Below are 56,250 nucleotides of genomic sequence, written 5' to 3'. Positions count from 1 at the left end.
CGCATCATGGTGCGCGAAGACGCAGAGGTGAGCGAACTAGCCAAAGCCGCACTGGAGGCCGACGGCGTGAAAGTGCTCACCGGCCACAAGGCGCTGCGCTGCGAGCTTCGTCCTTCTCCCGTCACTGCGAGCGCAGCGAAGGAGTCTATGGATCGCCACGCTTCGCTCGCGATGACGGATAAAGGGTTCGCGATGACGAGCGAAGGTGTCGCGTCCACTTTCGAAAAATGCCTGATCGTTGAGCACAACGGTCAAGAGCAAGTCATTCCATTTGACCAACTGCTGTGCGCCGTGGGCCGCGTGGCGCGTTTGCAGGGTTATGGCCTGGAAGACTTGGGCATCCCCACGCACCGCACCGTGGAGACCAACGAGTACCTGCAAACCATCTACCCCAACATTTACGCCGCAGGCGACGTGGCGGGGCCGTTCCAGTTCACGCATACCGCCGCACACCAAGCCTGGTACGCCGCAGTCAACGCGCTGTTTGGCGAGTGGAAGCTGTTCAAGGCCGACTACTCGGTGATTCCGTGGGCGACTTTCATCGACCCCGAGGTGGCGCGTGTGGGACTGAACGAGCAGGAAGCGAAAGAGAAAAACATCGCTTATGAAGTCACGAAATACAACATCGACGATCTGGACCGCGCCATTGCAGACAGCGAAGCGCAGGGTTTTGTGAAGGTGCTCACCGTGCCGGGCAAAGACAAGATTTTGGGCGTGACCATCGTGGGCGCACACGCGGCAGACTTGCTGGCCGAGTACGTGCTGGCCATGAAACATGGCCTGGGCCTGAACAAGATCTTGGGCACCATCCACACCTACCCCACGATGGCCGAAGCCAACAAATACGCGGCGGGCGAATGGAAGCGGACGCATGCGCCGCAGCGCTTGCTGGCGTGGGTCAAGAAGTACCACGACTTCAAACGCGGAGCCTGAGCATGGCAAGGCACCTCCGTGCATTCGCCGCCGCTGGGCTCTTGGCCTGGAGCGCCCACGCCACATCGCCCTTGTCTTTGTCAGGTCCGCTGTTGCCGTTCACGAGCCAGCACAGCGCCAACACCCCAGGCTGGCGCTTTGTGGGCTTGCCCAACAAACCCGAGATCGGCGCCACGCGTTTTGAACTGGGCCAAGTCGACGGCGTGGCCGGTGTGCAGATGCGCACCAACCAGTCGTACGGCACCTGGGCACACGACTGGCGCGGCACTGCAGGCACGTTGCAATGGCGCTGGCGCTTGGACCAAGCCTTGAGCGGTGGCCAGCGCCCTGCCGACTTGCGGCGCAAAGACGGTGATGACGCCGCACTCAAAGTGTGTGTGATGTTTGACCATGCGCTCGATCGCGTGCCCTTTGGCGAACGCACGCTGCTGCGTGTGGCGCGATCGGTGAGCGGCGAAAACCTGCCCGCCGCCACCGTGTGTTATCTGTGGGACCCGCTGCAAGCCAGTGGCACCTCAGCCGCCAACCCCTACAGCCGCCGCGTGCGCTACGTGGTGGTGCAAGGCACTGGCGCACCACTCCAGCAGTGGCTCAGCGAATCACGCGATGTGGCGCAAGACTTCCTCGCGCTCTTTGGCGATGAACTGCCTGTGGGCAGTGCCAAAACCGCCGTGCCCGCAGTCAGCGCGGTGGTGATCGGCGCGGACAGCGACAACACGCAAGCGCGCAGCAGCGGCTGGGTCGCGCAGCTTCAGTGGCGCTGAGGCGTGTGCGTCACACCAGGTGACCGGTTTTCACCAGAATCAAACAGCCTTCTCGGCTAAACGGTTGGTGCTGGCTCATGTGCGGGCTGCGCAGCCAGCTGCCTGCCGGGTAGTTGCCGTGCTCGTCTGAGAACACGCCTTCAACCACAAAGATTTCTTCACCGCCCCAATGCCGGTGTGGGTTGAAAAACGTCTGCGGGGCCCAGCGCACCAGCGCGGTGTTTTGCGTCTCGAAGGTGTTCAGTGGCAAAACCTTCAGGCCCTCGACCATGCCTTGGTGCCAGGGGGTGTGGCGCGAGTCAATCACCACGCGTTCGCTGTCGCGTGGGTCCAAATGGCGCAGCTTCACAAACAGGGTGCAACCCTCGGCCGTGAAGGGCGCGTGTGCGCTGCCCACCGGGTTCTTGATGTAAGTGCCGGGGCCATAAACACCGTGCTCGTCTTGCAAAGTGCCTTCGAGCACCAGGATTTCTTCGCCACCGCCGTGCGTGTGCGCGTCAAACGCGGAGCCCGCTGCGTAGCGCACGATGGAGGTGGCCCGCGCCACCTCACCACCATCGCGCTCCAGCAAGCGGCGTGACACGCCCGCCGCAGGTGAAGCCACCCAGTCGAGCGTGTGGCTGTTGACCACACAGCGCTGGCTCAGGTCAGAGTTGAGGGTCATCTTGTCGTTCATGTTTGAGCGTTGTCATGTTGTGTCGCTGCCAAGTGTGCCCCAATGGCTGTGCGGCCTGAGGGTGCGGCCAATTCACATGATGGAGTTAGCCAAAAGCAATTGGATTAAATCAGTTAATCAACCTAACCTATCAGCCAGTCCATCCATTCACCCCAAAGGAGATCGTCATGTCCAACGACAGCAAATGCCCCGTGATGCACGGTGGCAACACCAGCACAGGCAACACCCCCATGGCCTGGTGGCCCAAAGCACTGAACTTGGACATCCTGCACCAGCACGACACCCAAACCAATCCGCTCGGGCCTGACTTCAACTACCGCGAAGAAGTCAAAAAACTGGACGTGCCAGCGCTCAAAAAGGACCTGACCGCGCTCATGACCGACAGCCAAGACTGGTGGCCTGCCGATTGGGGCCACTACGGTGGCTTGATGATCCGCATGGCCTGGCACTCGGCGGGCACTTACCGCATTGCCGACGGCCGAGGGGGTGCGGGCACCGGCAACCAGCGTTTCGCTCCGCTCAACTCCTGGCCTGACAACGCCAACCTGGACAAAGCACGCCGCTTGCTCTGGCCCATCAAAAAGAAATACGGCAACCGCATCAGCTGGGCCGATTTGATGATCTTGGCGGGCAACGTGGCTTATGAATCGATGGGCCTCAAGACCTATGGCTTTGCATTTGGCCGCGAAGACATCTGGCACCCTGAGAAGGACATTTATTGGGGAGCCGAAAAAGAGTGGATGGGTGCGGACCGCTACGAAAGCGACCAACGCGAGTCGCTCGAAAACCCGCTGGCGGCGGTGCAAATGGGCTTGATCTATGTGAACCCCGAAGGTGTCAATGGCCAACCCGATCCTTTGCGCACCGCACAAGATGTGCGCCTGACCTTTGCGCGCATGGCCATGAACGACGAAGAGACCGTGGCGCTGACGGCGGGCGGCCACACGGTGGGCAAGGCCCACGGCAACGGCAGCGCGCAAAAGCTGGGCCCTGCACCCGAGGGTGCTGACTTGCACGAGCAAGGCTTTGGTTGGATGAACCACAGCAGCCGGGGTGTTGGCCGCGACACCGTGACCAGCGGCATCGAAGGTGCCTGGACCACCCACCCCACGCAATGGGACAACGGCTACTTCCATTTGCTGCTGAATTACGACTGGGAATTGACCAAGAGCCCGGCAGGTGCCCACCAGTGGAAGCCGATCAACATCCAACCCGAGGACATGCCGGTCGATGTGGAGGACCCATCGATCCGCCTGCAGCCGATGATGACCGACGCCGACATGGCCATGAAAATGGACCCGGCGTACCGCGTGATTTCGGAGCGCTTCTACAAAGACCCCGACTACTTCACCCAAGTGTTTGCGCGTGCATGGTTCAAGCTCACCCACCGCGACATGGGACCGAAGGTGCGCTACATCGGCCCTGAAGTGCCGCAAGAAGACCTCATCTGGCAAGACCCCATTCCTGCTGGCAAATCCAACTACGACGTGGCGGCTGTCAAAGCCAAAATCGCCGCCAGTGGCTTGAGCGTGAGCGACATGATCAGCACCGCTTGGGACAGTGCCCGCACCTACCGTGGCTCAGACATGCGCGGTGGTGCCAACGGTGCACGCATTCGTTTGGCTCCTCAGAAAGATTGGGAAGGCAACGAGCCTGCACGTTTGGGCCAAGTGCTTCAGGTCTTGGAAGGCATTGCCAAAGACAGCGGCGCCAGCGTGGCCGATGTGATCGTGTTGGCTGGCAATGTGGGCTTGGAAAAAGCCATTCAAGCCGCAGGCTTGAAGGTGGATGTGCCGTTCATGCCAGGCCGGGGCGATGCTACGCAAGAGATGACCGACGTGGAGTCGTTTGCCGTGCTCGAACCCATTCACGATGGCTTTCGCAACTGGGTGCAAAAGAACTATGCGGTCAGCCCCGAAGAGCTGTTGTTGGACCGCGCCCAACTCATGGGACTCACCGCACACGAGATGACCGTGTTGGTGGGCGGCATGCGTGTGCTGGGCACCAACCACGGCGGTTCCAAGCAGGGCGTGTTCACCGACCGTGTGGGCGTGTTGAGCAACGACTTCTTTGTGGCCCTCACCGACATGGCGTATCAGTGGAAGCCCACGGGCCGCAACTCTTACGACATCTGTGATCGCCAAACAGGCCAGGCCAAGTGGACGGCTTCACGCGTGGACTTGGTCTTGGGTTCCAACTCGGTCTTGCGTGCTTATGCCGAGGTGTATGCCCAAGACGACAACCGCGAGAAGTTTGTGCGCGACTTTGTGGCCGCATGGACCAAGGTCATGAACGCTGACCGGTTTGACTTGAGCTGACCGTCTTGTCTTTTGCGGGGAGGCGCATGGGCCTCTCCCGCAAAGCACTTCAGGTTTTCAAAACCACCGGCTCGATGGCCTGGCTTGCGGCCATGACGCGGCCAATGATGGCGGTGTGTGCATAACCGGCCGCCTGCAGCGCGGCCACGCAGGCGTCGGCCTGTTCAGCAGGCACGCTGGCCAGCAGGCCGCCAGCGGTTTGCGGGTCAAACAGTAGGGGGTAACGGGCGTCTTGCACAAACTCCTCGGCGTTGCGCAGGGCGCGGCGCAAGCGCACATTGGCGGGCTGCAGCGAGCTGACGATGCCCGCCTTGACGCATTCCACCGCGCCGTCCAGCAACGGCAGGGCGCTCAGTTGCAGCTCGGCGTCCACACCCGAGGGGCGCGTCATCTCGACCAGATGGCCCAGCAGGCCAAAGCCGGTCAGGTCGGTGCAGGCGGTGGCGCCATAAGCGCTCAGGATTTGCGCACCCACCTGGTTGGACATGAGCATGGACTGCATGGCCCCATCGATCCAGCGGCCACGCGCTGCACCGCGGGCATGGGCTGCAAACAAGGTGCCGGTGCCGATCGGCTTGGTCAGCACCAGCAGGTCGCCCGCTTGCATGCCGCCTTTGCGCATGACCTGGGCCATCTTCTCGTCGATCAGGCCGTTGATGGCAAAGCCCAGGGCCAGCTCGCGGCCCTCGCCGGTGTGGCCACCGACCAAGCTGCAACCGGCGGCGTTGAGCACTTCCACCGCGCCGCCCATCATTTGCAGCAACAGGTCTTCGACCTTGGCTTCCAGCCCCGGGGGCACGGTGCACACCGCGGTGGCGGTCTGCGGCTCGCCGCCCATGGCAAAGATGTCGCCCAGCGCGTGGTTGGCCGCCACCTTGCCAAACAGATAGGGGTCGTCGATGAAGGCGCGAAAGAAGTCCACCGTCTGCACCACGGCTTTGCCCGCAGGCACTTTGACCACGGCTGCATCGTCGGGCTCGTGCAGGCCGATCAGCACATCCTGGCGTGCGACCGGCTGCAAGCTGCCCAGCGCCCGCGACAAAATGTTGGCACCCACCTTGGCCCCACAGCCGCCGCAGCGCATGGCGATGGCCGACAGCGCTTGCAAGGATTCTTCGCTGCTCAGTTGCATGCCCTGTCGGCCCGCAGCCGGAGCACGCCAGGCCGAGAAAGCCTGTGTCAGCAAGGCCCACAGCGAGGCTGTGCGAGGCTGTGCCATCGGTGCAAATTCGTTGAAGCGCCGCATGAACTGGCGGTCGATGCTGTCTTTCCAGCGCCACACCCAGCCACCGGCAAAGCCCAGTGGGCCGCGCGAAGCGACCGCGTAGCGGTTGCCGGTCGAGATCAAGGCCAGCCAACGGCGTTGCGGCGTGTAGGGCTGCAGCGCTTGGCCGCGCAAGCTGCGCCGCAAGTTGCTCGCCAGAGGCTTGGCCATGCGCACGGCGAACACACCGGCTTTTTCGAGCGGGCGCTCGGAAAAGCAGGCGATGTCGCCAGCTGCAAAAATTTTCGGATCGGTCAGCGTTTGCAATTGCGCATTGACCTGGATGAAGCCGTTCGCGTCGAGTGCCAGGCCGGTGCTTTGCAACCAGGCCGGGCCGCCCGCTTGCGTGACCCACATGGTTTCGTCGGCGTCAAAGGTGCGCCCGCTTTTGGTGTGCAGGCAACCGGGTGAGACTTGCACCACCTCGGCGCCGGTGTGCACCTCGACATTGCGCTCGCGCAGCACACGCACAAAGCGCGCGCGCACACCGCTGTTGTGGGTGGGCAGCAGCGTGTCCGAGGCGGTCAGCAGCACGAAGTTGAGGTCTTCCGGGTTGCGCCCCAGGGCTTTGAGTTCATGGCGCAAACGGTATTGCATGGCCAGCAGCAACTCCACGCCGCCTGCGCCACCGCCGACCACGGCCACCGTCATGCGGCCACGCCACTCGCGCACTTTGACCAGCAACTGCAGCCAGCGCTGGTTGAACTGGGCAATCGGCTTGACCGGCACGGCCAAGGCCTGCGCACCTTCGATCTGCTGGACCTGCGGGGTCGAGCCGATGTTGATCGATAAGAGGTCGTAAGCCACAGGCGGGCGGTGGCGGCAAATCACTTGTTGGTTTTGCCGGTCGATGCCGATCACCTCGTCGCGGTAAAGGCGTGCGCCGGTGGCGGCGGCCAGTCGGCCCAAGTCGATGTGCACTTCGTCAAAGCTGTAGTGTCCGGCCACATAGCCGGGCAGCATGCCCGAGTAAGGCGTGTCGGTGTCGGTGCAGATGACGGTGATGCGCAAGCCCGGCTCGGGCTTCATGGCGAACATGCGCAGCACGCCCACATGGCTGTGGCCACCGCCCACCAGCACCAGGTCGCGCAGCACGGGTTGTTCAGAAGATTGCATTCAATGGGTCCAGAGATCCTGCACCCAGCGGTGCAGCGCAGAGCGTTCGGCTTGCGGTTCAAACAGTGTGGCGCGTTCGGCGCACAGAGCCGACAAGTGTGACAGCAAGCCACCAACCGAGTTTTGATTTGATCGGCATTGCTGCAACAAATTGGTCAGTGCGGGGGCATCGCCCACCTCAAACGTACCCGGGTAATTGTCGCCGAGCATGCCCAGGTTGCCGTCAATGCGCGAGGCCAGCACCGGGGTGCCGCTGCGCAGGGCTTCCATCAGCACATGGGCGCCGCCTTCCATGCGGCTGGTGTGCACCAGCAGGTGGGCGCGCTGGATGCGCTGCAAGGTCGCGGCATGGGGCAGGCCACCCAGCCAGCGGTACCGCGGGCACTGTGTTTGTGTCTCGTGTGCGGCCTGGCCCAGTGCCGGGTCGAGCGCCTGGCCGATGTGGTCGATGAAGATGTCCGGCTGCATGCGCAGCAGCTGTGCAGCGGCCATCAGTGTGCGTGGGTCTTTTTCATCGCGCATGTGGCCGACCATCACCACGCGCATGTGGCGTGCGGTTTTGACCAGGGTCTGCCGTGAACCACCGGAGGCCACGATGACCCGTGTCTTGCTGTGAAGCTCTTGGGGCAGCGCTTGCAGGCCTTGGCTTTGCAGCACGACCAGGCTGTGGGCTTGGGTCAGAGCGGCTTGCGCTGCCGCGTCGTGCTGGATGTCGCGGTACAAGTCGGTGCCGGTGAGCACCAGGCCCAGGCCTTTGGGGCCGCGCTGATCGAACCAAGCTTGCACGGCCGCAGCAGAGCGTCGCGCATGCAGGGCCAGCATGATGTCGTCTTGCGCGGCTTGTGCGTCGGGCCACTCGCGCACGATGCGCACCGTGTGGGGTGCCAGCAGGCTTTTCCAGCGTTGGGCGGTTTGCCAGTTGCCATTGTTGGCGTCGGCCAAGGCAGGGCTGACAATGAGCACACGGAGTTTTTGCATCGCCGGTTTATACCTGAACGGTCTCAGAGGCCGAGCCTCAGTGCCTGCGGGCCCGAAGCGTCAGGTGCTGTGTCAGCCACAGGGCAGAGGCCCCCAGCACGCTGGCCAGCAGCAGCCACCACAAAGCCAGCGCATAGCCCTTGTCGGGCGACCACAGCAAACCCACGGCCAGTGGCGCGGCCGCACGGGCCAGTGCAATCGGCAGGCCGAGCAAACCGTTGAGCTGGCCCACATGGGCCCGGCTCACGTATTGCGCCATGGCTGTGCCTTTGACGATGGTGTTCATGCCATTGCCCAGGCCGTACAGCACCACGAACACCACCGCGGCCACAGGCTGCAAGCCGCCCACGATCAGGACCAGCAGACCCAAGGGGATCAAAGTGGGGATCCAGCGGTTGGCGGTGTGCACATCCCAATAGCGCTCAAACACAAACAGCAAGAGCCGCCCCAGCACCTGGATCACACCAATGGCCGCAGGGATGGCGATCACCCAGGCCGGGGGCAAGTGGGCCTCTTGCAGCAAGGCGATCATGTGGGCAGGCAAGGCCGAGGTGACCGCCATCATGAACAGTGTGAATACGGCCAGCAGCCAAAACGGGGCCTGGCGCAGGTGGGTTCTGACCGACACGGGTCGGGGTTCGTGTGGCTCGGTGCGCTGGATGCCGCGTCGGGCACCTTGCAACAGCCAGGCATGCAAGGGGGCACACAGCAGCAGCTGCAAAGCCGCCAATGCCCACAGGGCGTGGCGCCAGCCCCACAGGGCCATCCACCATGAAAACAGCGGGATGAACACGGTGCTGGCCAGCCCGCCCAAAAAGGTGAGGGTGATGATGGCGCGGCGAAAGTCTTGCGCAAAGCGCCGGGTGACCACCGCAAAGGCGGGCGTGTACAGCGTGGCGGCCAAGCCCAGACCCAGCCAGATCCAGACCGCGTAAAAACCGTTGACGCTTTGCACTTGGCTGTGCGCGATCAGACCCAGACCGACCCAGACAGAGCCCACGGTCATGACCTTGCGTTCATGCCCTTGGTCGATCCAGCGGCCCACCAGATAAGCCATCAGGCCCTCGGCCAGCAAGGCCAGACTGAAGGCCAGTGACGATTGCGCACGGCTCATGCCCAGCTCAGCCTCCAGCGGGGTCATCAGCAAAGAGAAGGTGTAGAACACGCTGCCCCAGGTGATGAGCTGGGGCAAGGACAAGCAGACGCTGAAGGGACCCAAGGCCTTCGGCGATGGGCGGCTGAAAAAACGCATGCACGCATTATCGCGAGCGGGCTGCTGCAACAGCGCGCATTCAAGACAGTGCGCCAGGCCTGCAGGCCAAAAGCCTTGAGGCTCAGTGTTCCTTGAGCACGCGCCGGTATTGCACCGCTTCGGCCACATGGGCGGCCTCGATGGTGGCACTGCCGGCCAGGTCCGCGATGGTGCGGGCCACTTTGAGGCTGCGGTGCGTGCTGCGGCCGCTCCAGCCCAGTTGGGCGGCGGCTTTTTGCAGCAAGGCGCTGGCCTTGTCACTCAGGCGCGATTGCGCATCGATGGCCTGGCCTTGCAAGTCCGCATTGGCGCAGCCTTGCCGGGCCAGCGCGAAGTTACGCGCCGCCAGACTGCGTGCGGCGATGGCTTCGGTGCTCTCGCCCGCTGGCGCTGTCAGCAAGTCGGTGGCGGGCAGGCTGGGCACTTCGATGTGCAGATCGATCCGGTCCAGCAGCGGCCCACTGAGCTTGCCTTGGTAGCGGCTGACCTGGTCAGGCGAGCAGCGACACGCCCGCGTGGGGCTGCCCAGATAACCGCAAGGGCAGGGGTTCATGGCCGCGATCAGCTGGAACCGCGCCGGAAACTCGGCGCGCCGTGCGGCCCGTGCGATGGTGATGGTGCCGGTCTCCAGCGGTTCGCGCAGGGCTTCGAGTGCGGCGCGTGGAAATTCTGGCAGCTCGTCCAGAAACAGCACCCCGTGGTGCGCCAGTGAAATCTCGCCTGGCCGGGGCGGCGAGCCGCCTCCGACCAAAGCCACCGCACTGGCCGAATGGTGCGGTTGACCGGTTGGGCGCTGCGCCCAGCGCGAGAGCTCAAAACGCCCGGCCAGGCTGGCGATGGCGGCCGACTCCAGCGCGTCTTCGATGGCCATGGGCGGCAGCAAACCTGCAAAACGCTGCGCCAGCATCGACTTGCCCGAGCCAGGCGGCCCGACCATGAGCAGGGAGTGAGCGCCAGCAGCGGCAATTTCCAGCACCCGTTTGACGCCCGCTTGGCCTTTCACGTCGGCCAGGTCGGCATAGCGGGGTGGATCGGTCGGGGTCGTGGCGCTCAGACGGGCCCAGCCCTCGCCAGGCTCGGGTGGTGGCTCGGCCGATGGCGGCAAAAACTGTTGCACCACATCCAGCAGGTGCTTGGCGCGAAAGACTTCGGCATCGGGCACCAGCGCGGCTTCTTCGGCGCTGCCCGGCGGCAGCACCAGGCGGGTGCGCACCTGCTGCTGGCGCAGCGCCAGGCTCATGGCCAAGGCCCCGCGGATGGGCCTGAGCTCACCCGACAAAGACAGCTCGCCTGCGAACTCGTGACCGACCAGCTTGGCCGCATCGATTTGGCCGCTGGCCGCCAGAATGCCCAAGGCGATCGGCAAGTCCAGCCGCCCGGAGTCTTTGGGCAGATCGGCCGGGGCCAAATTGACGGTGATGCGTTTGTTGTGCGGAAACTCCAGCCCGCTGTTTTGCAAGGCGGAGCGCACACGTTCGCGGGCCTCCTTGACTTCGACATCGGCCAAACCCACCAAAGTGAAGTTGGGCAGGCCGTTGGCCAGATGCACCTCGACGGTGACCGCGGGCGCTTGCAGCCCGACCAATGCACGGCTGTGCACCAAAGAAAGACTCATATCCCCTCCCTGCCCCATGTTGGTGCATGGTTTGTGTGCGTGCACGCTGACGTGGCGTGCACTTCTTATTCCAATGGGATTGAACCATGCACAGAGTGGCGGCGCACTGGTGAATGCCCCAGTTTCAAGCGCAACAGCTGTTGGCACGGTCCGTGCTTAAGAGGTACGTCCTCAACAACTTTTCACCGGAGTCCATATGAAAAAGATCCTCGTTCCTTCCCTGATCGCCCTGGCCGTGAGCGCTTTGGCTTCCGTGGCCCAAGCCCAGACAGCCCCTGAAAGCACGCTGTCTTACAACGCTGGCGTTGTGAGCGACTACCGTTACCGTGGTCTCTCGCAGACACGCTTTGACCCTGCACTGCAAGGCGGTGTGGATTACGCAGACAAGAGCGGTTTCTATGTCGGTGCTTGGGGCTCGACCATCAAGTGGATCAAGGATGCAGGCGCAACAGCCGGCTCCGTTGAAATCGATTTGTACGGCGGCTACAAAGGTGCTGTGGGTGATGTCGCTTATGACATGGGTTTTCTGCGCTATGAGTACGCGGGCAACAAACTCAAGAACACCGTTGTCTATGGCAATGCCAACACCAATGAACTCTATGGTGCCGTGACTTACGGTTTGTTCACCGCCAAATACTCCCATGCCATTTCCAACCTGTTCGGCAACCTGGACAGCAAGAACAGCTATTACGTTGACCTGAGTGCAGCGCTGGACTTGGGCGACGGCTACAGCCTGGTGCCTCATGTGGGCTACCAAAAGCTCAAGGGTGCTGGCAATGCCGCTGGTTCTTACACCGATTACGCATTGACCTTGGCCAAAGATTTGGGCGATGGTTTGTCTTTGACTGGGGCAGTGGTGGGCACGGATGCAGACAAGAACTTCTATTACACACCTGGCAAAGCGGGCGTGGAAGGCTTGGGTAAAACCGGCGTCGTTCTGGGTCTGAAGTACACCTTCTGATTGCCTCATATTCATACCAAGGAGCCATCATGAAACTGGTGACCGCCATCATCAAACCCTTCAAGCTGGACGAAGTGCGTGAAGCACTTTCGGGCATCGGCGTGCAGGGCATCACCGTGACCGAAGTCAAAGGCTTTGGTCGTCAAAAAGGCCACACCGAGCTGTACCGCGGCGCGGAATACGTGGTCGACTTTTTGCCCAAAGTGAAGATCGAAGCCGCTGTGTCCAACGAGTTGGTCGAGCGCGTGATCGAAGCCATCGAGTCCGGTGCCCGCACCGGCAAGATTGGCGACGGCAAGATCTTTGTGTACGACCTCGAACAAGTGGTTCGCATCCGCACCGGTGAGACCGGCGGCGAAGCCCTTTGATAGACAAGAAAGAGAGTCGAAAAATGAAAAAGCTACTCGCTTCGTTGGCCCTGGGCTTGTCCCTTGGCTTTGGTTTGTTGGGCGCTGGCTCTGTGGCCATGGCTCAAACAGCACCAGCGGCCGTCACGGCACCCGCAGCCGATGCCAAAGCGGCCGCACCCGCACCGGCTGCTGCCGCAGAGGCCGCTGCACCTGCAGAAGCCGCACCCGCACCTGTGCCCAACAAGGGTGACACAGGCTGGATGCTGCTGTCCACCTTGCTGGTCTTGATGATGGCCGTGCCCGGTCTGGCCTTGTTCTACGGCGGCTTGGTCCGCAGCAAGAACATGCTGTCGGTGCTCATGCAAGTCATGGTCACTTTCTCGCTGATCCTGGTGCTCTGGTTTGTCTACGGTTACAGCTTGGCTTTCACCGAAGGCAGTGCCTTCATCGGCGGTTTCGATCGCCTGTTCATGAAAGGCATTTGGGACAACGCAGCCGGCACTTTCGCCAATGCAGCCACCTTCTCGAAGGGCGTCTACATTCCTGAAATCGTCTTCGCTGCCTTCCAGGCCACGTTTGCGGGCATCACTTGTGCGCTGATCGTCGGTGCCTTTGCTGAGCGCGTGAAGTTCTCTGCTGTGCTGGCTTTCATGGTGCTGTGGTTCACCTTCAGCTACCTGCCGATCGCTCACATGGTCTGGTTCTGGATGGGTCCTGACGCCTACGCTTCCAAAGAAGTTGTGGACGAAATGACTTCCAAGGCAGGCTTGCTGTGGCAGTGGGGCGCGCTGGACTTCGCTGGCGGTACCGTGGTGCACATCAACGCCGCTGTGGCTGGTCTGGTCGGTGCCTTCATGATTGGCAAACGCGTCGGATACGGCCGTGAATCCATGGCGCCTCACAGCCTGACATTGACCATGGTCGGTGCCGCCTTGCTGTGGGTGGGCTGGTTCGGCTTCAACGCAGGCTCCGCACTGGAAGCCAACGGTTTCGCTGCCCTGGCCTTCATCAACACCATGATGGCCACAGCCGCTGCTGTGATCGCCTGGTGCCTGGGTGAAGCCCTGATGCGTGGCAAAGCTTCCATGCTGGGTGCCGCTTCTGGTGCCGTCGCTGGCCTGGTCGCCATCACGCCCGCAGCCGGCAACGTCGGCATCGGCGGTGGCGTGATCATCGGCTTCATCGCTGGTTTCGCCTGCCTGTGGGGTGTCAACGGCCTGAAGAAACTGCTCGGCGCTGACGACTCGCTGGACGTCTTCGGTGTGCACGGCGTCGGCGGTATCGTCGGTGCTTTGCTGACCGGCGTGTTCAACTCGCCAGCCTTGGGCGGCCCCAGCGCTGTGGGCGACTGGGTCACCGTGGCCATGGTCACTCCGGACGCTTACTCCATCGCTGCACAAGTGTGGATCCAGGCCAAGGCTGTGCTGCTGACCATCGTCTGGTCGGGTGTGGTGTCGGTCGCTGCCTACAAGATCGTGGACCTGACCATCGGTTTGCGTGTCTCGGAAGAGCAAGAGCGCGAAGGTCTGGACATCTCCTCGCACGGCGAGTCGGCTTACCACGGTTGATCTCTCCTGCGGTGACGCCAGTCACCGCCCCAAAGCCCGCAGCGCTTGCGCCCTGCGGGCTTTTTTCATGGGTGTTTGGCGCGGGTGGATGTCGACATCGGCGAGCCAGAAGGCCGCCGGTGAGGGTGGTAAAGTGCCTTGTTAATTTTTGCATTCCCCCCCATGTCACATATTCCCCCCAACGACAAGACTGCCACAGCAGATTTCATGGTCGAGGAGTCGGATGAGCAAACCGTCGTTCCGCTCAAAATTGAAGATTGGTTGACCGTGATCGTCATGGGCCTGCTGTCCCTGATCACCTTTGCCAACGTGCTGGTCCGCTATTTCACCGACCAGTCTTTTGCCTGGACTGAAGAGTTCTCGGTCTTTCTGATGATCGTGCTGGCGCTGGTGGCCGGCTCGGCTTCGGTGGCGCGCAATCGCCAAATTCGCATCGAATACTTTGCCGACAGCGGCTCTGAAAAACGCCAACGTGCACTTGCCCGGTTTGGGGCCTTGATGGTGTTCGCCTTGTTTGCGCTGATTGCTGTGCTCAGCGCCCGCGTGGTCTGGGACGATTACCGGTTTGGCGAAACTTCGCCCGGCATCGGTGTCCCACAGTGGTGGTACACCATCTGGTTGCCCGTCATGTCGGTCGCCATTGCCGGCCGTGCGCTGGGCTTGTTCATCCGTCGGGGGCGCCAGCCATGATCCCAACGCTCCTTTTTGTAGCCTTCGTGGTCATGATGCTCATGGGTGTGCCCATCGGTGCCGCCTTGGGCCTGGCCGGTGCGGCTTGCATTGCCTTGGCCAACACCGATGCGCAGTGGTTCGGCCTCTTGGCGGTGCCGCAAAACTTCTATGCCGGTTTGGGCAAATACCCACTGCTGGCCATTCCCATGTTTGTGCTGGTGGGCTCCATTTTTGACCGTTCGGGCGTGGCGCTGCGCTTGGTCAATTTTGCTGTCGCCATCGTCGGCCGTGGCCCCGGCATGCTGCCTTTGGTGGCGATTGTGGTGGCCATGTTCTTGGGGGGCATCTCCGGTTCTGGCCCGGCCAACGCGGCAGCGGTGGGCGCGGTCATGATCGCGGCCATGTCGCGTGCCGGTTATCCGGCGGCGTTCTCGGCCAGTGTGGTCGGCGCGGCGGCCGCCACCGACATTTTGATTCCGCCTTCGGTGGCCTTCATCGTGTATTCGGTGCTGGTGCCCGGTGCCTCGGTGCCTGCCTTGTTTGCAGCCGGCATGATTCCCGGCGTGCTGGCAGGTCTGGCGTTGATCGTGCCCACCGTGTGGATGGCCCGCAAACACAAGATGGGCGCGCACGAGGCGAGCCTGCCGCGCCCCGAATTGTGGAAAAGTTTTGTGGAAGCCACCTGGGGCCTGGCCGCACCGATTTTGATTTTGGGTGGCATGCGTGCAGGCTGGTTCACGCCCACCGAGGCGGCGGTCGTTGCGGTGTTCTATGGTCTGTTTGTCGGCATGGTGATTTACCGCACCATCAAGCCGCGCGACTTGTTCATCATCTTGCGCGAATCGGGCGAGCTGTCGGCGGTCATCTTGTTGGTGGTCTCGCTGGCGGGCATCTTTGCCTTCTCACTGTCCACGCTGGGCGTGATCGATCCGGTGACCCATGCCATCGTCAACTCAGGTCTGGGTGAATATGGCGTTCTGGCTTTGCTCATCCTCATGCTCATCACCGTTGGTATGTTCCTCGACGGCGTGTCCATCTTCCTGATCTTTGTGCCGCTCTTGTGGCCCATCGTGCAGTTTTACAAATGGGACCCGGTTTGGTTTGGCGTGATCCTCACGCTCAAGGTGGCGCTGGGCCAGTTCACGCCGCCGTTGGCCGTGAACCTGATGGTGTCTTGCCGCATTGCCGGTGTGCGCATGGAAGAGACCGTGCGCTGGGTCGGTTGGATGCTGTTTTCGATGTTCCTGGTCATGCTGGCCGTGATCGCCTGGCCCGAGCTGGCCCTGTGGTTGCCGCGTCAGATGGGCTATTAAGATCGCTGCTGTACTTTTTCAAAACAAGGAGACTTTTCATGAAACTTCGCCGTCACCTGCTCAGCCTGCTGGCTGCAGCCACCGCCTTCGGTGCTTTCTCTGCCCCCGCTGCTGCGGCCGACTACAAAGCCGAATACCGCTTGTCCATCGTGCTGGCACCGCCCACACCTTGGGGTCAAGCCGCCAAGATCTGGTCTGACCTCGTCAAAGAGCGTACCCAGGGCCGCATCAATATCAAGCTCTACCCCGGCGTGTCGCTCATCCAGGGCGACCAGACCCGTGAATTCAGCGCTCTGCGCCAAGGTGTGATCGACATGGCCGTGGGCTCGACCATCAACTGGTCGCCCCAGGTGAAAGAACTGAACCTGTTCTCGCTGCCTTTCCTGATGCCCGACTACGCCGCCATCGACGCGCTGACCCAAGGCTCGGTGGGCAAGAAGATTTTCCAGACGCTGGACAAATCCGGCGTCGTGCCCCTGGCCTGGGGTGAGAACGGTTACCGCGAAGTGACCAACTCCAAGCGCGCCATCAAGTCGCCAGCCGATCTGAAGGGCATGAAAATCCGCGTGGTGGGCTCGCCCATTTACTCGGACATGTTCAGCGCCATGGGCGCCAACCCCACGCAAATGAGCTGGGCCGATGCGCAACCTGCACTGTCCAGCGGCGCAGTGGACGGTCAAGAGAACCCATTGTTTTTGTTCACCGTGCTCAAGATGCAAAACGTTGGCCAGAAGTTTGTGACCTCTTGGGGCTACGTGGCCGACCCATTGATCTTCGTGGTCAACAAAGACATCTGGGCTTCGTGGACACCCGCTGACCAGGCCATCGTGCGCCAAGCCGCTATCGATGCAGGCAAGCAAGAAATCGCCATCGCCCGCAAAGGCCTGACCGAAGCCGACAAGCCCGCCTTCAAGGACATCGCCGCCATGGGCGTGACGGTCACGCACCTCACACCCGCCGAGCGCGAGGCCTTTGTGAAGGTGACGCGCCCTGTGTACGACAAGTGGAAAAACACCGTTGGTGTGGCTTTGGTGAAAGAAGCCGAAGACGCGATCGCTGCACGCAAGAAGTGATCCGAGCCGGGCTTGCCCGGTCGCCACGCCACAGCCCGCAGCGCTTGCGCCCTGCGGGCTGTTTCCTTGGGGTTACCAAAATGTGTTCGGCCCCCGAAAACCCGAGCCGCAGGGGCACAATGCCCCACATGAACAACGCACCCACCTGGACCGCCATCACCACCGTGCCCGACGGCTTGAGCGAATCGCCGTTTTGGCATCCGCAAGAAAACCGCCTGTACTGGGTGGACATCCCGGGCCGCAGGCTGGCGCGACTGGCCATTGCAGGGCAGATGCAGCCACAAGGCGAAGTGCAATATTGGCCCATGGCCGAAGAGCCGGGCTGCATCGCCCCCGTGCAAGGCGGCGGCCTGGTCATCGCCCTGCGCGACGGCATCTACCTGGCCACAAGCTGGGGTGGTCCGCTGCAACAGTTGGCCGCCGCGCCTTATGACACCGCCAAACTGCGCTTCAACGATGGCAAGTGCGACGCACAAGGCCGCTTTTGGGCGGGCAGTTTGTACGAACCCAGGGACCAGGCGCTGGGCGTTTTGTACATGCTGGACGGCCAGGGCCTGCACCCCATGATGGACGGTGTGGTGACCGCCAACGGCTTGGCCTGGTCACCCGACGGCCGCACCGCCTATTGGGCCGACACCGCCGCGCACCAAGTGCGGGCGTTTGACTTTGATCCGGCCACCGGCCAACTGAGCGCCGGGCGCGTGTTCCACCCAATGACACCCAAGCCCGCAGGCTGGGCCTGGGGCGATGCTGCGGCTTATGGCGGCCGCCCCGACGGCGCGGCTGTGGACAGCGAAGGCTGCTACTGGAGCGCCCAATACGAAGGCCAGCGCCTACTGCGCCTGTCGCCCAACGGCCAAGTGCTGGCCGAAGTGCGCACCCCCGTGCCATGCCCCACCATGCCTTGCTTTGGCGGGCCCGACCTGAAAACCCTGTTCATCACCACCTCCCGCCAAGGCCGCAGAGCGCAAGAGCTGGCGCAGTTCCCTCTGGCGGGCTGCGTGTTGGCGATGCGGGTGGAGGTGGCGGGCTTACCGGTGAATTTCTGCACGCCATGACACTGACGTGCTGGGGCAGCGCGAATTTCCCACAACCCCCCCGTTAAAAATCTTCACGCCCCGGTCAAGGGGTGGGGGTTACCATCTTTGCCCATGGAAGCTCAACTCAATTCCCTCATCGACGCCGTGCGCCAGGCGGGTGCGGATGGCCGCGTGCTGCGCTTGCGCGGCGGTGGCAGCAAAGATTTTTGGGGCCAAAGCCTCACGGGCGATGTGCTCGATACCCGAGGCTACCGGGGCATCGTCAGTCACGAGCCCAGCGAATTGGTGGTCATGGTGCGCTGCGGTACGCCCCTGGCCGAGCTGGAAGCCGCTTTGGCCGAGAAGGGCCAATGCCTTGCGTTTGAGCCGCCGCACTTTGGCGAGGGCGCTACGGTGGGCGGCATGCTGGCTGCAGGCCTGAGCGGCCCGGCCCGTGCCACCGCTGGCGCTGTGCGCGACTATGTTTTGGGCGCCCGCTTCATCAACGGTTTGGGCGAGCACCTGACCTTTGGTGGGCAGGTCATGAAAAACGTGGCCGGTTACGACGTCAGCCGCTTGATGGCGGGCAGCTGGGGCACGTTGGGTTTGATCACCGAAGTCAGCCTGAAAGTTTTGCCTGTGGCCCCGGCCGAGGCCACGCTGATGTGCGCGGGTCTGCCCCAAAAAACCGCGCTCGACTTGCTCCACCGCTGGGGCGGTCAGCCTCTGCCGCTGAACGCCAGCGCCTGGGTGCGCGACACCACGGCCCAGCCGGTGGCCGACTATTTGTTTGTGCGCCTGCGCGGTGCGGTGGCGGCGGTGCAGTCGGCCACGACCCGCATGACGGCCGATGCCGTCGCCTTGGGTGCCCAGGTGACCGTGATGGACAAGGCCGAAGCCGCTGCCGACTGGCGGGCCAGCGGTGAGCAAACCTTGCCATTCTTTGAGGCGCCCGCGCCCGATGCTTGCCTCTGGCGCTTGTCGCTGCCGCAAACCGCGCCGGTGCTGGACTTGCCCGGTCTGGACCACCCTGCGGAATACATCGAGTGGCAAGGCGCGCAGCGCTGGCTGTGGGCCCCGGCCTCGGCGGCGGTGCCGCTGCGCGAGTTGGCGCAATCGGTCGGCGGCCATGCCACCTTGTTCCGCGCCAGCGCCGCTCATGCCGAGGTGGACAAAATCGCCGGTGTGAACACCCCGCTGGACGCCGTGCAAGCGCGCATCCAGCAACAGCTGCAACAACAGTTCGACCCCAAAGGCGTGTTCGCCACCGGTCGCATGCACCCGCTCTGAGGCGACCTTTCCATGCAAACCCACCTCGCCCCCGAATACCAAAAAACGCCCGAAGGCCTGGAGGCCGAAGCCATTTTGCGCAAGTGCGTGCACTGCGGCTTTTGCACCGCCACTTGCCCAACTTATCAATTGTTGGGCGACGAGCTCGACGGCCCGCGTGGCCGCATCTATTTGATGAAGGCGGTGCTCGAAGGCGAAACGCCCACCCGCAAAACCCAGCAACACCTGGACCGCTGCCTGACCTGCCGCAACTGCGAAAGCACTTGCCCGAGCGGCGTGCAGTACGGCCACCTGGTCGACATCGGCCGCAAGCTGGTGGACGCCAAAGTGGAACGTCCCGTCGGCGAAAAGCTGGTGCGCTGGGCCCTCAAAGAAGGCCTGCCATCGCCCCTGTTTGCTCCTGCCATGAAGATGGGCCAGATGGTGCGCGGCCTGCTGCCAGACAGCCTGAAATCCAAAGTGCCCGCGCCGCAAGACGCCGGTGCTTGGCCGACCCGCCAACATGCCCGCAAGGTGCTGATGCTGGCCGGTTGTGTGCAGCCGAGCATGAGCCCCAACATCAACACCGCCACCGCCCGCGTGCTGGACGCCGCAGGCATCCAGGCCGTGACCGCCCCCAAGGCCGGTTGCTGCGGCGCGGTCAAGTTCCACCTGAACGACCACGACGGCGGCAAAGACCACATGCGTGCCAACATCGACGCTTGGTGGCCGCTGGTGGAGAGCGGCGACGTCGAAGCCATCGTGATGAACGCCTCGGGCTGCGGCGTCATGGTCAAGGACTATGGCCATGTGCTCAAAGACGATCCGCATTACGCCCACAAAGCCGCCCGCATCGGCGCGCTGACGCGCGACCTGAGCGAGCTGCTGCCTGAGCTGGTGCCGCTGCTCAAGGACAAGCTCAAACCTGAGGCGCTGCAAGCCGCAGGCCTGCAGGCCTACCACCCGCCTTGCACGCTGCAACACGGCCAGCAACTCAAAGGCGGCGTCGAGAAACACCTGACCGACCTGGGCTTCCAGATCAAGGTCACCGCCAACGAGTCCCACCTTTGCTGCGGCTCGGCGGGCACCTACAGCGTGCTCAACCCCACGCTGTCCAAACAGCTGCGCGACCGCAAGCTGGGCCACCTGAACGCGCTGGAGCCGCAAGGCGTGCTCAGCGCCAACATCGGCTGCATCACCCACCTGCAAAGCGGCAGCGGCCTGCCGGTGCGTCATTGGGTGGAGTTGGTGGATGAGGCGCTGAATAAGACTTCTTGAAAAATCAAAACAACACAAAAATTAACTTCTGTTAAAGTTTGTGTTATGCCAAAGCCATCTCTAGCTGCCGACCAACTGCCCGCATCCGCAGCCAAAGCGCTGCGGGATTTGGGTGAAAACCTCGCGCTGGCACGTCAGCGCCGCAAGGAAAGTCTGCGCGCTTGGGCCAGTCGCATGGCGGTGTCGGTGCCCACACTCATCCGCATGGAAAAGGGCGACCCGTCGGTGGGCATGGGGGTGTACGCCACAGCGCTGTGGCTCATGGGCCGCCACGCGGCCTTGCCTGAAGTAGCCGCTCCGGCGCAAGACCTGAACGCGTTGGAGCAAGACATCGAGGCGGTACGCCAGCGCGGTCGGCGCATGTCGCGCAAGCCGGAGGAACTCACATGAGCTATGAGCCCCAGGACAGCATGAGCTTGTGGTGCTTGGGTGATGCGGCATCGCCCCAGCGGATTGGTACATTGAGTTTGCAAGACCAGCGCCGCAAAGTGGCCCTGAGTTACGACCCTGCATGGATCGCATCGCCGTTAGGCTTTGCCTTGAGCGAAGACTTGCCCTTACAGCCGGGTTTGCACATGCCTGACATACGCGATACGGCAGCCGGTGCCGTGGACGATGCCCGGCCTGACCAGTGGGGCGAGCGCGTCATCCGCTTGATCGAGCGACCTGTGCGTTTGTCTTTGCTGGAGTATTTGTACTTCGCGGGCGATGAGCGCTTTGGCGCATTGGGCGTTTCATTGCACGCTGAAAAATATGTGCCCGCACCCACAGCGGCCATGCCCACGTTTGAGGGCTTGGCCGCCATGCATCAAGCGGTGCAGCGCATCATGGCGGGTGAGGCGGTCACTGAACATCAGCGCCGCTTGTTGCAGCCGGGCGTCAGCATGGGCGGGGCCAGGCCCAAGTCCTTGATGCAAATCGATGGCGCGTCGTGGGTGGTCAAATTTTCCGAGGGCGGTGAATTGGATTCGCCTTTGATCGAGCACGCCAGCATGCAGTTGGCGCGCGCTTGTGGCATCCACACGGCCGAGACCTTGGCTTTGCCTTTGCCGCAAGGCCATGCGGTGGCCATCAAGCGATTTGACCGACAAGGTGAAAAACGCCTGCACGTCGTGTCGGCCCATGTCGCTCTTCGCGCCGCAGGTGAAGCCATGGGCTACCCTGAATTGGCGCAGCTGATCCGCCGCTTGGGCCACCCCGATCAAGTTCGCGCACAGCAGCAAGAGCTGTTCAGGCGCATGGTCTTCAACATCCTGATCGACAACACCGACGACCACGAAAAAAACCATGCACTGGTGCGGGGTGCGGATGGTTTTTATGCCTTCTCGCCAGCCTTCGATGTTCTGCCTGCGGCGCAAGGTTTGGGCTACCAACAAATGCGTGTGGGCGCCATGGGCCACGAATCCAGCCTGGCCAATGCCTTGTCAGAGGCGCGGGCGTTTGGTCTGACGGATGCCGTGGCACGGCAGACGGTGGCAGAAATGACCCGCCAAGTCGCGCAATGGCAATCGGTGTTCAAGGGTCTGAATGTTTGCGATGCAGACATCGATTTGTTGGCGCAGTACGTGGGCGGTCACAAGAGCTGAAAGCAGGATCCTTGCGGCACAATGACCGCACAGGAGACACCGTGGCTGCATTCAATTACCGACATCTGTATTACTTCTGGGTGGTGGCCAAAGAGGGTGGTTTTGCCCGTGCCGCCGAGCGGCTGGACATGGCCATCCAGACCATCAGTGCGCAGGTGCGCGAGCTGGAAAAGTCTTTTGGGCATCAGCTGCTCAAACCGCAGGGGCGTGGTGTCACGCTGACCGAAGCGGGCGAGGTCGCTTATGCACGCGCCGAAGAAATTTTTCAGATTGGGCAGCGCATCCCGCAAGAGGTGATGCAGGCGGCCACCGTGCCCGCGATCCGTTTGTCGGTGGGTTTGTCGGACGGCATTTCCAAACTGGCGGCGCACAAATTGTTGGGCCCGGCGCTGCAAGAGTCTCAACTGAAGTTGGTTTGCCATGAGGGCGAAATCGAGCAGCTGACGGCTGAGCTGGCCTTGCACCACCTGGACTTGGTCTTGGCCGGGCAGCCCGCGGCGCACAACAGCAATCTGCGTTTGTCGAGCCGTTTGATTTCTTCTTCCGATGTGGGCTGGTTTGGTCCCAGCCCATGGGTGCACAAGGCCGATGTGGAGCAGTTTCCCCAGAGCCTGAGCCGCTTGCCGGTTTTGTTGCCCACCGTGCACTCACCGCTGCGTGCATCGTTGGACCGCTGGTTTGACGAGCTGCAGATTCAACCCCGTGTGGTGGGTGAGTTTGAAGACAGTGCCTTGATGTCGGTGTTTGGCGCGGGGGGCTTGGGGGTGTTCCCGGCCAGCCTGATTGGGCGCGACGACCTGTCTTTGATGAAGGGCCTCAAACTGCTGGGCCAGTCCGAGGTCAAAGAGGACATCTATGCGCTGTACACCCGCCGCAGCAGCCACCACCCCTTGGTCCAAAGCGTGTTGCAGGCGGCGCAGGCTTAAGGCCTGCACCGCTGTGCGGCATCAGCTCAGGCTTTGCTGGTCGCGGATGCGGTGGATGCTGGCGATGTCGATCACCCAAACCAAGCCATCGCCGATCTGGCCGGTGTAACAGGCTTCGATGATGGCGCGGCGAATGGGCTCGACCATCTCATCATTCACGAGCACGCAGACCATCAGCTTGTCGGTGAAGTCGGTCAGCTCATCTTTGACCGAGCGCTTGTTCACAGAGGCCGGGGCGGTGAAACCTTCGGCCTTGAAGATGGTCACACCCGGGAAGTTGGGAATGGCCCGCAAGGCGTCACGCAGGCGTTGCAGACGGTTGGGGCGGACGATGGCGCGAATTTCTTTCATGTGCAATCCTTGTTGATCAGGCTTCACTGGGGTTGTCGTCAAACCAGCGGTAAAGGGTGGGCAGCACCACGAGCGTGAGCAGGGTGGAGGAGATCAGGCCGCCAATGACCACGATGGCCAAGGGGCGCTGAACTTCTGAACCCGGCCCCGTGGCAAACAGGAAGGGTACCAGGCCCAGTAAGGCCACGGTGGCGGTCATCATGACAGGGCGGAATCGCTGTACGCAGCCTTCACGCACGGCGGTGGCCACATCCATGCCGTCTTCGCGCAGGCGGCGGATGCAGGTGACCAGCACCACGCCGTTGAGCACGGCAATGCCCCACAAGGCGATGAAGCCCACAGAGGCTGGCACGCTCACGTATTCGCCCGAGACAAACAGGCCGATCAGACCGCCGATGGAGGCGAAGGGCAAGACCAGAATGATCAGGCCCGCCAGCTTGACCGAGCGGAACAGGATGAACAGCAGGAAGAAAATGGCCACGATGGTCAGTGGCACGATGATGGCCAGTGTGGCCATGGCGCGTTCCATGTTTTCAAACTGACCGCCATACACAAAGTAATAGCCCTCGGGCAGCTTCACCTCCTGGTCGATGCGTTGCTGCACTTCGGTCACAAAGCCGGCCAGGTCACGACCCTCCACATTGGCCCCGACGACCACACGGCGTTTGCCACTTTCACGGCTGATCTGGGCCGGACCATCGACCAGCTGAATGCTGGCCAGACTCGACAGCGGCACTTGCGCACCGCCCGGTGTGGGCAGCAAGGTGTTGCCAATGGCCTCGGCCGATTGGCGTACCTGAGCAGGGAAACGCACCACCACGCTGTAGCGGCGCTCGCCTTCGTAGAGGGTGGTCACGTCTTTGCCACCGATGGCGGTCTCGATGATGCTTTGCACATCGGCCACGTTCAGGCCATGGCGGGCAATGGCTTTGCGGTCAATGTCCACCGTGAGGGCTTGTTGGCCGGACAGACGCTCGATGCGGATGTCGCGGCTGCCTTGCACGCTCTTGAGGATGCGGGCCACTTTCTCAGAAACGTTTTTCAGCTCAGCCAGCTCGTCGCCAAAGATCTTGATGGCCACTTGCGAACGCACACCGGTGACCATTTCATCGACCCGTTCCGAGATGGGCTGTGAGAGCACGATCTGCACGCCCGGGATGCTGGACAGGCGCTGGCGGATGTCTTCGTCGATTTCATCTTGGGTTCGGTCGGATTTCGGATCGAGCAAGACAATCGGATCGGACTCGTTGGGGCCTGCAGGGTCAGCGGGTGATTCGCCCCGTCCGAGTTTGGAGACGACCATGCGCACGCCAGGCACTTCGGCGATGGTTTTCATGGCCGCCATTTCCATGCGGATGGATTCGTCCAGCGAGATGCTGGGCACGCGGTTGATCTGTGGGGTCAGGGCGCCTTCTTTCATGGTGGGCATGAAGGATTTGCCGAGCAGCGGGAACAGCGCCAAGGAGCCCACCAGCAGGGCCACCGCGACGCCGAGCGTGAGACGGTTTTGCGCGGTGGCTGCGTCGAGCAGGCGCAGGTAGCGGACTTTCAGGTATGCGATCAGTCGCGTGTCTTCGCCTGAGCCGCCTTTGAGAAAGTAAGAGCACAGCACCGGCGACAAGAACAGCGAAACCAGCAAGGACACCGCCAAAGACATGGCGATGGTCAGCGCCAGGGGCGCGAACATCTTGCCCTCAATGCCTTGCAGCGTCATCAGCGGCAGGAACACCAAGATGATGATGGCAATGCCAAAGATGGTGGGGGTGGCCACTTCGGTGGTGGCAGCCAACACCGTGCGCACCCGCTCGCCCACGCTTTGGCCTGCGTGTCCCAGTCGGTGGTAGACGTTTTCGACCACCACCACGGTGGCGTCCACCATCAGGCCAATGGCAATGGCCAGGCCCCCCAGTGACATCAGGTTGGCCGAGATGCCGTAGCGGTTCATCAGGATGAAGGTGGTCAGTGGCGTGATGATCAGGGTGGCCACCACGATCAAACTTGAGCGCACATCACCCAAGAAGACAAACAGCACGACGACGACCAGGAAGATGCCTTCGATCAGCACCTTGCCCACGGTCCACAGTGCAGAGTCCACCAGTTCGGTGCGGTCGTAGTAAGGCACGATCTGCAGGCCATCGGGCAGCATGTGCTGGCGGTTGATTTGATCGACACGTTTTTTGACACGCGACACGACTTCTTTGGCGTTGCCCCCGCGCATCATCAGCACGATGCCGGAAACGCCTTCGGTGTAGCCGCCTTTGATGATGGCGCCCTGGCGCACTTCGCTGCCGATTTGCAATTGCGCCACATCGCGCACAAACACGGGCACACCAGCTTGTTCCTTGATCACGATGTTGCCAATGTCATCGATGGACTGGATCAGGCCCACGCCACGGATCAGGTATTGCTCATTGACCTGGGGCAGGATGCCACCGCTGGCGTTGGAGTTGTTGGCGGCAATGGCCTGTACCACTTGCTGCACCGAGAGGTTGTAGTGCCGCAGACGTCCAGGGTCGACCAGTGCTTGGTATTGTTTGACATAACCCCCTTGGGAGTTGATCTCGGCCACGCCTGGAATGGAGCGCAGCAGAGGGCGAACGACCCAATCTTGGATGGTTCGCCGTTCGGCCAATTCTTGCGGTGTGAGGGCGCGTTGGCCGTCATCGGGCCGCTCCAAGGTGTATTGGTACACCTCGCCCAGGCCAGTCGAGACAGGTCCCAACACCGGGGCAATGCCCGCGGGCATGCGGGGCGTGACTTCGATCAGGCGTTCGGTGACCAGTTGTCTGGCGAAGTAAACATCGGTCTTGTCGGTGAACACCAAGGTGATGATGGACAGGCCGCTCTTGTTGAGCGAGCGCATTTCCACCAAGCCAGGCAAGCCGGTCATGGCGATTTCCAGCGGCACGGTCACAAAGCGTTCGATCTCTTCGGGTGACCGACCGGGGGCTTCAGTGGCCACCTGAACCTGGACGTTGGTCACATCCGGAAAGGCATCGACCGACAGGCGCGTGGCTTCACGCAGACCAAAGGCGCAAAGCACCAGTGCGAGGACCACAACAATCAGGCGCTGGCTCAGCGCCCCACGGATCATGGAGATGATCATGCGTTACTCCAACTCAGCGCGTTTGCGCTCGTTGTTCATGTGAAAAGCACCTTCGGTGACCACTTCCGTGCCTTCGGTCAGACCTTTGAGGACGGGGCGCATGTCGTCTTGTGCAGGGGCCAATTCAACGGGGGTCAGGCGAAAGCGTTGCTCAGCGGTGCGCACAAAGACGTGGTCGCGGTCGTTTTCGCGCACCACGGCTTGCGCAGGCAAGGCCAGCGTCTGTTGCGCTCCGCCGCGCACACGCATGGTGGCCAGCATCTGGGGCTTCAGGTCGCGCTTGGGGTTGTCCACTTGCGTGCGGATGGTCACGCTGCGGGTCTCGGGCGAGACGGTGTCGCCTACATAGACGATCTTGCCCGACAGTGAGCGGTTGCCCAGTGCCGGCACTTCGATCATCACGGTTTGGCCCGCTTGCACGGAGCGTGCGGTTTGTTCGGGCAGTGCGCCCACCACCCACACCGTGTCCAGATCGGCCACCGTGAACAAATGGTCACCCGGTTGAGCCACTTGCCCGTTGCTGACTTTGCGCTCGATCACCACACCGGCCAGTGTGGCGCTGACGGCCGCCACGGGGTGCAGTGTGCCTTGGTCTTTGAGGCGATCAATGGCTTCGGAGGGTAAGCCCATCAAACGCAACTGGTCGCCTGCGGCGCGCAACTCCGCACGGGCGACGGCCAGCTCGGATTCTCGGCGCTGCAATTCTGCCGAGCCGATCACATCGGCTTGGATGAGCTGACGCGCCCTGTCGACTGCCCGTTCGGCTTGCGATGCGGCAGAGTGCGCTTTGAGAAAGCCCATTTGCGCGGTGGTCAGTTCGCTGCTGGCCAGACGCGCCAATGCTTGACCTCGTTGAACCCGGTCACCGACTTCCGCCAGAACTTCAGTCACGCGCCCTGTGACAGCTGCACCAATGCGGGTGACCAAGCGGTCATTGGCCTCGATGCGGCCTGAAATCTCAAGCCACGGGATGATTTGCTGTGTTTCCAGTTTGCTCACTTTGAACTGGTTGGCCATCTCAGGTTTGATCACCACACTCAAAGGATCGGCTTCGGCGGTGGCGGCTGGTGTGGGCGCTGAAGCTTTGTCGCCGCAGGCGGCCAACAACAAGACGCTGGTGCCCAAGAGCATGGACAAGACGGTGCGTTGGAAGGTGAAGGATTGGGGTGTCATGACGAGGTCCTGCAAAATTCAAGAAGGTGTGTGTTCGATGTTCTGGCCGATCAACTGGTCCAGCATGACGCGCGCTTCTTGCAACTGGTAGCGTGCCTGGATCAGGTCAGCGCGGACGCTGCGCAACACGCGTTGCGCGTCCAACACATCCAGAATGCCCCGCTCACCAAAGCGGTAAGCGGCTTGTGCCACGCGCAAGGCCGCTTCGGCCTCGCGCACGGAGCCCTGGCTCAAGGCCTCGATGCGCAGACGCGCCATCTCCAGGGACTTCCAGGTCAACAACACTTGTTGGGACAGCTCGGCCTTGCGCCCTTCCAGGCGTATTTGCGCGCGCTCCAGTTCGGCACTGGCTTGTGCGATGGGCCCTGAGCGCCTGTCCAGCAAAGGAAGCTGAACGCCCACGCCCCATTGGCCTTGACGAAACTCCGGATCACGGCTTTGGCTGTAGCGCAACTCCACGCCTGGCCAGCGGCTGGATTCGGCGCTGCGCAGTTGCGCTTGCGCTTTGTTCACATCGGTTTGGAGCAAACTCAACTCGGTGTTGTGCTTGAGCATCAATTGCTGCAGTTGCGCCATGTCCAGTAACTCTTGGCTGTCTTTGAGATCGCCTTGCAGTCGCCATTGCGCAGGCAGCTGGCCGGCAGCCAATTGGTTCAGCTGGATCTTGCTTTGTTCCACCATCAGGCGCGCTGTTTGAAGGCGTTCACGGGCGGTGATGATTTCGGCATCGGCCTTGATGATCTCGTAGCGTGCGGCTTCTCCGCTCTCTACCCTGATGCGCACACGTTCGCGCACCTGCTCCAGCAGCTGCACATCGTCGGCTGCCGCGGTCGCCTGGGCCTGGTGCAGCAGGCCTTGGTATATGAACAAGCGCACCTGGCTCACCAGCCCGTTGCGGGTTTGGCCAATCAGGTGTTTGCCTTCAAGCTCCGACGCGTTGGCGAAGTCAATCCGCGCTTGGCGGCCGTAGGGATTTTCGATGGGTTGACTGAGGGTCCAGCTTCGCAATGCGCCCGATGTCACGCCCGGGATGCGTGCCGTATTGTGGCCTTGTGTCCAGTCAAAACGTGGGTTGGGCAGTGCCCTGGCTGTTTGGATGCCCGATTTGGCGGCGTCGAGCGCGCTTTGCGCTGCGCGCAACTGGGGGTTGTGCTCGAGGACGGTGGCGATGATCTGTGCCTGGGCCAGTTCGGGAGCGGTGGCCGGGTTGATGGGGTTGATCGCCGCAGGCGGTGTGGTTTGTGCCAGCGCGCTGTGCATCAAGAGCGTGAGGGGCCAAGCCCAATGCCAGCTTGGGCGTTTGGCTTGCCCGTTGGCAGATGTGGATAGGCGCATGGGGTTGTTCCGTGGTTCAAAAAACAGATCGAATCCTAAAGCCTGAGAGGCTTTTGAAAAAGCAGATTATTGATGACTGTCAGTTCGTAAAAAACTGAATGTTTTCAGTTCACCATGTCGGTGAAGGCCTGCCGAGGGCCGGCGAGTCGCTGGTCCGCATCAAGCGGCCAGTGCCGCCTCAATGTCTTGAGCGATCTTTGCGGGGGCATCTTGCGGCGCGTAGCGCTTGATCACGCGGCCGTCTTTGCCCACCAGGAACTTGGTGAAGTTCCACTTGATGGCCTTGCTGCCCAAAATGCCGGGGGCTTCGGCGGTGAGCCATTGGTAGAGCGGGTGAGCGCTGTCGCCGTTGACTTTGACCTTGCTCATCATTTGGAAGCTCACGCCGTAGTTCTTCTGGCAGAAGTTGGCGATCTGGGCGTCGTCGCCCGGGTCCTGGCTGGCGAACTGGTTGCACGGAAAACCGATCACTGCCAAGCCTTGTGCGCCGTATTGCTGGTGCAGTTTTTCCAGGCCGGTGAATTGGGGCGTGAAGCCGCAGGCGCTGGCGGTGTTCACGATCAACATCACCTGGCCTTTGTATTGGTTCAGGGCCACGGTTTGGCCGTCAATGCCGAGGGCTTCAAAGTCGTACAGGCTCATGGGGTGCTCCAATTCAGTCGTGTTGCGAAGGGCCGACCACCGACAGCAGCGCCGCCAGCAGGATCAAGGCACCGCCCCATAAGGTGCGGCTGTCCCATTGGGAGGCACCCAGTATGACGGAAGACACGCTGGCAAACAGCACCTCAGACAACATGACCAGGGCCGTGGTGTGGGCAGCCAGCCGCGCCGCACCGTATTGCAGCGCCAGGTTGCCCAGCAAGAAGGACACGCACAGCAGCGCCACAAAAGGCAGCCAGGCCCAGTCGGGGGCGGCACCCGTGCTGACCACGCCTGTGGCCAGTCCGACCAAGGCGGCGGCCGTGGCCATGACCGCGCCACCCCCAAACATGGCCAGGGTGCGCGAGGCGCTGGGGCTGTCTTTGAGCTTGAGCAGCAGCGCGTTGGTCACGGCAAAGGTGAAGCCGCTGAGCAAGGCCAGCACATCGGCCAGGCTCTCGGGTATGGGCCAAGGGGTTTCGGGGGTCTTGAGCACGATGACCAGACCGGCCAGCGCCATGAGCAGCCGCAGCAGCGCCATGGGGCGCGGTCTGTCGCCCAGCATCAGCCAGGCCACCAGCACCGACCAGGCGGGCATCAGGTAAAACAGCAGCACCACGCGCACCACATCACCCACGGTCACGGCCCAGTTGAAGCCCACATTGGTCAGACCCGAAGCCAGCAGCAAGTACCACAGGGCGGGGTGTGCACGCCAGCTCAGCAGGTGGCCGCTGCGCCAAAGAGACGCGCCGATGGCGAGGGTGACAAAACCGTAAACCAGCGCGGTGGCCCACAGCGGGTGCAGGCCCAGCGCTTCGAGTTGTTTGAATGGCCACCAGCAAATGCCCCAGACCAAGGCATTGAACAGCAGCCCGGCCACAGCCAGGCTTGTGTCGGTGGGGCGAGCCATGGCGTGGCTCAGTGGGTGTCGTTGGGGTGTGCGGCGGCAGCTTTGTGCTTGCGCCACCAGCGCCAGCCCACCCAGCCCAGCCCCAGGGCGAGCAGAGCAAAAATGCCGTGCTGGAATTGGCGCAGGACGCCAAACATCCAGTCCCAGTTCTGAGCGCCAAAGTAGCCCAGGTACACCCAGATCGGCACGCTGATCAGGGCGGCAAAGCCGTCCATCAGGAACCAGGTGGGGAAGGTGACGCGGTGGCTCATGCCGGCCGAGAAGAACACGGGCGTGCGCAAGCCGGGCAGAAAGCGGGCCACGAACATGACCCACTTGCCGTATTTGTGGAAGGCGTCTTGCGCGCTGGTGAAGCGCTCGGGTGTCAGGATTTTGCGAAAGCCGGGCATTTGCGAGATGCGTTGGCCATAAAGACGGCCGAGTGTGAACATCAGCCCGTCGCCGATCATCACGCCGGCCATGCCCACGGCAAACATGGTGTGCACATCGGCGTGGCCCAGCCCGGCGATGACACCGCCGGTCACCAGCGTCACGTCTTCAGGGACAGGAATGCCGAAGCCACAGACCAACAGCATCACGAACACGGCCCAGTAGCCGTACTCGGTGAAGATGGGCATCAGAAATTGAAAAACTTCCATCGAATATCAAAGTTCAACCAGCGCCTTGGCGGGTGAGCGAAATGCTCGTTGCCAGAAGGCAGCGGGCCAGTGTAATCCATTTGCATGACCCTTTCGGAGCAGGGTTTGGCGGGGTTTTCCCATGGGCACCCAGTGGGGTTTTGACGGCCATTGCGCGTGGGCGGTGCTTGGGTGTGAAGCTGGCATACTTCATTGGCCTTTTCCACCTTTGCGCCCATGCCCCGTCCGATACAAGCCACCATCCACACCGCCGCCTTGCGCCACAACCTGGGGGCTGCCCGCCAAGCCGCGCCCGACGCCCAGGCCTGGGCGGTGGTCAAGGCCAATGCCTATGGTCACGGCATCGAGCGGGTGTTTGAAGGCCTGCGCGCCGCCGATGGCTTTGCCTTGCTGGACTTGAGCGAAGCCGAGCGCGTGCGTGCCCTGGGCTGGCGCGGCCCCATCTTGCTGCTGGAAGGCGCGTTTGAGGCCCGTGACCTGGAGCTGTGCTCGCGCCTGCACCTGTGGCACACGGTGCATTGCGATGAACAGATCGACATGCTGGCACTGCACAAGACGCACGAGCCGCACCGGGTGTTCCTCAAGATGAACTCGGGCATGAACCGTTTGGGTTTTGCGCCGCAGCGTTACCGCTCGGCCTGGACGCGACTGAACGCTTTGCCCCAGGTGGACGAGATTTCGCTGATCACCCATTTCAGCGATGCCGATGGCGACAAAGGCATTGCCGAGCAAGTGGCACTGTTTGAAGAAGCCACACGCGACCTGCCAGGCGAGCGCAGCCTGAGCAACAGCGCTGCCACTTTGCGCCATGCCCAAGAGGCCAGCGTCAAGGCCGACTGGATCCGCCCGGGCATTGCGCTGTATGGCAGCTCGCCGGATTTCCAGACGCATTCGGCCGCCGATTGGGACTTGCAACCGGCCATGAGCCTGAACGCGAACATCATCGCGGTGCAACAACTGCAAGTGGGTGACAGCGTGGGCTATGGCTCCAGCTTTGTGGCCGATCGGCCCATGCGCATCGGCGTGGTGGCTTGCGGTTATGCCGATGGCTACCCGCGCATTTGCCCCACCGGCACGCCGGTGCTGGTGGATGGCATGCGCAGCCGCACCCTGGGCCGTGTGAGCATGGACATGCTGGCGGTGGACTTGAGCGATTTGCCCGAGGCCGGCATGGGCAGCCGCGTGACCTTGTGGGGACGCGCCGCCAATGGGGCGGTGCTGAGCATCGACGAGGTGGCCCAGGCCGCAGGCACGGTGGGCTACGAGCTGATGTGCGCACTGTCCCAGCGCGTGCCGGTCGTCAACGAAGACTGATCTGGCCCTTGGCCCTTGCTGCACGCGTGACAAGCCTTCTGGCAGGCCACGGTGACAATGGCCCATGCCCCACCGATCGCCCACGCACCGCCATGATCAAACCGCTTTGATGGCCGCGTTGGCCCTGATCGTGATCTGGGGGGCCAACTTCACGCTGCAAAAGTTCCTGTTCGACTTGATCTCGCCCACCGGTTTCCTGATGGCGCGGTACATCATCATGCCGTCGTGTGCGCTCTTGTTGATGCGCTGGCGCCTGGGCCGCTGGCTGCCCGCTTTGCCGCGTAAAGACCTGTTGCACATGGCCTGGCTGGGCTTTGCGGGTCACACCCTGCACGTGGGCTTGGTCACTTACGGCATCCATTGGTCCACCGCGTTTTCCAGCGCGGTCATCCTCGCGTGCGGGCCGGTCTTCACCTTGCTGATCCTGCGTTACAAGGGCTTTGAGCGCTTGAGTCTGGCCCAGATTCTGGGTGTGGCGTTGGCGCTGGGTGGCGTCTTGATGTTTTTGTCCGACAAGCTCTTGGGCGGCCACTGGCGTGCCGGTGGCGGTGATCTGGTCTTGCTGATCGCCGCCAGCCTGTTTTCTTATTACACCGTGGCGGCCAAGCCGCTCATGCAGCGGCATGGGCCGGTGCTGACCATGGGTTACACCACCTTGCTCGGCAGCCTGCCGATTTTGCTTTTGTCGTTGCCGGTGGGCCTGCAGGCCCCATGGGCCACGCTCGATGCATGGGCCTGGGCGGGCCTGTTTTGGTCGGTGCTGGTGTCGGCCTTCATGGGCTGGCTGATCTGGGGCTGGATCAACATCGTGCGTGGCGTGGCCCGCACCGCGCCTCTGATGTATTTGATGCCACCCATGACGGGCTTGTTCGCCTGGGCCTGGTCGGGCGAGCACTACACCTGGATCAAGATCGCTGGCGCGGGCGTGATCCTGTCGGGCGTGGCGCTGGCGCAGTACGCCGGGCAGATCAAGTGGCGCTTGCGCTGAAGTGGCCTTAACGCAGCCAAGTGTCGTAACCGGTCTTGCAGATCAAGGCCAGCACCACGAAGATGAAGACGTGGCGCACAAAGCCCGCGCCGTGCTTGAGGGCCAGCCGGGTGCCGATCAGGCTGCCGATCACGTTGGCCACGGCCATGGCCAGCGCCAGATGCCACCAGACATGGCCTTTGAAGGTGAACAACACCAAGGCCGCCATGTTGGTGAACAGGTTGATGAATTTCGCAGCGGCCGAGGCGTGCAAAAAGTCATAACCCAGCCAGCGCACATAGGCAAACACCAAAAAACTGCCGGTGCCGGGGCCAAAGAAGCCGTCGTAAAACCCGATCACCAGGCCGATGCCTGCCGCCACCCAGGCCTCTTGCGAACCGGCAAAGCGCGGCGCGTGGCTGCGGCCCATGTCTTTTTTGACCAAGGTGTACAGCAAGAGCAAGACCAGCAGGACCGGCAAAGCTTTGCGAAACAGGCTGGGGTCCACTTGGGTGACGACCCAGGCACCGGCCAAAGAGCCCAGCAGACCGAGACCGGCTCCAGGCAGCAAAGATCGCCAGGGCATGACCACTTTGCGGCTGTACTGCACGGTGGCAAAGGCGGTGCCCCAGATCGAGGCGCTTTTGTTGGTGCCAAACAAGGTGGCGGGCGGCGCGCCGGGGAAGGTGGCAAACAGGGCGGGCAGCAAGATCAGGCCACCGCCACCGACGATCGAGTCCACCAGCCCGGCCAGCAGCGAGGCCAGCGAAACAATCAACAATTCCATGCGGTCGATTGTGGCATTGGGGGCGCGCAAGGCCTGTCGGGCCAGCGACGGGCGAAAAAAAAGCGCCGCTTGCGCGGCGCCTGAGAAGTCACATCTCGTTCGGATGTTGGTTCATGTTGGAGTTCTTAGGGATTCGAGTTGTCTCCTCGGCCCTCGGGATGCAAGGTACTGCTTTGCATCGAGTGAGTGAAATGTAAGGGCTGACGGGAGACGAAACCCTCAGGGATTTCCCGATTTGCGGGAAATCCCTGATCAGAACTGAACGGGAACTGACCTTCGGGCAGTTTTCAGGCTGCCGAACGCTCGGCGTCCTGCGCGATCCATTGCGCAGCTTTCTCGGCAATCATCAGGGTCGGGCTGTTGGTGTTGCCGCTGGTGATGGTGGGCATCACGCCCGCATCGACCACGCGCAGGCCCGCCACACCGCGCACCTGCAGGCGCGAGTTGACCACCGCCATCGGGTCGTCATCGCGCCCCATGCGGGTCGTGCCCACGGGGTGGAAGATGGTGCTGGCGATGTCCCCGGCCAGCTTGGCCAGTTCATCGTCGGTCTGGTACTGCACGCCGGGCTTGAACTCTTCGGGCAGAAAAGCCTTCATCGCGTCTTGCGCCATGATGCGGCGCGTCACCCGCAGGCTGTCGGCCGCCACCTTGCGGTCTGCGTCGGTGGCCAGGTAGTTGGGCGCAATGGCGGGGGCGTCTTCAAAACGGTTGGTTTTGATCTGCACCGAGCCCCGGCTGGTGGGGTTCAGGTTGCACACGCTTGCCGTGATGGCCGGGAAGCTGTGCAGTGGCTCGCCAAATGCGTCCAAGCTGAGCGGCTGGACGTGGTACTGGATGTTGGCGTGCGGCTGGGACGGGTCGCTTTTGGTGAACGCGCCCAGCTGGCTGGGGGCCATGCTCATGGGGCCGGTGCGCTTGAGCGCGTATTCCAGCCCGATCATGGCCTTGCCCCACAAGCTGCGCGCCATGGTGTTCAGCGTTTTGGTGCCCTTGACCTTGTAGACCGAGCGGATCTGCAAGTGGTCTTGCAAGTTGGCCCCCACGCCGGGCAGCTCGTGCTTGACCTCCACGCCTTTGTCTTTGAGCAAGGCGGCAGGGCCAATGCCCGACAACTGCAGGATTTGCGCCGAGCCGATGCTGCCCGCGCTCAAAATCACTTCGCGGGTGGCTTTGACTTCGACCATCTCGACGCCCGACCAGACCTGCGCGCCGGTGCAACGCTGGCTGCCGTCGGCTTGGGTTTCGATGATCAGCTTGGCCACCTGAGCCTTGTTCCACAACTCGAAGTTGGGGCGGGCGTAGCAGGTGGGCCGCAAAAAGGCCTTGGCCGTGTTCCAGCGCCAACCGTTTTTCTGGTTGACCTCGAAATAACTCACGCCCTCGTTGTCGCCCCGGTTGAAGTCGTCGGTGGCCGGAATGCCCGCTTGCTGCGCGGCGTGTGCAAACGCATCCAGCACGTCCCACCGCAGGCGCTGCTTTTCGATGCGCCATTCGCCGCCGGTGTTGCGCCCGCGCAGGGTGTGCAGGTAGCTGCCTTTGGGTAAATCGGTGGGGGCCAGCAATTCGGACTTGGCGCCTTTGGCCCCGTGGAATGCGTTTTCGCCCTTGTAGTGGTCTTCGTGCAACTTGAAATAGGGCAAGGTCCGGTCCCAGCGCCATTCGTCGTTGCCGGTGATCTGCGCCCACTGGTCGTAGTCCCGCGATTGGCCGCGCATGTAAATCATGCCGTTGATGCTGGAGCAACCGCCCAGCACTTTGCCACGCGGGTAGCGCAGGGTGCGGCCGTTCAGGCCTTGTGCGGGCTCGGTTTCATACAACCAATCGGTGCGCGGGTTGCCAATGCAATACAAATAGCCGACCGGGATGTGCACCCAGTGGTAATCGTCTTTTTTGCCTGCCTCGATCAGCAGCACGCGCTTGCTGGCGTCGGCACTCAGGCGGTTGGCCAGCAGGCTGCCGGCTGTGCCGCCGCCGACGATGATGTAGTCAAAGGTGTTGTCGTTCATGTGTGCCCAGTCTCCTCAAGGCGACGATTGTGCCTGTGGAATCTTGTAGGTCGGCGCTTCAGCTCCGACATGGCTGGCTTCGGCAAAGACCGCATGCAGGGGTTTTGACACAGAGGTCGGTCGATCGAGCACAGGCTGAGCGTCCGTGTTTCGGGCCAGCCCGGAGCGCGGATGCGGCACCGAAGCTGCCCCAATGAACCGAGCCTTTATTTGGCCGTCGGCATCACAAACTCAGCGCCCTTGCCAATGCTCTCGGGCCAGCGCTGCATGATGGACTTTTGCTTCGTATAAAAGCGCACGCCCTCTTCGCCATAGGCGTGCATGTCGCCAAACAGCGAACGCTTCCAGCCGCCAAAGCCGTGCCAGGCCATGGGCACCGGGATCGGCACGTTGATGCCGACCATGCCCACCTGGATGCGGCGCGAGAACTCACGGGCCACGTTGCCGTCTCGGGTGAAGCAGCTCACACCGTTGCCGAACTCGTGGTCGTTGATGATTTGCACGGCGGTGCCAAAGTCGGGCACGCGAACGCAGGACAACACCGGGCCAAAGATCTCTTCCTTGTAGATCTTCATGTCGGTGGTCACGTTGTCGAACAGCGTGCCGCCCAGCCAGAAACCGTTGTCGCAACCTGCACCGGCTTTGACGCCGTCAAACTCGCGGCCGTCCACCAAAAGCTTGGCGCCTTCCGCTACGCCAGCGTCGATGTAACCCTTGATGCGCTGACGCGCTGCGTCGGTCACGATGGGGCCCATCTCGGCGGCCAGGTTTTCACCGTTGAGCACTTGCAGCGCCTTGGTGCGCTCGATTAGCTTGGGCAGAATCTTGTCAGCCACATCGCCCACCAGCACGGCGACCGAAATCGCCATGCAACGCTCGCCGGCCGAGCCGTAGCCTGCGCCAATCAGCGCGTCCACGGTCTGGTCGATGTCGGCGTCGGGCATGACCACCAGGTGGTTCTTGGCACCGCCCAGGGCTTGCACGCGCTTGCCGTGGTGAGCGCCGGTCTCATAAATGTAGTTGGCAATCGGTGTGGAGCCCACAAAGCTGATGGCCTTCACATCGGGGTGCTCGAGCAGCGCGTCCACGGCTTCTTTGTCGCCTTGCACCACGTTGAACACGCCGTCCGGCAAACCGGCTTTTTTGAGCAGCTCGGCCATGAAGAGCGAAGGTGTTGGGTCGGTCGGGCTGGGCTTGAGGATGAAGGTGTTGCCTGCGGCAATCGCCACCGGGAACATCCACATGGGCACCATCACTGGGAAATTGAAAGGGGTGATGCCCGCGACCACGCCCAGCGGCTGACGCAGGGTCCAGTTGTCGATGCCGGTGGAGACCTGGTCGGTGAAGTCGCCCTTGAGCAGTTGCGGAATGCCGGTGGCAAATTCCACGATGTCGATGCCGCGGCTCACTTCGCCCTGCGCATCGGTGAACACCTTGCCGTGTTCGGCGGTGATCATGTGGGCCAGCTCATCTTTGTGGGTGTTCAGCAGTTCGAGGAACTTGAACATCACGCGGGCGCGGCGCAGTGGGGGGGTGTCGGCCCAAGCGGGGAAAGCGGCTTGCGCAGCAGCCACGGCTTTGGCCACTTCGGCGCTGTTGGCCAGGGCCACGCTGCCGGTCACGGCACCGGTGGCGGGGTTGGTGACGGGCTGGCTGCGGCCCGAAGCGCCTGCGGCGACTTGGCCGCCGATGTAATGGCCGATGTTGGTGATGCTCATGGAAGTCTCCAGTGGGGTGGGCGCGCGTTGCAGCACGCAAAAATTTTGGATTTGTGAGCAGTGTAGGCACCCCAGGCGCCCCTCACAAGCCCGTAAACATGAATTGATTGTTCAAAATAGTGAACAATACTCGAATGGAAGAGCAAAAAATCAACACCCTCTGGACCCACCTGCACTGGCTGAGCGTGCTGGCCCAGCAAGGCAGCTACACCGCCGCCGCCGCACGTTTGGGCGTGAGCAAGGCCGCCATGAGCCAGCGCATTGCCGAGCTGGAGCGGGCGGCCAAAGTCACCCTGGTGCAGCGCACCACCCGCAGCCTGCGCCTGACCGAGGCGGGGCAAAAGCTGGTGGACGAGACGCGCGCTTCTTTTGAGCAGATCGAGCAGAGCTTTGCGCAGGTGCGAGACCTGGCCGAGCAGCCCAGTGGCCTGGTCCGTGTGACCGCGCCGGTGGCCTTGGCCCGTCAACAACTGGTGCCCTTGTTGGCCGATTTCCTCAAAGACTTTCCTGACGTGCGCTTGGAGTTGGACATGTCCGACCGACTGAGCGCCTTGGCCACGGAGGGGTTTGACCTGGCGATACGGCACACCGCCCATCCGCCCGACACCCACGTGGCTTGGACCTTGTGCGACACCCAATCGGTGCTGGTCGCGACCCGAGCTTATTTGCGTCGCCGGGGCGAGCCGCTAACCCCTGCTGATTTGCAGGCCCACAACTGCCTGCATTACCCGCGCTCACAAGACACGCCGGTCTGGACTTTTGAGCCCCGCCAAACCCAAGGTGTCAGCGAACGCCTCACGGTGCCGGTGTCCGGCAACTTCGCGGCCAACAACAGCGAGGCCTTGCGCGAAGCGGCCCTGACGGGCGCAGGCATCGCCCTGATGCCCGACTTCAGCGCACAAGCCGCTTTGCGTCAAGGCAAGTTGGTGAGCGTGTTGCCCGGCTGGAAGCCCGTAGGGGCTTTTGCCGAGAGCATCTATGCCATCCGGCCGTATGCGCCGCATGTGCCCAGAGCGGTGGCGGCATTGGTCGAGCATTTGCGCAAAGGTCTGCGGGCTGGGTTTGCCGTGTGATGCCATGACCGCTTGGCGACTGGGATTCAAAGCCGTCAGCGTGCAAGACAGACCCCAGTGCGGTCACGGGCGTGACATTTTCAAGCCCTTTGGGCCGTTGGACAGGGGTTTGCACTGATAAGCCGTTCCCCCTTCTCCGATCAAGATGACATTGGCGTTTTTTTCGATGTCGTCCTGTTTTGGACAAACAAGTGGAGAGACACATGGCAATTCAAGGTATTCGCAAAGCGACTTGGTCGCACAAGACAATCGGTACGGCTGTGACGGTGGTTGCAGCGCTGAGTGGAGCGGCGGCCGTGCAGGCCCAGGAGACCTTCAAGGTCGGCATTGTGAGTTTCTTGTCAGGCCAGGCGGCGGAGAGCTTCGGCATCCCCGCCGTCAACGGTGCCAAGGTGCTCGTGGATGCGTTCAACAAAGGCGCAGCGCCTGCCCCCTACAACAAGACCGGTTTTGGAGGCATGAAGCTTGAAGCGGTTTATGTCGATGAAAACGGCGGCGCCACCAAGCAGGTGCAAGAGTTGCGCAACCTGTATGACCGTGAAAAAGTCGACGCGGTGGTGGGTTATGTCGGCTCAGGCGACTGTCTGGCCGTCGCTCCTGTGGCCGAGGAGATGAAGAAGTTTCTGATTCTTTATGACTGCGGCACGCCACGCATTTTTGAAGATGGCAAATACAACTACGTGTTTCGAACCGCATCGCATGCCGCGATGGACAACGTGGCCCTGGCCCGCTACCTGAAGGCCAAGGACATCAAGGTCAACACGTTCAACATGATCAACCAGGACTACGCTTGGGGCCAAGACTCCAAGAAAGATTTCACCTGGTCGATGGAAAAGCTTTACCCCAACGCCAAGGCGGGTGAAGACCAGTTGCCCAAATTTGGCGCAGGCCAGTACGGCACAGAAATCTCTGCTTTGATGGCCAAGCCGGCAGACATCACCCACAGCAGTTTGTGGGGCGGTGATTTGCAGGCCCTCATCTTGCAAGCAGGGCCTCGTGGTCTGTTCAAGCGCTCGCAAGTGATCCTCTCTGCAGGCGACCACGTGTTGCCAGGTTTGGGCGAGAAGATGCCCGATGGCGTGATTTTGGGCGCTCGAGGTGCCTATGGCTTGATGTCACCCAAGTCCAGTTTGAATGACTGGTGGTGGGATTTGTACAGCAAAGCCTACAACGTGTATCCCGTGCAGGCCCCCTACCGAATGGTTCAATCCTTGTTGGGTTTGAAGCTGGCGGTTGAAAAAGCCATGGCAGCCAACGGCGGCAAGAAGCCCAATGCCGAGCAATTGGCTGCAGCCTTGCGCAACTCCGAGTGGGACTCTCCTGCAGGCAAGATCCGCATGGCCTTGGGCGGTGGTCATCAGGCCGTTCAGGAAACGGCCATTGGCAAAACGCGTTTTGACGCCAGCAAAAAAATGGTGGTGCTCGACGACATCATGCGATTTCCTGCTGAGTGCGTGAACCCGCCGGCCAACATGAAGTCGGAAGACTGGATCAAGGCCGGATTCCCGGGTGCCAAAGGTTGCCCATAAGGACCCCTTGGCATGCTGACCATACTGATTGACGGACTGACCTACGCTTCGTGGTTGTTCATCGTGGCGCTGGGGCTGACGCTGGTCTTCGGCGTCCTCAAGATCCTCAACATCGCACACGGCAGTTTCTACGCGCTGGGGGCCTATGCGGCCGCCAGTTTCGTAGGCTGGGCCAGTGCCATGAAGTGGGCGCCCGGCTACACGCTGGTGGCGATGCTTTTGGCGGCGGTGGCGGTGGCGGCGCTCGTGGCGCCCCTGACAGAGCGCGGCTTGCTGCGTTTCTTTTATGGGCGTGACGAGGTGCTGCTGGTGTTGGTCACGTATGCCATGTTCCTGATCATGGAGGACGCCACCAAACTGCTGTGGGGTGCCAATCCTTACTATGTGTCGGAGCCTTATGGGCTGTTTGGCAACATCGACATCGGCACGCAAACCTATGTGGGCTACGACTTCGCGCTGGTGGCTTTGGCCGTGGTGGTGGGTCTTGCTGTTTGGTGGTGGCTCAACCGCACCCAGCAAGGCAAGATCATGATCGCCGTGATCCACAGCTCGGAGATCGCGTCGAGCATGGGCGTGAATGTCTCGCGCGTGTACATGCTGGCGTTCTCGGTTGGCATTTTCTTGGCGGCATTGGGTGGGGCGTTCACTGCGCCCATGATTTCGGTGCAACCAGGGGTGTCTGTCGGGGTGATCATCGTCTCGTTCGCGGTGGTGATCATCGGCGGGCTGGGCAGCATTGAAGGCGCAGCCATTGGCGCTTTGATTGTGGGTCTGGCCCGGGCCATGGCCGTCCACTTGGCGCCCGTGGCTGAGCTGTTCTCAATTTATGTGGTGATGGCTGTGGTGCTGATGTTCCGCCCGGAAGGGCTGTTCCAGCGCATTCAGGCCCGAAAGATCTGAGCCATGGCGAAAATTTTGGGCACATCTGTGTCTTCTCAAGAGAAACCCGTCGGTCAGACCGTGCTGTGGGCTGCAGGCATTGGCCTTGCGCTGGCGCTGGCGGGTACCGTCATGCCCAAGTGGCTCACTTTCCTGATCACCATGGCGGCGGCCAATGGCCTGGTATCACTGGGCATCGTGGTGCTGATGCGCGGTGGTGTGGTGCCATTTGGTCAAGGCATGGTGTTTGCCGTAGGCGGTTACGCCGCAGCCTTGATGTTCAACAAGCTGGGCATCACCGATGCCTTGCTGCTGACCCTGTGCGGTGGCGTTGTGGCTGCGTTGGTGGCTGCACCCTTCGCGCCGCTGCTGTCGCGCTACCGTGGCATCTTCTTTGCCATGTTGACCCTGGCTTTGTCGATGGTCACTTATGGCCTCTTGATGAAGTTGGAAGTGCTGGGCGGCTCGGATGGTTTCAACCTGGGGCGTCCCACCTTGTTGGGTCAGAAACTGCCAGATGCCCAGGTGGGCTACATCATGTATGTGCTCACCATTTCGGTCTCAACCGTGATGGCTTTGCTCGCTCGCATTTACTTCGACAGCACGCGTGGCTTGATCACCGTGGCGGCCAAAGAAAACGAATTGCGCGTGGAGTATTTGGGCGGTTCCGTGCGCCATGCGATGGCGATCAACTTCATCTTGGCGGCTTTTTGTGGCGGCTTGGGTGGTGCTTTGGCGGTGATGGCCTTGGGGCACATTGAGCCGAACTTCAGTTTCTGGACGACATCGGGCGAGTTTGTGTTTGTCGCCATTTTGGGGGGCTGGCAAAGTGTGATCGCTTTGTTTGTCGCCAGCACGGTGTTGGAGGTGGTGCGCTCGTTTTCGAGCGCCTATTTCCCCAACACCTGGCAAATGGCACTGGGTATTTTCTTGCTGATCGTGATCCGTTTCTTGCCACGCGGGATCGGTTCACTGTGGGTCAAGGGAGGCACCCGATGAAGCCCGTCTTGCAAGCCCGTGAGGTGGGCAAAAAATTCGGTGCCGTGGTCGCGGCGTCCAATTTGAACATCGACATTTTTGCCGGAGAGCGTGTGAGCCTGATTGGCTCCAATGGCGCTGGCAAGACCACGTTCGTGAACATGATCACGGGTTACCTCAAGCCTGACCAGGGGCAGATACTGTTGGACGGTCAGGACATCACGCCCTTGTTTCCGCGAGCCATCACGCACTTGGGTGTGGCGCGGTCGTTCCAGATTCCGCAGCTCTATGGCGAGCTGACCGTTCTGGACAACATGCTGGTGGCCAACGCCTGTCATGACCAAAAGCTGAGTTTTTGGCAGCCGGCTCGCCGCCGCGATGCCATCGAACGAGCCGATGCTTTGCTGGAGCGATTTGCCTTGACCGAGCACCGTGGTCGCCGTGTGGCCGAGCTGCCCGGTGGTGTGCGCAAGCTGCTCGACATCGCGATGGCTTTGACCGCATCGCCTAAATTGTTGCTGCTGGACGAGCCCACCAGTGGTGTGTCTGCTGAAGAGAAATTTCCGATGATGGAAACCATCATGGCCGGGCTGGGACAGGACCAGTCCACCACGGTTTTGTTTGTGGAGCACGACATGGACATTGTCAACCGCTATGCCAGCCGGGTGGTGGCGTTCTACAGCGGTCGCATCATCGCCGACGACAAACCCGAAGTGGCTTTGGCCACCGACGATGTGAGACGCTATGTCACCGGCGAACTGCTGAGTGAATAAAACGCTGAGCCCAAAGGAACACGCATGCTCAAGGTAGAAGGCCTCCATGTGGCCATCCAGTCGGTCATCGCTTTGCGCGGTTTGTCGCTCACCGTCGAAGACGGCACCATGGTGGGTTTGATCGGCCGAAACGGTGCGGGCAAGACCACTTTGCTGCGCTCGGTGATGGGTCACTTGACACCGAAACAAGGCACCATCACTTTCAATGGCCAGGATTTGTCCGCCTTGCCCCCGCACGCACGGGCGGGGTTGGGCATCGGGTACATGCCCGAGGACCGTGGACTGGTGCCTGAGTTGACGGTGGAAGAGAACATCCTGATTCCCGTTTGGGTGAGCCCGTCGCTGGACCCGCAGGAGCGGTTGGCGCTGGTCTACAAAGTTTTGCCCGAGTTGCTGGAGATGAAAGACCGCCGCGCCTTGCTGCTATCGGGCGGTCAACAAAAGCTGGTGGCGTTGGCACGAGCTCTTGCGGTGGGAACCCGCCTGTTGTTGCTTGATGAGCCCTTTGAGGGTGTGGCGCCTGCCTTGTCCAAGCGACTGGGCGAGGTCATTGCCGGACTCAAAGGCACAGAAGTGTCGGTGTTGATCGCGCAAAGCGATTTGAACCACTCACGCAAGCTCGTGGACTGCGAATTCGTGATCGAGCGTGGGGCCAATTTGCAGACTGCCGCAGTCTGAATATTGCCGCGTTGAGCTGTTGCCTTGCGGGTGCGGTCTGATCTCGCAGCCAGCGCAGGAAGCGGCTTGCAAAGCCGCCGGCCATGCGCGTGACGGGCACGATTGTGCGTTGCCCCTGCGCTTCAGACCGCCGGGGTACGCCTTCTGAACATGCCCCAGCCTTCCATGTGCAAGACCTTGTCACCGTGCTGGTTGAACATTTCCCAGAGGTTGCGCGTCATGCCGACGTCGGGTCGTTTGCTCATGGGCTTGGTCTCGAGCATTGTGGACTGCAGTCGCAAAGTGTCGCCCGGGTAAACGGGCTTGAGCCACTTGATGCCCTCCAGGCCGGGCGAGCCCAGACTCGAGGTTTCGCACAGGAAGTTGCTCACCATCAGCCGCATGGCCATCGCGCAGGTGTGCCAGCCGCTGGCCGACAGGGCGCCAAACACCGAGGCTTTGGCAGCCTCGTCGTCCAGGTGAAAAGGTTGTGGATCAAACTGCTGGGCGAAGGCGATGATTTCTTCGCGGCTGGGCGTGATGGTGCCCAGGTCGCGCACTTGGCCCACCGCAAAATCTTCCCAGTAATACTTGAACTCGGCCATCAGCGCCCTCCGGAGACGTCGATCAAGCTCATGGTGGTGTAGCTGGCGGCGTCTGACAGCAGCCACACGATGGATTGCGCCACTTCTTCTGCGGTGCCGCCGCGTTGCATGGGCACCAGGTGTTGCAGGTCTTTGACGCGGTTGGGCAGGCCACCCGAGGCATGGATTTCGGTGTCGATCAGGCCGGGGCGTACGGCATTGACGCGGATGCCCTCTGCTGCCACTTCCTTGGCCAGACCCAGCGTGAAGGCGTCGATGGCGCCTTTGGCGGCGGCGTAATCGACATACTGACCGGGTGAGCCCAAACGCGATGCGGCGCTGGAGACGTTGACGATGCTGCCGCCTTCGCCGCCGTAGCGAGTGCTCATGCGGCGCACGGCCTCGCGGGCGCAGATCAAGCTGCCCATGACGTTGATGTCGAACATGCGTTTCCAGCGCGCCACGCTCATGTCGGCCACGCGGGCATAAACATCCACCACACCTGCGTTGTTGACCAAGCCTGTCAGGCGACCGAGTTTGGCATCGATGTGCTCGAACATGCGCAAAACCTGGTCTTCTTCGGCCACATCGGCCTTGACCGAGATGGCTTGCCCACCCGCAGAGCGGATCTGGCGCACGACTTCGTCAGCGGCCAAAGAATTGGCGGTGTAGTTGACCGCCACCGACCAGCCTTGCTGGGCTGCCAAAAGGGCCGACGCTGCCCCGATACCCCGGCTGCCACCGGTCACCAACAAGACCTTGTTCATCGCATGTCTCCTGCAAAAATTCATCGGGACGGTTACAACCGCTGTTTCGTCTGAACATTACACAACACCTCAGGAGATTTCATGGGTCGCACAGTGGACTATTACTTCGCACCGCAAAGCCCCTGGGCTTATTTGGGCCACCAACGCTTGGCTGATATTGCGCAGCGAACGGGCGCCAGCCTGCGCGTGATGCCCATTGATCTGGGGGGCAAGGTGTTTCCGATTTCGGGTGGGTTGCCTTTGGGTCAGCGCGCGCCGCAGCGGCAGGCCTACCGTTTGATGGAATTGCAGCGCTTCAGTGAGCACCTGAATGCACCTTTGAACATCAAGCCCCGCTACTTTCCCGTCGGGGGTGACGATGCCGCGCGCGTGATCATTGCGGCAGAACTGGCCCAAGGCGCAGCAGCTGCCATGAAGGTCGCCGGCGCAGTGCTGTCGGCTTGCTGGGCGCAAGAGCGCAACATTGCCGATGAGAAAGTGTTGGCCCAGTTGCTGGCCGAGCAAGGCTTGCCTGCTGCGGTGTTGGAGCAAGCGCACAGCCAGGCAGTTCAAGAGCGCTATGAGTCCTACACGCAGGCGGCCATCGACGCGGGTGTGTTTGGTGCACCCAGCTATGTGATCGGTGGCGAAATTTTTTGGGGCCAGGACCGGCTTGACTTTGTCGAGCGGGCACTGGCTTCTTGATGGCATGTGAACAACTGGAGAAGACCATGGGAAACATGATTGAACTGAAAACCGCTGACGGCACTTTGGTGCCTGCCTACGAAGCCCGCCCTGCCGGCACACCCGAAGGTGCTGTGGTGGTGATTCAGGAAATCTTTGGCGTCAACAGCCACATCCGCCATGTGGCCGATGGCTATGCCGCCCAGGGGTATCTGGCGGTCGCGCCCGCCATGTTCCACCGCGCCAAGCCTGGCGTGGAGCTGGGCTACAGCGAAGCCGACATGGGCGAAGGCTTTGGCTACAAAACAGCGGTCGAGGCCTTGCCCGCACCGGGCGCGATGCCCGACATTCAGGCGGCCATTGACCATGCGGCCAAGGCCTCGGGTGGCAAGGTGGGCATCGTGGGGTATTGCTGGGGCGGCTTGTTGACCTGGCGCTCAGCCTGCACCCTCCAGGGCTTGAGTGCGGCAGTGCCTTATTACGGCGGTGGTGTGACGAGCGAAGCGGAAATCGCCCGCCAGGCCAAGGTGCCCGTGTTGGCGCATTTTGCAGAGGAAGACAAGTGGATTCCGTTGGACACAGTGGAGGCTTTCAAGAAGGCGCATCCCGAGGTGCAAGTTTTCACTTATGCGGCGCACCACGGTTTCAACTGTGACCAGCGCGGTGCTTGGCACGAGCCCTCGGCCAAGTTGGCGCGTGAACGCACCTTGGCGTTCTTCGCGCAACATCTGTCCTGATTCAGCCGCCAGTGCGGGCCAGGTAGCGTTTTCGCCAGAACACCAGGCCCATGGTCAGGGCGATCAGGCCCATGCTGCCCAGCGTCCACCAAAATGCGGAGGCTTGGTGCAGCCAAGGGATGAACTCGAAGTTCATGCCAAAGATGCCCGCGATCAGGTTCAGCGGCAAAAAGATCGCGGTCAGCGCCGTCAGGGTGCGCATGATGTCGTTGGTGCGGTTGCCCTGCACGTTGAAGTGCATCTGCACCGCGGTCTCGGTGTTGTGCTCCAGGCGGCGCACGTGTTGCACCACGCGGTCGATGTGTTCGAGCACGTCGCGGCTGCGGATCTTGAGCAGTTCGTGCTCGTGAACTGCGGCGCTGTCGAGGCCAATGCCCCAGCTGTCCAAGGATTCGGTCCATGACTTGATCGCGTTGTGCTGGTCGTCGCACAGGTCTTCGAGCTGGTGCAGCGCCAGGCGGGCTTGCAGCAAAGCGTCCCAGCGGTTGAAGCGGGTGCGGGGGTGCAGCAGCTCGGCTTGCCAATGGTCGAGCTGGCGGCTCAGTTCCCGCCGCAGGTCCAGATAACCGTCGACCATGTGGCTGACGATGCGCAGCATCATGTCGGCGGGGCTGTGGGGCACGCCGCGCGCACCGGCCGAGCGCACATCGGTCGCATCGTCAGTCCCGGCGCTGGCCAGCAAGCGGCTGGCGTAGGCCTCGCGCACTGCGCAGTCGGTCGGGTGAACGCTCAGCAGCACGCGGTCAAACACCGCAAAGCCCACCGGGCTGGTGTCGATGCGTTGCAGGACCGGAGGGCCAGGGCGCTTGGCTTTGCCCGTATCGGACGGAGCATCTTCGTGCCGCTGTGCCAGGCGGCGGAACACCATCAGGTCGTACTGTGAGCTGAAGTCGTAACGCGAGGGCAATTGCGGGTTCAGCAGGTCCGAGGTGTGCAGATCGACCAAGGGTTGCCCGGTCAAGCGCTCCAGCGCGGACTGGATCAAAGGCAGTGCGGTCTGGAAATAAGACCGGGAGCAGGCGATCCAGACAAAGCCGTGCTCGGGCATTGCTTGCGGCAAAGCCCGCCCATCATGGACTTGCTGGCCGCTGACGGTGATGACCCGCATGGGTGCTTCAGCTTTGCTGGCGGATCAGGCGGGCCGCATCGCGGGCGAAGTAGGTCAGCACACCGTCAGCACCTGCGCGCTTGAACGCCAACAGGCTTTCCATCATGACCAGGTCGTGGTCCAGCCAGCCGTTTTGTGCTGCCGCTTTGAGCATGGCGTATTCACCCGACACCTGGTAGGCGAAGGTGGGCACCTTGAACTCGTCTTTGACGCGGCGCACGATGTCCAGATACGGCATGCCGGGTTTGACCATCACCATGTCGGCGCCTTCGGCCAGGTCCATGGCGACTTCGCGCAAGGCCTCGTCGCTGTTGCCGGGGTCCATCTGGTAGACCTTTTTGTTGCTCTTGCCCAGGTTGCCCGCCGAGCCGACCGCGTCGCGGAAGGGGCCGTAAAAGGCGCTGGCGTATTTGGCGCTGTAGGCCATGATGCGCGTGTGGATCAGGCCACGGGCTTCGAGCGCCTGGCGGATCGCGCCGATGCGCCCGTCCATCATGTCGCTGGGGGCCACCATGTCCACCCCTGCTTCGGCTTGCGTGAGGGCCTGTTGCACCAGCACGGCAGTGGTTTCGTCGTTCAGGATGTAGCCAGTCTCATCGAGCAGGCCGTCCTGGCCGTGGCTGGTGAAGGGGTCGAGCGCCACATCGGTCATCACGCCCAGCTCGGGAAAGCGCTTTTTCAGCTCACGCACCACACGCGGCACCAGGCCGTTCGGGTTCATGGCTTCGCTGCCCGTGGGGTCTTTCAGGCTGGCGTCGATCACCGGGAACAGCGCCATGACCGGAATGCCCAGCTTGACGCAGTCTTCGGCCACTGGCAGCAGCAGGTCGAGCGACAGGCGCTCCACGCCGGGCATCGAGCCCACTGGCTGGCGCTGGTTCTGGCCGTCCAGCACGAACACGGGGTAAATCAGGTCGTGCGGCGTGACTTGGTGCTCGCGCACCAAGTTGCGGGTGAATTCGTCACGGCGCAGGCGTCGTGGGCGGCTGAAGGGAAAAGGTGCGACGGGGTTCATGTGGAAAATTGTGCCTGAAGTCGCTTGCGCTTTGCGGATGGCTGTAGCAAGCCGCGTCACGAGAGTGCAAGCGCAACCATCAAAAATAATAAAAAAATTGGAAACAAGCTTGTTATCGGTTTTGATATTTGATAAATTCGGACCGGGCAGCTTGCTGCCTCCCGCTTTTCCTCCCTGAGCGGGCGCCTTGATGTGTGACAGCAAAAAGGCTTCCCACCCTCGGCCCCTGGCCGAGGGTTTTTTTTGCCCGAATGCGTCCAGGTTCACCGCATGCGCTGGTCCCTGACTACACTTGCCCCATGCTCTGGATCAAAGCCCTTCACATTGTCTTCATCGCCAGCTGGTTTGCGGGCCTGTTTTATTTGCCCCGCATTTTCGTGAACCTGGCCATGGTGGCGCCGGACTCAACAGCGGAGCGCGCGCGACTGCTGCTCATGGCGCGCAAGCTCTACAAGTTCATGACGATTCTGGCGGCGCCCGCTTTGGCCTTGGGTTTGTGGCTGTGGCTGGTGTATGGCATCGGCCGTGGCCCCGGGCAGGGCTGGATGCACGCCAAACTGCTGATAGTGCTGTTGCTGATCGGCTACCACCACGGCTGCGGTCTGATCTTGCGCAAATTCGAAGCTGGTCGCATGGAGCGCAGCCACGTCTGGTTCCGCTGGTTCAATGAAGCTCCGGTTTTGATGATGCTGGCTGCGGTCATTTTGGTGGTGGTCAAGCCCTTCTGAGGGGTGTGTGCCAAGTCATGATGCGCAAAACAGCGGCGTGGCCTTTGGCGTGGATCTACATGGTCCTGATCGTTTATGCCAGTTTGTACCCTTTTGACAACTGGCGTGTTCAGGGCATAGCGCCATGGTCCTTTCTTTGGGCCCCTTTGCCCAAATACTGGACGGGCTTTGATGTGCTGTCCAACGTGCTGGGTTATGCCCCCTTGGGGTTTTTGCTGGCGCTGGCATTGCATCGGACCCGCCGACGCTGGCCAGGGATCTGGCTGGCCACTTTGGCGGCGACAGGCTTGTCTCTGTCCATGGAAACTTTGCAGATGTTTTTGCCCGTGCGTGTGCCCTCCAATGTGGATGCCGCGCTGAATGTGGCCGGAGCTTTGATGGGGGCGGTGACGGCGCGTGCCTTGGAGTGGGTTGGCCTGATGGAGCGCTGGAGCCGTTTTCGTGACCGCTGGTTTGTGGTCGATGCGGGCGGAGCCTTGGCTTTGTTGCTGGTGTGGCCGATGGCTTTGTTGTTCCCTGCACCGGTGGCTTTCGGATTGGGTCAGGTGCTGGAGCGGGTCGAAGCGGCTTTGTCCAACCTGCTTCAGGAGTCACCCTTGCTGGAATGGATGCCCCTGCGCGAAGTGGAGCTGCAGCCCTTGCTGCCCGTGAGCGAAATGCTGTGCGTGACGATTGGACTTTTGCTGCCCTGTTTGGTGGCTTTCAGTGTGTTGCGGCAACGTCACCAGCGTTTTGTGATGGCCTTCCTGGTGTTGGCTCTGGGGGTAGCCGCAAGTGCCTTGTCGGCTGCATTGACGTATGGTCCAAACCACGCTTGGGGGTGGGTCAGCACCGAGGTGGGCATGGGGTTGGCTTTAGCGGTGGTAGGCATGTTGGCTTTGGCCTTTGCGCCCGCAAGAGCTTGCCTGGTGTTGGCGTTGGTGGTGTTGGTCTGGCAATTGAGCTTGCTCAACAACGCATCTGCGGATGCTTATTTCACCTTGACATTGCAGACTTGGGAGCAAGGGCGGTTCATCCGTTTTCATGGCTTGATCCAGTGGCTGGGTTGGCTGTGGCCCTATGCCGCTTTGCTGTATTTGATTCGACGCTTGTCTTCCTCACAGTTGGCGCCTTAGCTTGCCGGGTCTTGGCGCCTAAAATTCGGAGATGACCGCAGAAAACCCCCACCCTTATTTCAAACACCACATCTTTTTTTGCCTGAATGAGCGCAAGAACGGCGAGGCCAGTTGTGCCCAGCACAATGCCCAAGCCGCATTTGACCATTGCAAAAACCGCATCAAAGAGCTGGGACTGGCCGGTCCAGGGCAAGTCCGTGTGAACAAGGCGGGTTGTCTGGACCGTTGTTCTGGCGGTCCCGTGGCGGTGGTTTACCCAGAAGGCGTCTGGTACAGCTATGTGGACCACAACGACATCGAAGAAATTGTGCAGTCTCACTTGAAGAACGGACAGGTGGTTGATCGCCTGGTGACGCCGGAACATTTGGGACGCTGATGAATTCGTCCACCCAATCTCTGATCTTTCAAGGCGGCGCAGGCGCGATCGAAGCTTTGCGCGATCAGCCCCCTGATGGCCGGGTGCGTGGCACCGCCGTGATTGCGCACCCTCACCCATTGTTTGGGGGCTCCATGCAAAACAAAGTGGTACAGACCTTGGCACGCGCTTTTGTTCAGTGTGGCTGGCAAGCTGTGCGTTTCAATTTTCGGGGGGTGGGCGCCAGCGCGGGTGTCTATGACGAAGGGCGTGGCGAAGCTGCAGACATGCTGTCGGTGATCGAGCAAGTGGCACCCGATGGTCCCCTGGCTTTGGCCGGTTTTTCATTCGGTGCTTTTGTCACCAGCCATGTGGCGCAGGCCGTGCACGCGCAGCGCCCCTTGGATAAGCTGGTTTTGGTGGGGACGGCGGCCTCCCGTTTCACGGTCGCGCCGGTTGCGCCCGACTTGCATGAGCGCACCTTGGTCATCCACGGTGAACAGGACGATACGGTGGCGCTGAGCAGCGTGATGGACTGGGCCCGCCTTCAAACCTTGCCGGTGACGGTGATTCCCGGGGTGGAGCATTTCTTTCATGGACAATTGCCCCTTTTGAAGTCTTTGGTGGTGCGGCACTTGAAGGCTTGATCTCTTGATCTGTAATGGCCTTTGGGCTGGGGCCTGGTGGAACTCATGAAACGTTGGATCCAAATTTTGCTGGCCTGCGCCTGGATGGTGGTCACTTTCGCGGCCCAGGCCCAAATGCCTCAGGCGCCCCAAGTTGCAGCCAAGGCTTACTTGTTGCTGGACATCACGGCCAATCAGGTGCTGGCGTCCAAAGACCCCGATACCACGGTCGAGCCGGCATCGTTGACCAAGCTGATGACGGCGTACCTGGTGTTTGATGCGCTGAAATCCCGCAAGATTGACCTCCAACAGTCTTTCCCCGTTTCCGAGCGCGCTTGGAAGATGCCGGGCTCCCGCATGTTCATCGACCCCAAGATGAAGGTGCCGGTGGAAGACCTGATCAAGGGCATGATCGTGCAGTCTGGCAACGATGCGACCATGGCTTTGGCCGAAGGTGTGGGCGGTAGCGCGGACCGATTTGTGCAGATGATGAATGAGCAGGCCAAGGCGCTGGGCATGAAGCAAACAAGCTACATGAACCCGGAGGGCTTGACCGCCCCGGGGCACATCACCTCGGTGCGTGACTTGAGTATTTTGGCGACGCGCCTGATGCGCGATTTTCCCGACTATGCGCCTTACTACGCCATCAAGAAGTACCGTTATCCGGGCACCCCTGCAGCCAACGAGTCCAACCGCAATTTGTTGTTGTTTCGAGATCCCACGGTGGATGGTTTGAAAACAGGTCACACCCAAGCAGCGGGCTATTGCTTGGTGGCGACGGCCAAGCGCGATTTTCCCAACGTGGGCACGCGTCGTTTGTTGTCCGTCGTGGTGGGGGCCGACAGCGAAAATGCCCGCGCCAATGAAAGCCAGAAGCTCTTGAATTGGGGTTACACCGCGTTTGATGCGGTCAAGCTGTTTGACGCGAACCAGCCGGTGGCCATGCCAGCGGTTTGGAAGGGCAAGGAAAATGTATTGAAACTGGGCTCATTCCAGTCCTTGGTTGTGGCCGTGCCTGCAGGCAGCACGGCGCAGATCAAAACCCAGGTGGTCCGCCCGGACCCCTTGGTGGCGCCATTCGCCAAAGGGCAGGCCGTAGGCGCTTTGCAAATTTTGCGTGGCGATCAGCCCTTGCTGGACGTCCCCTTGGTGGTGCTGGAGGGGGTGGAGCAGTCCGGTGTTCTGGGCCGTGCGTGGGATGCGCTTCGCCTCTGGATCAAGTGAATCGGCGAGGCGTCAGCCCCCTCAAATTGTGGATAACTTGTCACAAGCCCGCCAGGCGGTTATACTGGCGGGCTTTTCCGCTTTTGGGGCGGGGAAGTTTCTTTTGTCTAATTCAAACGTTTAGGGACGTTACAAACAATGCCAACCATCAATCAATTGGTGCGTCAGGGGCGCGAGGTCGAAACGATCAAGTCCAAAAGCCCTGCGATGCAAAACTCTCCACAGCGTCGTGGTGTCTGCACCCGTGTGTACACCACAACGCCAAAGAAGCCTAACTCCGCTCTGCGTAAAGTTGCCAAAGTGCGCTTGACCAACGGTTTTGAGGTCATCTCCTACATCGGCGGTGAAGGCCACAACCTGCAGGAACACTCTGTTGTTCTGGTGCGCGGTGGTCGTGTCAAAGACTTGCCAGGTGTGCGTTACCACATCGTCCGCGGTTCTTTGGACCTGCAAGGCGTGAAAGACCGCAAGCAGTCTCGCTCCAAGTACGGCGCGAAGAAGCCAAAGGCCAAGTAAGCCCTTTTGGGTTGAAATTTTTCGGTGCTGTTTCCCGCGTGGCGCGGTGAATCAGCGAAGTGACCCGAAGCCCGGAATTGTCCAGGTGGGTCGAGTAAGTGAGTGTTTTGAATAACGCTCGCGGTGTCTGAAAAGATGCCAACTGAAGCAATATGAGGTGAAATATGCCACGTCGTCGCGAAGTCCCTAAACGTGAAATCCTGCCGGATCCCAAGTTCGGTAATGTCGAATTGTCCAAGTTCATGAACGTGATCATGGAAGGCGGCAAAAAAGCTGTTGCCGAGCGCATCATTTACGGTGCCCTCGAAAACATGGAAAAGAAAACAGGCAAAGACCCTGTTGAACTTTTCTCCATCGCCATCAACAACGTCAAGCCCATGGTGGAAGTGAAATCCCGCCGCGTGGGTGGTGCGAACTACCAGGTGCCTGTTGAAGTGCGCCCTGTTCGTCGCTTGGCTCTGTCGATGCGCTGGATCAAAGAAGCCGCTCGCAAGCGCGGTGAGAAGTCCATGGCCCTGCGTTTGGCCAACGAACTGCTCGAAGCCAACGAAGGCCGTGGCGGCGCCATGAAAAAGCGTGACGAAGTTCACCGTATGGCCGAAGCCAACAAGGCGTTCTCGCACTTCCGCTTCTGATTCACAAGGGCTTCATAAAGAGGCCCGACACTGTCAGAAGCCGGCCCGCTGGCCCCATAAGGGGTGGCGGGCTTTAGTACATCATCATCGGAGAAATTTATGGCTCGCAATACCCCCATCGAGCGCTATCGCAATATTGGTATCTCGGCTCACATTGATGCCGGCAAGACCACAACGACCGAGCGTATTCTTTTTTATACCGGCGTGAACCACAAGATTGGTGAAGTTCACGACGGCGCCGCCACCATGGACTGGATGGAGCAGGAACAAGAGCGTGGTATCACGATCACTTCCGCTGCGACCACCTGCTTCTGGAAAGGCATGGACGGCTCTTTCGCTGACCACCGCATCAACATCATTGACACCCCCGGCCACGTTGACTTCACGATTGAAGTTGAGCGTTCCATGCGTGTGTTGGACGGTGCTTGCATGGTTTACTGTGCTGTGGGTGGCGTGCAACCCCAGTCTGAAACCGTGTGGCGTCAGGCCAACAAGTACAAAGTGCCACGCTTGGCTTTTGTGAACAAGATGGACCGTACCGGTGCCAACTTCTTCAAAGTCGTGGAGCAGATGAAGTTGCGCCTGAAGGCCAACCCTGTGCCCATCGTGATCCCAATCGGCGCTGAAGAAAACTTCACCGGTGTGGTTGACCTGCGCAAGATGAAAGCCATCATCTGGGACGAAGCTTCCCAGGGCATGAAGTTCACCTTCGAAGAGATTCCAGCTGACTTGGTCGAAGTGGCCAAAGAGTGGCGCGAGAAGATGGTCGAAGCAGCTGCTGAAGCCTCTGAAGAGCTGATGAACAAGTACCTTGAAGAAGGCGACTTGACCGAAGAAGAAATCACACACGGCCTGCGCGTTCGCACCATCAACAGCGAAATCCAGCCCATGTTGTGCGGTACAGCGTTCAAGAACAAAGGCGTTCAGCGCATGCTGGACGCGGTTCTTGAATTGATGCCATCCCCTCTCGACGTGAAAGCCATCAAGGGCTTTGACGAAGACGAAAAAGAAGTCACACGCAAGGCTGACGACGAGGAAAAATTCTCTGCATTGGCGTTCAAATTGATGACCGATCCGTTCGTGGGTCAGTTGACATTCGTGCGCGTGTATTCCGGCGTCTTGAAAAAAGGCGACACCGTGTACAACGCGGTGCGTGGCAAGAAAGAGCGTATCGGTCGTATCGTGCAGATGCACGCCAACAACCGTGAAGAAGTCGACGAAATCCGTGCCGGCGACATCGCTGCTTGCGTGGGCTTGAAAGACGTCACCACTGGCGAAACTTTGTGCGACCCCAACGCAGTGATCACCTTGGAGCGCATGGTGTTCCCTGACTCCGTGATTCGTCAAGCTGTGGAACCCAAGACCAAAGCCGACCAGGAAAAAATGGGTATGGCGCTGGCGCGTCTGGCCGCTGAAGATCCATCTTTCCGCGTGCAAACCGACGAAGAATCCGGCCAGACCATCATCGGTGGTCAGGGCGAATTGCACCTGGAGATCATCGTTGACCGCATGAAGCGTGAATTCGGTGTGGAAGCCAACGTGGGCAAGCCTCAAGTGGCTTACCGCGAAACCATCCGCAAGACCGTGGACGAAGCCGAAGGCAAGTTCGTGCGTCAGTCCGGTGGTAAGGGTCAATACGGCCACGTGGTTCTGAAGGTTGAGCCTCAAGAGCCAGGCAAGGGCTTTGAATTCGTTGACGCCATCAAGGGCGGTGTGGTTCCTCGCGAATACATCCCTGCGGTGGAAAAAGGCGTGATCGAAGCTTTGGGTCAAGGCGTTTTGGCGGGCTATCCTGTCGTGGACGTCAAGGTCACACTGCACTTCGGTTCGTACCACGATGTGGACTCGAACGAAATGGCCTTCAAGATGGCTGCCATCTTTGGTTTCAAAGAAGGTTGCCGCAAAGCCAGCCCCGTGATTCTGGAGCCCATGATGGCTGTGGAAGTCGAGACCCCAGAAGACTACGCCGGTAACGTGATGGGCGATCTGTCCTCACGCCGTGGCATGGTCCAAGGTATGGACGACATGGTCGGTGGCGGCAAGGCCATCAAGGCCGAAGTGCCATTGTCCGAGATGTTCGGTTACTCGACCACCCTGCGCTCCATGTCGCAAGGTCGTGCCACCTACACGATGGAATTCAAGCACTACGCTGAAGCCCCACGTAACGTGGCAGAAGCCATCGTCGCTGCACGAGCTAAGTAAAAAATTGTGTGCCGGACCAAATTCGCCCCAGCGAATTTGGTCCGGCACCACTGACTAAAAGCAAGCGATAGTCAGATCTGAAAGTTCAGAAACTGTCTGCGATCAAGTGCCACTCTGTGCCCGTGCGGAGTGATCAAGCAACCTGATGCAAACATTAAACCAACACACGGGCATTGCTCTTTTTAAGGATTGAAAAATGGCTAAAGAA

At 61.3% G+C, this 56,250-nt stretch carries 52 protein-coding genes (1 of these 52 only partly in view); 33 read left to right on the top strand and 19 right to left on the bottom strand.

Features of this window, described 5'->3' with window-relative positions; translation table 11 throughout:
* Together B9Z43_RS05150 and B9Z43_RS05145 are read left to right on the top strand one after the other, a co-directional pair.
* Positions 1–933: the 3' portion of an FAD-dependent oxidoreductase gene (locus B9Z43_RS05150; RefSeq protein WP_108323402.1), read on the top strand. The gene continues 1,338 nt to the left of window position 1, outside the view; the window shows 933 of its 2,271 coding nt (coding positions 1,339–2,271); the start codon falls outside the window, past its left edge; the stop codon is at positions 931–933.
* Positions 934–935: 2 nt separating this feature from the next.
* Positions 936–1,697, top strand: a complete 762-nt coding sequence (locus tag B9Z43_RS05145) for a DUF3047 domain-containing protein (protein WP_108323400.1) — start codon at positions 936–938, stop codon at positions 1,695–1,697.
* A 10-nt stretch (positions 1,698–1,707) separates the two neighbouring features.
* On the opposite strand, the gene B9Z43_RS05140 is transcribed toward B9Z43_RS05145, so the two are convergent.
* Positions 1,708–2,361, bottom strand: coding sequence for a cupin domain-containing protein (locus tag B9Z43_RS05140; RefSeq protein ID WP_108324116.1), 654 nt, complete (start codon positions 2,359–2,361; stop codon positions 1,708–1,710).
* Positions 2,362–2,540: 179 nt separating this feature from the next.
* On the opposite strand from B9Z43_RS05140, the gene katG reads away from it, so the two are divergent.
* Positions 2,541–4,691, top strand: a complete 2,151-nt coding sequence (gene katG / locus B9Z43_RS05135) for a catalase/peroxidase HPI (RefSeq protein ID WP_108323398.1) — start codon at positions 2,541–2,543, stop codon at positions 4,689–4,691.
* 49 nt (positions 4,692–4,740) lie between these two features.
* On the opposite strand, the gene selD is transcribed toward katG, so the two are convergent.
* From selD to B9Z43_RS05115, 4 genes are all read right to left on the bottom strand, one after another.
* Positions 4,741–7,071 (bottom strand): selenide, water dikinase SelD, encoded by a 2,331-nt coding sequence (selD, locus tag B9Z43_RS05130; protein WP_108323396.1) that lies wholly within the window; start codon positions 7,069–7,071, stop codon positions 4,741–4,743.
* Complete coding sequence (gene senB / locus B9Z43_RS05125) at positions 7,072–8,049, bottom strand: selenoneine biosynthesis selenosugar synthase SenB (protein ID WP_108323394.1); 978 nt, start codon at positions 8,047–8,049, stop codon at positions 7,072–7,074.
* Between the two features lie 37 nt (positions 8,050–8,086).
* Positions 8,087–9,301: an MFS transporter gene (locus tag B9Z43_RS05120; RefSeq protein WP_108323391.1), complete on the bottom strand. Its 1,215-nt coding sequence runs from the start codon at positions 9,299–9,301 to the stop codon at positions 8,087–8,089.
* Between the two features lie 82 nt (positions 9,302–9,383).
* Positions 9,384–10,916, bottom strand: coding sequence for a YifB family Mg chelatase-like AAA ATPase (locus B9Z43_RS05115; RefSeq protein WP_108323389.1), 1,533 nt, complete (start codon positions 10,914–10,916; stop codon positions 9,384–9,386).
* Positions 10,917–11,112: 196 nt separating this feature from the next.
* Here B9Z43_RS05115 and B9Z43_RS05110 point away from each other — a divergent pair, with 196 nt between their 5' ends.
* The 12 genes from B9Z43_RS05110 (at position 11,113) to B9Z43_RS05055 (ending at position 22,931) form a co-directional block, all read left to right on the top strand.
* Positions 11,113–11,877 (top strand): TorF family putative porin, encoded by a 765-nt coding sequence (locus B9Z43_RS05110; protein WP_108323387.1) that lies wholly within the window; start codon positions 11,113–11,115, stop codon positions 11,875–11,877.
* A 29-nt stretch (positions 11,878–11,906) separates the two neighbouring features.
* On the top strand, positions 11,907–12,245 hold the full coding sequence (locus B9Z43_RS05105) for a P-II family nitrogen regulator (protein WP_108323385.1): 339 nt from the start codon (positions 11,907–11,909) through the stop codon (positions 12,243–12,245).
* A 23-nt stretch (positions 12,246–12,268) separates the two neighbouring features.
* Positions 12,269–13,795, top strand: a complete 1,527-nt coding sequence (locus B9Z43_RS05100) for an ammonium transporter (RefSeq protein WP_108323382.1) — start codon at positions 12,269–12,271, stop codon at positions 13,793–13,795.
* A gap of 162 nt (positions 13,796–13,957) precedes the next feature.
* Positions 13,958–14,485, top strand: a complete 528-nt coding sequence (locus B9Z43_RS05095) for a TRAP transporter small permease (protein WP_108323380.1) — start codon at positions 13,958–13,960, stop codon at positions 14,483–14,485.
* Positions 14,482–15,780 carry a TRAP transporter large permease gene (locus B9Z43_RS05090; protein ID WP_108323377.1) on the top strand — a complete coding sequence of 433 codons (1,299 nt, stop codon included), beginning with the start codon at positions 14,482–14,484 and terminating at the stop codon, positions 15,778–15,780. The genes B9Z43_RS05095 and B9Z43_RS05090 overlap by 4 nt, the downstream gene beginning before the upstream one ends.
* A 38-nt stretch (positions 15,781–15,818) precedes the next feature.
* Complete coding sequence (locus tag B9Z43_RS05085) at positions 15,819–16,853, top strand: DctP family TRAP transporter solute-binding subunit (protein ID WP_108323375.1); 1,035 nt, start codon at positions 15,819–15,821, stop codon at positions 16,851–16,853.
* A gap of 128 nt (positions 16,854–16,981) precedes the next feature.
* On the top strand, positions 16,982–17,911 hold the full coding sequence (locus tag B9Z43_RS05080) for an SMP-30/gluconolactonase/LRE family protein (protein ID WP_108324115.1): 930 nt from the start codon (positions 16,982–16,984) through the stop codon (positions 17,909–17,911).
* A gap of 93 nt (positions 17,912–18,004) precedes the next feature.
* Positions 18,005–19,162: a glycolate oxidase subunit GlcE gene (gene glcE, locus B9Z43_RS05075; protein ID WP_108323373.1), complete on the top strand. Its 1,158-nt coding sequence runs from the start codon at positions 18,005–18,007 to the stop codon at positions 19,160–19,162.
* A 12-nt stretch (positions 19,163–19,174) separates the two neighbouring features.
* Positions 19,175–20,419: a glycolate oxidase subunit GlcF gene (gene glcF / locus B9Z43_RS05070; protein ID WP_108323370.1), complete on the top strand. Its 1,245-nt coding sequence runs from the start codon at positions 19,175–19,177 to the stop codon at positions 20,417–20,419.
* A 45-nt stretch (positions 20,420–20,464) separates the two neighbouring features.
* On the top strand, positions 20,465–20,809 hold the full coding sequence (locus tag B9Z43_RS05065) for a hypothetical protein (protein WP_108285689.1): 345 nt from the start codon (positions 20,465–20,467) through the stop codon (positions 20,807–20,809).
* The gene (locus B9Z43_RS05060) at positions 20,806–22,005 is read left to right on the top strand and encodes a type II toxin-antitoxin system HipA family toxin (RefSeq protein WP_108323368.1); all 1,200 of its coding nucleotides are present in this window, start codon (positions 20,806–20,808) and stop codon (positions 22,003–22,005) included. The genes B9Z43_RS05065 and B9Z43_RS05060 overlap by 4 nt, the downstream gene beginning before the upstream one ends.
* A 41-nt stretch (positions 22,006–22,046) precedes the next feature.
* Positions 22,047–22,931, top strand: coding sequence for a LysR family transcriptional regulator (locus B9Z43_RS05055; protein WP_233250052.1), 885 nt, complete (start codon positions 22,047–22,049; stop codon positions 22,929–22,931).
* A 21-nt stretch (positions 22,932–22,952) separates the two neighbouring features.
* On the opposite strand, the gene B9Z43_RS05050 is transcribed toward B9Z43_RS05055, so the two are convergent.
* The 7 genes from B9Z43_RS05050 to B9Z43_RS05020 all read right to left on the bottom strand — a co-directional run bounded on the left by B9Z43_RS05050 (position 22,953) and on the right by B9Z43_RS05020 (position 31,083).
* On the bottom strand, positions 22,953–23,288 hold the full coding sequence (locus B9Z43_RS05050; protein ID WP_108324114.1) for a P-II family nitrogen regulator: 336 nt from the start codon (positions 23,286–23,288) through the stop codon (positions 22,953–22,955).
* 10 nt (positions 23,289–23,298) lie between these two features.
* Positions 23,299–26,388 (bottom strand): efflux RND transporter permease subunit, encoded by a 3,090-nt coding sequence (locus tag B9Z43_RS05045; protein WP_108323363.1) that lies wholly within the window; start codon positions 26,386–26,388, stop codon positions 23,299–23,301.
* Positions 26,389–26,391: 3 nt separating this feature from the next.
* A complete protein-coding gene (locus B9Z43_RS05040) occupies positions 26,392–27,561 on the bottom strand; it encodes an efflux RND transporter periplasmic adaptor subunit (protein ID WP_108323361.1) in 1,170 nt (389 codons plus the stop codon).
* Between the two features lie 18 nt (positions 27,562–27,579).
* Positions 27,580–28,896, bottom strand: a complete 1,317-nt coding sequence (locus B9Z43_RS05035) for a TolC family protein (RefSeq protein ID WP_108323359.1) — start codon at positions 28,894–28,896, stop codon at positions 27,580–27,582.
* A 159-nt stretch (positions 28,897–29,055) separates the two neighbouring features.
* Positions 29,056–29,538 carry a glutathione peroxidase gene (locus tag B9Z43_RS05030; protein WP_108323357.1) on the bottom strand — a complete coding sequence of 161 codons (483 nt, stop codon included), beginning with the start codon at positions 29,536–29,538 and terminating at the stop codon, positions 29,056–29,058.
* A gap of 13 nt (positions 29,539–29,551) precedes the next feature.
* Positions 29,552–30,445, bottom strand: a complete 894-nt coding sequence (locus B9Z43_RS05025) for a DMT family transporter (RefSeq protein ID WP_108323355.1) — start codon at positions 30,443–30,445, stop codon at positions 29,552–29,554.
* 8 nt (positions 30,446–30,453) lie between these two features.
* Positions 30,454–31,083 (bottom strand): DedA family protein, encoded by a 630-nt coding sequence (locus B9Z43_RS05020; RefSeq protein WP_108323353.1) that lies wholly within the window; start codon positions 31,081–31,083, stop codon positions 30,454–30,456.
* A 216-nt stretch (positions 31,084–31,299) separates the two neighbouring features.
* Between B9Z43_RS05020 and alr the strand changes: the two genes are divergently transcribed.
* A complete protein-coding gene (gene alr, locus B9Z43_RS05015; RefSeq protein ID WP_108324113.1) occupies positions 31,300–32,397 on the top strand; it encodes an alanine racemase in 1,098 nt (365 codons plus the stop codon).
* Between the two features lie 64 nt (positions 32,398–32,461).
* Complete coding sequence (locus tag B9Z43_RS05010; RefSeq protein ID WP_108323351.1) at positions 32,462–33,385, top strand: DMT family transporter; 924 nt, start codon at positions 32,462–32,464, stop codon at positions 33,383–33,385.
* Between the two features lie 7 nt (positions 33,386–33,392).
* Here the strand turns inward: B9Z43_RS05010 and B9Z43_RS05005 are convergent, their stop codons facing one another.
* The 3 genes from B9Z43_RS05005 to B9Z43_RS04995 all read right to left on the bottom strand — a co-directional run bounded on the left by B9Z43_RS05005 (position 33,393) and on the right by B9Z43_RS04995 (position 37,878).
* The gene (locus B9Z43_RS05005) at positions 33,393–34,151 is read right to left on the bottom strand and encodes a TSUP family transporter (RefSeq protein ID WP_108324112.1); all 759 of its coding nucleotides are present in this window, start codon (positions 34,149–34,151) and stop codon (positions 33,393–33,395) included.
* A gap of 287 nt (positions 34,152–34,438) precedes the next feature.
* Complete coding sequence (locus B9Z43_RS05000) at positions 34,439–36,160, bottom strand: GMC family oxidoreductase (protein WP_108323349.1); 1,722 nt, start codon at positions 36,158–36,160, stop codon at positions 34,439–34,441.
* Between the two features lie 206 nt (positions 36,161–36,366).
* Positions 36,367–37,878: a CoA-acylating methylmalonate-semialdehyde dehydrogenase gene (locus B9Z43_RS04995; protein WP_108324111.1), complete on the bottom strand. Its 1,512-nt coding sequence runs from the start codon at positions 37,876–37,878 to the stop codon at positions 36,367–36,369.
* Positions 37,879–38,012: 134 nt separating this feature from the next.
* Between B9Z43_RS04995 and B9Z43_RS04990 the strand changes: the two genes are divergently transcribed.
* The 6 genes from B9Z43_RS04990 to B9Z43_RS04965 all read left to right on the top strand — a co-directional run bounded on the left by B9Z43_RS04990 (position 38,013) and on the right by B9Z43_RS04965 (position 43,788).
* Positions 38,013–38,951 carry a LysR family transcriptional regulator gene (locus B9Z43_RS04990; RefSeq protein WP_108323346.1) on the top strand — a complete coding sequence of 313 codons (939 nt, stop codon included), beginning with the start codon at positions 38,013–38,015 and terminating at the stop codon, positions 38,949–38,951.
* A 203-nt stretch (positions 38,952–39,154) separates the two neighbouring features.
* Entirely contained in the window at positions 39,155–40,480 is a 1,326-nt protein-coding gene (locus B9Z43_RS04985) for an ABC transporter substrate-binding protein (protein ID WP_199222252.1), read from the top strand.
* A 12-nt stretch (positions 40,481–40,492) separates the two neighbouring features.
* Positions 40,493–41,380, top strand: a complete 888-nt coding sequence (locus B9Z43_RS04980; RefSeq protein ID WP_108323344.1) for a branched-chain amino acid ABC transporter permease — start codon at positions 40,493–40,495, stop codon at positions 41,378–41,380.
* 3 nt (positions 41,381–41,383) lie between these two features.
* Positions 41,384–42,358, top strand: coding sequence for a branched-chain amino acid ABC transporter permease (locus B9Z43_RS04975; RefSeq protein WP_108323341.1), 975 nt, complete (start codon positions 41,384–41,386; stop codon positions 42,356–42,358).
* The gene (locus B9Z43_RS04970; protein ID WP_108323339.1) at positions 42,355–43,110 is read left to right on the top strand and encodes an ABC transporter ATP-binding protein; all 756 of its coding nucleotides are present in this window, start codon (positions 42,355–42,357) and stop codon (positions 43,108–43,110) included. The genes B9Z43_RS04975 and B9Z43_RS04970 overlap by 4 nt, the downstream gene beginning before the upstream one ends.
* 24 nt (positions 43,111–43,134) lie before the next feature.
* Positions 43,135–43,788, top strand: a complete 654-nt coding sequence (locus B9Z43_RS04965) for an ABC transporter ATP-binding protein (RefSeq protein WP_108323336.1) — start codon at positions 43,135–43,137, stop codon at positions 43,786–43,788.
* Between the two features lie 122 nt (positions 43,789–43,910).
* On the opposite strand, the gene B9Z43_RS04960 is transcribed toward B9Z43_RS04965, so the two are convergent.
* Together B9Z43_RS04960 and B9Z43_RS04955 are read right to left on the bottom strand one after the other, a co-directional pair.
* Complete coding sequence (locus B9Z43_RS04960; RefSeq protein WP_108323334.1) at positions 43,911–44,372, bottom strand: MaoC family dehydratase; 462 nt, start codon at positions 44,370–44,372, stop codon at positions 43,911–43,913.
* Positions 44,372–45,118, bottom strand: a complete 747-nt coding sequence (locus B9Z43_RS04955; RefSeq protein WP_108323332.1) for an SDR family oxidoreductase — start codon at positions 45,116–45,118, stop codon at positions 44,372–44,374. Before B9Z43_RS04955 ends, B9Z43_RS04960 begins: the two co-directional genes overlap by 1 nt.
* Positions 45,119–45,199: 81 nt before the next feature.
* On the opposite strand from B9Z43_RS04955, the gene B9Z43_RS04950 reads away from it, so the two are divergent.
* Both B9Z43_RS04950 and B9Z43_RS04945 read left to right on the top strand, forming a co-directional pair.
* Positions 45,200–45,802 carry a 2-hydroxychromene-2-carboxylate isomerase gene (locus B9Z43_RS04950; protein WP_108323330.1) on the top strand — a complete coding sequence of 201 codons (603 nt, stop codon included), beginning with the start codon at positions 45,200–45,202 and terminating at the stop codon, positions 45,800–45,802.
* A 26-nt stretch (positions 45,803–45,828) separates the two neighbouring features.
* Entirely contained in the window at positions 45,829–46,518 is a 690-nt protein-coding gene (locus B9Z43_RS04945) for a dienelactone hydrolase family protein (protein WP_108324109.1), read from the top strand.
* A 1-nt stretch (position 46,519) separates the two neighbouring features.
* Here B9Z43_RS04945 and B9Z43_RS04940 read toward each other — a convergent pair whose 3' ends face one another.
* Together B9Z43_RS04940 and hemB are read right to left on the bottom strand one after the other, a co-directional pair.
* A complete protein-coding gene (locus tag B9Z43_RS04940; protein ID WP_108323328.1) occupies positions 46,520–47,626 on the bottom strand; it encodes a magnesium transporter CorA family protein in 1,107 nt (368 codons plus the stop codon).
* 7 nt (positions 47,627–47,633) lie between these two features.
* Positions 47,634–48,641, bottom strand: coding sequence for a porphobilinogen synthase (hemB, locus tag B9Z43_RS04935; RefSeq protein WP_108323326.1), 1,008 nt, complete (start codon positions 48,639–48,641; stop codon positions 47,634–47,636).
* Positions 48,642–48,940: 299 nt separating this feature from the next.
* On the opposite strand from hemB, the gene B9Z43_RS04930 reads away from it, so the two are divergent.
* The 8 genes from B9Z43_RS04930 to fusA all read left to right on the top strand — a co-directional run bounded on the left by B9Z43_RS04930 (position 48,941) and on the right by fusA (position 56,042).
* Positions 48,941–49,369 (top strand): CopD family protein, encoded by a 429-nt coding sequence (locus B9Z43_RS04930; RefSeq protein WP_108324108.1) that lies wholly within the window; start codon positions 48,941–48,943, stop codon positions 49,367–49,369.
* A gap of 20 nt (positions 49,370–49,389) precedes the next feature.
* Entirely contained in the window at positions 49,390–50,484 is a 1,095-nt protein-coding gene (locus tag B9Z43_RS04925; protein WP_199222264.1) for a VanZ family protein, read from the top strand.
* 31 nt (positions 50,485–50,515) lie between these two features.
* Entirely contained in the window at positions 50,516–50,860 is a 345-nt protein-coding gene (locus tag B9Z43_RS04920; protein WP_108323322.1) for a ferredoxin, read from the top strand.
* Positions 50,860–51,486 (top strand): alpha/beta hydrolase, encoded by a 627-nt coding sequence (locus B9Z43_RS04915; RefSeq protein WP_108323320.1) that lies wholly within the window; start codon positions 50,860–50,862, stop codon positions 51,484–51,486. The genes B9Z43_RS04920 and B9Z43_RS04915 overlap by 1 nt, the downstream gene beginning before the upstream one ends.
* Positions 51,487–51,531: 45 nt before the next feature.
* Positions 51,532–52,689, top strand: a complete 1,158-nt coding sequence (locus B9Z43_RS04910) for a D-alanyl-D-alanine carboxypeptidase family protein (protein WP_108324107.1) — start codon at positions 51,532–51,534, stop codon at positions 52,687–52,689.
* A gap of 138 nt (positions 52,690–52,827) precedes the next feature.
* Positions 52,828–53,205: a 30S ribosomal protein S12 gene (gene rpsL, locus B9Z43_RS04905; RefSeq protein ID WP_011466063.1), complete on the top strand. Its 378-nt coding sequence runs from the start codon at positions 52,828–52,830 to the stop codon at positions 53,203–53,205.
* Positions 53,206–53,369: 164 nt separating this feature from the next.
* Complete coding sequence (gene rpsG, locus B9Z43_RS04900; protein WP_019426275.1) at positions 53,370–53,840, top strand: 30S ribosomal protein S7; 471 nt, start codon at positions 53,370–53,372, stop codon at positions 53,838–53,840.
* A 99-nt stretch (positions 53,841–53,939) separates the two neighbouring features.
* A complete protein-coding gene (gene fusA / locus B9Z43_RS04895) occupies positions 53,940–56,042 on the top strand; it encodes an elongation factor G (RefSeq protein WP_108323318.1) in 2,103 nt (700 codons plus the stop codon).
* Positions 56,043–56,250 lie beyond the last annotated feature (208 nt).

This window comes from Limnohabitans sp. MMS-10A-192 (assembly GCF_003063335.1).
In the GTDB taxonomy this organism is placed as follows: domain Bacteria; phylum Pseudomonadota; class Gammaproteobacteria; order Burkholderiales; family Burkholderiaceae_C; genus Limnohabitans_A.
Note: the sequence above shows the minus strand (reverse complement) of the source record. Positions and strands in the feature narration are given on the sequence as shown.

What these genes read in the sequence shown, in the direction of transcription:
- B9Z43_RS05145 (WP_108323400.1), top strand. Translation starts at nt 936, where the DNA reads ATGGCAAGGCACCTCCGTGCATTCGCCGCCGCTGGGCTCTTGGCCTGG.
- B9Z43_RS05140 (WP_108324116.1), bottom strand. Translation starts at nt 2,361, where the DNA reads ATGACCCTCAACTCTGACCTGAGCCAGCGCTGTGTGGTCAACAGCCAC.
- katG (WP_108323398.1), top strand. Translation starts at nt 2,541, where the DNA reads ATGTCCAACGACAGCAAATGCCCCGTGATGCACGGTGGCAACACCAGC.
- selD (WP_108323396.1), bottom strand. Translation starts at nt 7,071, where the DNA reads ATGCAATCTTCTGAACAACCCGTGCTGCGCGACCTGGTGCTGGTGGGC.
- senB (WP_108323394.1), bottom strand. Translation starts at nt 8,049, where the DNA reads ATGCAAAAACTCCGTGTGCTCATTGTCAGCCCTGCCTTGGCCGACGCC.
- B9Z43_RS05120 (WP_108323391.1), bottom strand. Translation starts at nt 9,301, where the DNA reads ATGCGTTTTTTCAGCCGCCCATCGCCGAAGGCCTTGGGTCCCTTCAGC.
- B9Z43_RS05115 (WP_108323389.1), bottom strand. Translation starts at nt 10,916, where the DNA reads ATGAGTCTTTCTTTGGTGCACAGCCGTGCATTGGTCGGGCTGCAAGCG.
- B9Z43_RS05110 (WP_108323387.1), top strand. Translation starts at nt 11,113, where the DNA reads ATGAAAAAGATCCTCGTTCCTTCCCTGATCGCCCTGGCCGTGAGCGCT.
- B9Z43_RS05105 (WP_108323385.1), top strand. Translation starts at nt 11,907, where the DNA reads ATGAAACTGGTGACCGCCATCATCAAACCCTTCAAGCTGGACGAAGTG.
- B9Z43_RS05100 (WP_108323382.1), top strand. Translation starts at nt 12,269, where the DNA reads ATGAAAAAGCTACTCGCTTCGTTGGCCCTGGGCTTGTCCCTTGGCTTT.
- B9Z43_RS05095 (WP_108323380.1), top strand. Translation starts at nt 13,958, where the DNA reads ATGTCACATATTCCCCCCAACGACAAGACTGCCACAGCAGATTTCATG.
- B9Z43_RS05090 (WP_108323377.1), top strand. Translation starts at nt 14,482, where the DNA reads ATGATCCCAACGCTCCTTTTTGTAGCCTTCGTGGTCATGATGCTCATG.
- B9Z43_RS05085 (WP_108323375.1), top strand. Translation starts at nt 15,819, where the DNA reads ATGAAACTTCGCCGTCACCTGCTCAGCCTGCTGGCTGCAGCCACCGCC.
- B9Z43_RS05080 (WP_108324115.1), top strand. Translation starts at nt 16,982, where the DNA reads ATGAACAACGCACCCACCTGGACCGCCATCACCACCGTGCCCGACGGC.
- glcE (WP_108323373.1), top strand. Translation starts at nt 18,005, where the DNA reads ATGGAAGCTCAACTCAATTCCCTCATCGACGCCGTGCGCCAGGCGGGT.
- glcF (WP_108323370.1), top strand. Translation starts at nt 19,175, where the DNA reads ATGCAAACCCACCTCGCCCCCGAATACCAAAAAACGCCCGAAGGCCTG.
- B9Z43_RS05065 (WP_108285689.1), top strand. Translation starts at nt 20,465, where the DNA reads ATGCCAAAGCCATCTCTAGCTGCCGACCAACTGCCCGCATCCGCAGCC.
- B9Z43_RS05060 (WP_108323368.1), top strand. Translation starts at nt 20,806, where the DNA reads ATGAGCTATGAGCCCCAGGACAGCATGAGCTTGTGGTGCTTGGGTGAT.
- B9Z43_RS05045 (WP_108323363.1), bottom strand. Translation starts at nt 26,388, where the DNA reads ATGATCATCTCCATGATCCGTGGGGCGCTGAGCCAGCGCCTGATTGTT.
- B9Z43_RS05040 (WP_108323361.1), bottom strand. Translation starts at nt 27,561, where the DNA reads ATGACACCCCAATCCTTCACCTTCCAACGCACCGTCTTGTCCATGCTC.
- B9Z43_RS05035 (WP_108323359.1), bottom strand. Translation starts at nt 28,896, where the DNA reads ATGCGCCTATCCACATCTGCCAACGGGCAAGCCAAACGCCCAAGCTGG.
- B9Z43_RS05030 (WP_108323357.1), bottom strand. Translation starts at nt 29,538, where the DNA reads ATGAGCCTGTACGACTTTGAAGCCCTCGGCATTGACGGCCAAACCGTG.
- B9Z43_RS05025 (WP_108323355.1), bottom strand. Translation starts at nt 30,445, where the DNA reads ATGGCTCGCCCCACCGACACAAGCCTGGCTGTGGCCGGGCTGCTGTTC.
- B9Z43_RS05020 (WP_108323353.1), bottom strand. Translation starts at nt 31,083, where the DNA reads ATGGAAGTTTTTCAATTTCTGATGCCCATCTTCACCGAGTACGGCTAC.
- alr (WP_108324113.1), top strand. Translation starts at nt 31,300, where the DNA reads ATGCCCCGTCCGATACAAGCCACCATCCACACCGCCGCCTTGCGCCAC.
- B9Z43_RS05010 (WP_108323351.1), top strand. Translation starts at nt 32,462, where the DNA reads ATGCCCCACCGATCGCCCACGCACCGCCATGATCAAACCGCTTTGATG.
- B9Z43_RS05005 (WP_108324112.1), bottom strand. Translation starts at nt 34,151, where the DNA reads ATGGAATTGTTGATTGTTTCGCTGGCCTCGCTGCTGGCCGGGCTGGTG.
- B9Z43_RS05000 (WP_108323349.1), bottom strand. Translation starts at nt 36,160, where the DNA reads ATGAACGACAACACCTTTGACTACATCATCGTCGGCGGCGGCACAGCC.
- B9Z43_RS04995 (WP_108324111.1), bottom strand. Translation starts at nt 37,878, where the DNA reads ATGAGCATCACCAACATCGGCCATTACATCGGCGGCCAAGTCGCCGCA.
- B9Z43_RS04990 (WP_108323346.1), top strand. Translation starts at nt 38,013, where the DNA reads ATGGAAGAGCAAAAAATCAACACCCTCTGGACCCACCTGCACTGGCTG.
- B9Z43_RS04985 (WP_199222252.1), top strand. Translation starts at nt 39,155, where the DNA reads ATGGCAATTCAAGGTATTCGCAAAGCGACTTGGTCGCACAAGACAATC.
- B9Z43_RS04980 (WP_108323344.1), top strand. Translation starts at nt 40,493, where the DNA reads ATGCTGACCATACTGATTGACGGACTGACCTACGCTTCGTGGTTGTTC.
- B9Z43_RS04975 (WP_108323341.1), top strand. Translation starts at nt 41,384, where the DNA reads ATGGCGAAAATTTTGGGCACATCTGTGTCTTCTCAAGAGAAACCCGTC.
- B9Z43_RS04970 (WP_108323339.1), top strand. Translation starts at nt 42,355, where the DNA reads ATGAAGCCCGTCTTGCAAGCCCGTGAGGTGGGCAAAAAATTCGGTGCC.
- B9Z43_RS04965 (WP_108323336.1), top strand. Translation starts at nt 43,135, where the DNA reads ATGCTCAAGGTAGAAGGCCTCCATGTGGCCATCCAGTCGGTCATCGCT.
- B9Z43_RS04960 (WP_108323334.1), bottom strand. Translation starts at nt 44,372, where the DNA reads ATGGCCGAGTTCAAGTATTACTGGGAAGATTTTGCGGTGGGCCAAGTG.
- B9Z43_RS04955 (WP_108323332.1), bottom strand. Translation starts at nt 45,118, where the DNA reads ATGAACAAGGTCTTGTTGGTGACCGGTGGCAGCCGGGGTATCGGGGCA.
- B9Z43_RS04950 (WP_108323330.1), top strand. Translation starts at nt 45,200, where the DNA reads ATGGGTCGCACAGTGGACTATTACTTCGCACCGCAAAGCCCCTGGGCT.
- B9Z43_RS04945 (WP_108324109.1), top strand. Translation starts at nt 45,829, where the DNA reads ATGGGAAACATGATTGAACTGAAAACCGCTGACGGCACTTTGGTGCCT.
- B9Z43_RS04940 (WP_108323328.1), bottom strand. Translation starts at nt 47,626, where the DNA reads ATGCGGGTCATCACCGTCAGCGGCCAGCAAGTCCATGATGGGCGGGCT.
- hemB (WP_108323326.1), bottom strand. Translation starts at nt 48,641, where the DNA reads ATGAACCCCGTCGCACCTTTTCCCTTCAGCCGCCCACGACGCCTGCGC.
- B9Z43_RS04930 (WP_108324108.1), top strand. Translation starts at nt 48,941, where the DNA reads ATGCTCTGGATCAAAGCCCTTCACATTGTCTTCATCGCCAGCTGGTTT.
- B9Z43_RS04925 (WP_199222264.1), top strand. Translation starts at nt 49,390, where the DNA reads ATGCGCAAAACAGCGGCGTGGCCTTTGGCGTGGATCTACATGGTCCTG.
- B9Z43_RS04920 (WP_108323322.1), top strand. Translation starts at nt 50,516, where the DNA reads ATGACCGCAGAAAACCCCCACCCTTATTTCAAACACCACATCTTTTTT.
- B9Z43_RS04915 (WP_108323320.1), top strand. Translation starts at nt 50,860, where the DNA reads ATGAATTCGTCCACCCAATCTCTGATCTTTCAAGGCGGCGCAGGCGCG.
- B9Z43_RS04910 (WP_108324107.1), top strand. Translation starts at nt 51,532, where the DNA reads ATGAAACGTTGGATCCAAATTTTGCTGGCCTGCGCCTGGATGGTGGTC.
- rpsL (WP_011466063.1), top strand. Translation starts at nt 52,828, where the DNA reads ATGCCAACCATCAATCAATTGGTGCGTCAGGGGCGCGAGGTCGAAACG.
- rpsG (WP_019426275.1), top strand. Translation starts at nt 53,370, where the DNA reads ATGCCACGTCGTCGCGAAGTCCCTAAACGTGAAATCCTGCCGGATCCC.
- fusA (WP_108323318.1), top strand. Translation starts at nt 53,940, where the DNA reads ATGGCTCGCAATACCCCCATCGAGCGCTATCGCAATATTGGTATCTCG.